52 protein-coding genes, 2 tRNA genes and 1 pseudogene (1 of these 55 running past the window's edge) are annotated in these 57671 nt (G+C 55.6%); 24 read left to right on the plus strand and 31 right to left on the minus strand.

Annotated features, from left to right (window positions below):
* Positions 1-462: 462 nt before the first annotated feature.
* The 4 genes from AC2FLE_RS07195 to AC2FLE_RS07210 all read left to right on the plus strand — a co-directional run bounded on the left by AC2FLE_RS07195 (position 463) and on the right by AC2FLE_RS07210 (position 4382).
* A complete protein-coding gene (locus AC2FLE_RS07195; RefSeq protein WP_496696121.1) occupies positions 463-1218 on the plus strand; it encodes a 5-oxoprolinase subunit B family protein in 756 nt (251 codons plus the stop codon).
* The gene (locus tag AC2FLE_RS07200; protein WP_496696123.1) at positions 1215-2213 is read left to right on the plus strand and encodes a 5-oxoprolinase subunit C family protein; all 999 of its coding nucleotides are present in this window, start codon (positions 1215-1217) and stop codon (positions 2211-2213) included. The genes AC2FLE_RS07195 and AC2FLE_RS07200 overlap by 4 nt, the downstream gene beginning before the upstream one ends.
* A gap of 11 nt (positions 2214-2224) precedes the next feature.
* Positions 2225-2986 carry a LamB/YcsF family protein gene (locus tag AC2FLE_RS07205; protein ID WP_496696124.1) on the plus strand — a complete coding sequence of 254 codons (762 nt, stop codon included), beginning with the start codon at positions 2225-2227 and terminating at the stop codon, positions 2984-2986.
* Positions 2987-3134: 148 nt separating this feature from the next.
* Complete coding sequence (locus AC2FLE_RS07210) at positions 3135-4382, plus strand: hypothetical protein (RefSeq protein WP_142635923.1); 1248 nt, start codon at positions 3135-3137, stop codon at positions 4380-4382.
* A 96-nt stretch (positions 4383-4478) separates the two neighbouring features.
* Here AC2FLE_RS07210 and AC2FLE_RS07215 read toward each other — a convergent pair whose 3' ends face one another.
* Complete coding sequence (locus tag AC2FLE_RS07215; protein ID WP_142635921.1) at positions 4479-5852, minus strand: D-alanyl-D-alanine carboxypeptidase family protein; 1374 nt, start codon at positions 5850-5852, stop codon at positions 4479-4481.
* Between the two features lie 281 nt (positions 5853-6133).
* The gene (locus AC2FLE_RS07220; RefSeq protein WP_496696126.1) at positions 6134-6835 is read right to left on the minus strand and encodes an HAD family hydrolase; all 702 of its coding nucleotides are present in this window, start codon (positions 6833-6835) and stop codon (positions 6134-6136) included.
* Between the two features lie 93 nt (positions 6836-6928).
* Here AC2FLE_RS07220 and clpS point away from each other — a divergent pair, with 93 nt between their 5' ends.
* Genes clpS through hemF form a run of 4 tightly spaced genes read left to right on the plus strand, consistent with a single transcriptional unit; the run spans position 6929 to position 9997 of the window.
* Positions 6929-7270, plus strand: coding sequence for an ATP-dependent Clp protease adapter ClpS (gene clpS / locus AC2FLE_RS07225; protein ID WP_142635917.1), 342 nt, complete (start codon positions 6929-6931; stop codon positions 7268-7270).
* Positions 7271-7301: 31 nt separating this feature from the next.
* Entirely contained in the window at positions 7302-8267 is a 966-nt protein-coding gene (locus AC2FLE_RS07230) for a class I SAM-dependent methyltransferase (RefSeq protein WP_496696128.1), read from the plus strand.
* 37 nt (positions 8268-8304) lie between these two features.
* Entirely contained in the window at positions 8305-9108 is an 804-nt protein-coding gene (locus tag AC2FLE_RS07235; RefSeq protein WP_142635913.1) for an SDR family NAD(P)-dependent oxidoreductase, read from the plus strand.
* A 4-nt stretch (positions 9109-9112) separates the two neighbouring features.
* Positions 9113-9997 (plus strand): oxygen-dependent coproporphyrinogen oxidase, encoded by an 885-nt coding sequence (gene hemF, locus AC2FLE_RS07240; protein WP_496696131.1) that lies wholly within the window; start codon positions 9113-9115, stop codon positions 9995-9997.
* A gap of 40 nt (positions 9998-10037) precedes the next feature.
* Here hemF and AC2FLE_RS07245 read toward each other — a convergent pair whose 3' ends face one another.
* The 4 genes from AC2FLE_RS07245 to modA all read right to left on the minus strand — a co-directional run bounded on the left by AC2FLE_RS07245 (position 10038) and on the right by modA (position 13090).
* Entirely contained in the window at positions 10038-10445 is a 408-nt protein-coding gene (locus tag AC2FLE_RS07245; protein ID WP_496696132.1) for a hypothetical protein, read from the minus strand.
* A gap of 72 nt (positions 10446-10517) precedes the next feature.
* Positions 10518-11618: a molybdenum ABC transporter ATP-binding protein gene (gene modC, locus AC2FLE_RS07250; protein ID WP_496696134.1), complete on the minus strand. Its 1101-nt coding sequence runs from the start codon at positions 11616-11618 to the stop codon at positions 10518-10520.
* On the minus strand, positions 11615-12307 hold the full coding sequence (gene modB / locus AC2FLE_RS07255; RefSeq protein ID WP_142635905.1) for a molybdate ABC transporter permease subunit: 693 nt from the start codon (positions 12305-12307) through the stop codon (positions 11615-11617). The genes modC and modB overlap by 4 nt, the downstream gene beginning before the upstream one ends.
* A gap of 3 nt (positions 12308-12310) precedes the next feature.
* Positions 12311-13090 carry a molybdate ABC transporter substrate-binding protein gene (gene modA, locus AC2FLE_RS07260; protein WP_496696136.1) on the minus strand — a complete coding sequence of 260 codons (780 nt, stop codon included), beginning with the start codon at positions 13088-13090 and terminating at the stop codon, positions 12311-12313.
* Between the two features lie 318 nt (positions 13091-13408).
* Here modA and AC2FLE_RS07265 point away from each other — a divergent pair.
* Positions 13409-13484, plus strand: a tRNA-Val gene (locus tag AC2FLE_RS07265).
* 186 nt (positions 13485-13670) lie between these two features.
* Here the strand turns inward: AC2FLE_RS07265 and AC2FLE_RS07270 are convergent.
* Genes AC2FLE_RS07270 through AC2FLE_RS07280 form a run of 3 tightly spaced genes read right to left on the minus strand, consistent with a single transcriptional unit; the run spans position 13671 to position 18795 of the window.
* Positions 13671-14999, minus strand: a complete 1329-nt coding sequence (locus tag AC2FLE_RS07270; RefSeq protein ID WP_496696138.1) for an HlyD family type I secretion periplasmic adaptor subunit — start codon at positions 14997-14999, stop codon at positions 13671-13673.
* A 2-nt stretch (positions 15000-15001) separates the two neighbouring features.
* Positions 15002-17092, minus strand: a complete 2091-nt coding sequence (locus AC2FLE_RS07275) for an ABC transporter transmembrane domain-containing protein (RefSeq protein ID WP_496696140.1) — start codon at positions 17090-17092, stop codon at positions 15002-15004.
* On the minus strand, positions 17089-18795 hold the full coding sequence (locus AC2FLE_RS07280; RefSeq protein WP_496696142.1) for an ABC transporter transmembrane domain-containing protein: 1707 nt from the start codon (positions 18793-18795) through the stop codon (positions 17089-17091). The genes AC2FLE_RS07275 and AC2FLE_RS07280 overlap by 4 nt, the downstream gene beginning before the upstream one ends.
* Positions 18796-18975: 180 nt before the next feature.
* Here AC2FLE_RS07280 and AC2FLE_RS07285 point away from each other — a divergent pair, with 180 nt between their 5' ends.
* Both AC2FLE_RS07285 and AC2FLE_RS07290 read left to right on the plus strand, forming a co-directional pair.
* Positions 18976-21978, plus strand: coding sequence for a PA14 domain-containing protein (locus AC2FLE_RS07285; protein ID WP_496696144.1), 3003 nt, complete (start codon positions 18976-18978; stop codon positions 21976-21978).
* Between the two features lie 224 nt (positions 21979-22202).
* Positions 22203-22538 (plus strand): hypothetical protein, encoded by a 336-nt coding sequence (locus AC2FLE_RS07290; RefSeq protein WP_142635900.1) that lies wholly within the window; start codon positions 22203-22205, stop codon positions 22536-22538.
* Between the two features lie 175 nt (positions 22539-22713).
* Here AC2FLE_RS07290 and AC2FLE_RS07295 read toward each other — a convergent pair whose 3' ends face one another.
* Positions 22714-24453, minus strand: a complete 1740-nt coding sequence (locus AC2FLE_RS07295; protein ID WP_496696146.1) for an arylsulfatase — start codon at positions 24451-24453, stop codon at positions 22714-22716.
* 143 nt (positions 24454-24596) lie between these two features.
* Between AC2FLE_RS07295 and AC2FLE_RS07300 the strand changes: the two genes are divergently transcribed.
* Positions 24597-25505, plus strand: coding sequence for a LysR family transcriptional regulator (locus AC2FLE_RS07300; RefSeq protein ID WP_496693669.1), 909 nt, complete (start codon positions 24597-24599; stop codon positions 25503-25505).
* Between the two features lie 29 nt (positions 25506-25534).
* Here AC2FLE_RS07300 and AC2FLE_RS07305 read toward each other — a convergent pair whose 3' ends face one another.
* The 3 genes from AC2FLE_RS07305 to AC2FLE_RS07315 form a co-directional block, all read right to left on the minus strand.
* Positions 25535-26491, minus strand: a complete 957-nt coding sequence (locus tag AC2FLE_RS07305; RefSeq protein WP_496696585.1) for a formylglycine-generating enzyme family protein — start codon at positions 26489-26491, stop codon at positions 25535-25537.
* Between the two features lie 223 nt (positions 26492-26714).
* Positions 26715-27221, minus strand: coding sequence for a hypothetical protein (locus AC2FLE_RS07310; protein WP_496696147.1), 507 nt, complete (start codon positions 27219-27221; stop codon positions 26715-26717).
* Between the two features lie 409 nt (positions 27222-27630).
* Entirely contained in the window at positions 27631-28581 is a 951-nt protein-coding gene (locus AC2FLE_RS07315) for a GlxA family transcriptional regulator (protein WP_271948134.1), read from the minus strand.
* Between the two features lie 154 nt (positions 28582-28735).
* On the opposite strand from AC2FLE_RS07315, the gene AC2FLE_RS07320 reads away from it, so the two are divergent.
* From AC2FLE_RS07320 to AC2FLE_RS07335, 4 genes are read left to right on the plus strand one after another with little or no spacing between them, the layout of a single operon-like run.
* Positions 28736-29446: a GntR family transcriptional regulator gene (locus AC2FLE_RS07320; protein WP_271948135.1), complete on the plus strand. Its 711-nt coding sequence runs from the start codon at positions 28736-28738 to the stop codon at positions 29444-29446.
* A 7-nt stretch (positions 29447-29453) separates the two neighbouring features.
* A complete protein-coding gene (locus tag AC2FLE_RS07325; RefSeq protein ID WP_496696149.1) occupies positions 29454-30371 on the plus strand; it encodes a dihydrodipicolinate synthase family protein in 918 nt (305 codons plus the stop codon).
* A gap of 3 nt (positions 30372-30374) precedes the next feature.
* Positions 30375-31871 carry an aldehyde dehydrogenase gene (locus AC2FLE_RS07330; protein WP_496696151.1) on the plus strand — a complete coding sequence of 499 codons (1497 nt, stop codon included), beginning with the start codon at positions 30375-30377 and terminating at the stop codon, positions 31869-31871.
* A complete protein-coding gene (locus tag AC2FLE_RS07335; protein WP_496696153.1) occupies positions 31868-33208 on the plus strand; it encodes an NAD(P)/FAD-dependent oxidoreductase in 1341 nt (446 codons plus the stop codon). The genes AC2FLE_RS07330 and AC2FLE_RS07335 overlap by 4 nt, the downstream gene beginning before the upstream one ends.
* Here AC2FLE_RS07335 and AC2FLE_RS07340 read toward each other — a convergent pair whose 3' ends face one another.
* The 4 genes and pseudogenes from AC2FLE_RS07340 to AC2FLE_RS07355 form a co-directional block, all read right to left on the minus strand.
* Positions 33209-33943, minus strand: coding sequence for an SDR family NAD(P)-dependent oxidoreductase (locus AC2FLE_RS07340; protein WP_496696155.1), 735 nt, complete (start codon positions 33941-33943; stop codon positions 33209-33211).
* The gene (locus tag AC2FLE_RS07345; RefSeq protein WP_271948145.1) at positions 33940-34671 is read right to left on the minus strand and encodes an SDR family NAD(P)-dependent oxidoreductase; all 732 of its coding nucleotides are present in this window, start codon (positions 34669-34671) and stop codon (positions 33940-33942) included. The genes AC2FLE_RS07340 and AC2FLE_RS07345 overlap by 4 nt, the downstream gene beginning before the upstream one ends.
* A gap of 67 nt (positions 34672-34738) precedes the next feature.
* Positions 34739-36280 (minus strand): trimethylamine methyltransferase family protein, encoded by a 1542-nt coding sequence (locus AC2FLE_RS07350; protein ID WP_142635980.1) that lies wholly within the window; start codon positions 36278-36280, stop codon positions 34739-34741.
* Between the two features lie 122 nt (positions 36281-36402).
* Positions 36403-36552 (minus strand): annotated as a pseudogene (locus AC2FLE_RS07355) (BCCT family transporter); the annotation flags it as partial.
* Between the two features lie 143 nt (positions 36553-36695).
* On the opposite strand from AC2FLE_RS07355, the gene AC2FLE_RS07360 reads away from it, so the two are divergent.
* From AC2FLE_RS07360 to AC2FLE_RS07395, 8 genes are all read left to right on the plus strand, one after another.
* On the plus strand, positions 36696-37601 hold the full coding sequence (locus tag AC2FLE_RS07360; RefSeq protein WP_282021563.1) for a LysR substrate-binding domain-containing protein: 906 nt from the start codon (positions 36696-36698) through the stop codon (positions 37599-37601).
* Between the two features lie 91 nt (positions 37602-37692).
* Positions 37693-38847 (plus strand): aromatic ring-hydroxylating oxygenase subunit alpha, encoded by a 1155-nt coding sequence (locus tag AC2FLE_RS07365; RefSeq protein WP_496691671.1) that lies wholly within the window; start codon positions 37693-37695, stop codon positions 38845-38847.
* 47 nt (positions 38848-38894) lie between these two features.
* Complete coding sequence (locus tag AC2FLE_RS07370; protein WP_496691672.1) at positions 38895-39119, plus strand: hypothetical protein; 225 nt, start codon at positions 38895-38897, stop codon at positions 39117-39119.
* A gap of 125 nt (positions 39120-39244) precedes the next feature.
* On the plus strand, positions 39245-41665 hold the full coding sequence (locus AC2FLE_RS07375) for a GcvT family protein (RefSeq protein WP_496696158.1): 2421 nt from the start codon (positions 39245-39247) through the stop codon (positions 41663-41665).
* Between the two features lie 102 nt (positions 41666-41767).
* On the plus strand, positions 41768-42742 hold the full coding sequence (locus AC2FLE_RS07380) for an alpha/beta fold hydrolase (protein WP_496696160.1): 975 nt from the start codon (positions 41768-41770) through the stop codon (positions 42740-42742).
* Between the two features lie 82 nt (positions 42743-42824).
* Positions 42825-42901: transfer RNA gene (locus tag AC2FLE_RS07385), tRNA-Met, on the plus strand.
* A 434-nt stretch (positions 42902-43335) separates the two neighbouring features.
* Entirely contained in the window at positions 43336-44169 is an 834-nt protein-coding gene (locus tag AC2FLE_RS07390; protein ID WP_496696161.1) for an MBL fold metallo-hydrolase, read from the plus strand.
* Positions 44166-45110: an MBL fold metallo-hydrolase gene (locus AC2FLE_RS07395; protein WP_496696163.1), complete on the plus strand. Its 945-nt coding sequence runs from the start codon at positions 44166-44168 to the stop codon at positions 45108-45110. The genes AC2FLE_RS07390 and AC2FLE_RS07395 overlap by 4 nt, the downstream gene beginning before the upstream one ends.
* 1 nt (position 45111) lies before the next feature.
* On the opposite strand, the gene AC2FLE_RS07400 is transcribed toward AC2FLE_RS07395, so the two are convergent.
* The 14 genes from AC2FLE_RS07400 to AC2FLE_RS07465 form a co-directional block, all read right to left on the minus strand.
* Complete coding sequence (locus AC2FLE_RS07400; RefSeq protein WP_496696165.1) at positions 45112-46170, minus strand: YeeE/YedE family protein; 1059 nt, start codon at positions 46168-46170, stop codon at positions 45112-45114.
* 52 nt (positions 46171-46222) lie between these two features.
* A complete protein-coding gene (gene hemA, locus AC2FLE_RS07405) occupies positions 46223-47446 on the minus strand; it encodes a 5-aminolevulinate synthase (protein ID WP_496696167.1) in 1224 nt (407 codons plus the stop codon).
* A gap of 1 nt (position 47447) precedes the next feature.
* Positions 47448-47882, minus strand: a complete 435-nt coding sequence (locus AC2FLE_RS07410; protein ID WP_496696169.1) for a DUF302 domain-containing protein — start codon at positions 47880-47882, stop codon at positions 47448-47450.
* An 80-nt stretch (positions 47883-47962) separates the two neighbouring features.
* Positions 47963-49225: an FCSD flavin-binding domain-containing protein gene (locus AC2FLE_RS07415; protein WP_496696171.1), complete on the minus strand. Its 1263-nt coding sequence runs from the start codon at positions 49223-49225 to the stop codon at positions 47963-47965.
* A gap of 27 nt (positions 49226-49252) precedes the next feature.
* Positions 49253-49957, minus strand: a complete 705-nt coding sequence (locus tag AC2FLE_RS07420) for a c-type cytochrome (protein WP_142635858.1) — start codon at positions 49955-49957, stop codon at positions 49253-49255.
* Positions 49958-49959: 2 nt separating this feature from the next.
* Positions 49960-51285 (minus strand): c-type cytochrome, encoded by a 1326-nt coding sequence (locus tag AC2FLE_RS07425; RefSeq protein WP_496696173.1) that lies wholly within the window; start codon positions 51283-51285, stop codon positions 49960-49962.
* Positions 51269-52531 carry a sulfite dehydrogenase gene (soxC, locus tag AC2FLE_RS07430; RefSeq protein ID WP_496696175.1) on the minus strand — a complete coding sequence of 421 codons (1263 nt, stop codon included), beginning with the start codon at positions 52529-52531 and terminating at the stop codon, positions 51269-51271. Before soxC ends, AC2FLE_RS07425 begins: the two co-directional genes overlap by 17 nt.
* Positions 52532-52555: 24 nt before the next feature.
* On the minus strand, positions 52556-54253 hold the full coding sequence (gene soxB, locus AC2FLE_RS07435) for a thiosulfohydrolase SoxB (protein ID WP_496696177.1): 1698 nt from the start codon (positions 54251-54253) through the stop codon (positions 52556-52558).
* A gap of 87 nt (positions 54254-54340) precedes the next feature.
* Positions 54341-55186: a sulfur oxidation c-type cytochrome SoxA gene (gene soxA, locus AC2FLE_RS07440; protein WP_496696179.1), complete on the minus strand. Its 846-nt coding sequence runs from the start codon at positions 55184-55186 to the stop codon at positions 54341-54343.
* A gap of 70 nt (positions 55187-55256) precedes the next feature.
* A complete protein-coding gene (gene soxZ / locus AC2FLE_RS07445) occupies positions 55257-55586 on the minus strand; it encodes a thiosulfate oxidation carrier complex protein SoxZ (protein ID WP_142635848.1) in 330 nt (109 codons plus the stop codon).
* A gap of 34 nt (positions 55587-55620) precedes the next feature.
* Complete coding sequence (gene soxY, locus AC2FLE_RS07450; RefSeq protein WP_496696181.1) at positions 55621-56037, minus strand: thiosulfate oxidation carrier protein SoxY; 417 nt, start codon at positions 56035-56037, stop codon at positions 55621-55623.
* Positions 56038-56083: 46 nt separating this feature from the next.
* Positions 56084-56560, minus strand: coding sequence for a sulfur oxidation c-type cytochrome SoxX (soxX, locus tag AC2FLE_RS07455; RefSeq protein ID WP_142635844.1), 477 nt, complete (start codon positions 56558-56560; stop codon positions 56084-56086).
* A 131-nt stretch (positions 56561-56691) separates the two neighbouring features.
* Positions 56692-57270 (minus strand): thioredoxin family protein, encoded by a 579-nt coding sequence (locus AC2FLE_RS07460; RefSeq protein ID WP_496696183.1) that lies wholly within the window; start codon positions 57268-57270, stop codon positions 56692-56694.
* 14 nt (positions 57271-57284) lie between these two features.
* Positions 57285-57671, minus strand: the 3' portion of a protein-coding gene (locus tag AC2FLE_RS07465; RefSeq protein ID WP_496696185.1) for a cytochrome c biogenesis CcdA family protein. The gene runs 354 nt beyond the window's last position; 387 of the gene's 741 nt are visible here — the last part of the coding sequence; its start codon lies off the right edge, out of view; its stop codon occupies positions 57285-57287.

Genomic DNA, 57671 nt, shown 5'->3' on the forward strand with positions numbered 1-57671 from the left:
GCGTCCGGCCGTCTCTCCAACCCGTCCCACCGTCTCTCCAGTGTGTCCCAAGCGCCTCAGCAGCGCCGGTGAAGGGGGTTCTAAGCATTACAAACATACACCGCAAGCGGAAAATCACACCCTGAGCAACTTTTTTGCACTTTCTTATTTTACTCAATAAATTCAGATAATTAAGGTGGTAAATTCGACCGATGCACCCAGGAAAGCCGATTATCACGCCTAAGGCATCCACACCGCGTTCCGTACGAGCTATGCCTGATATCAACATATTGTTGAGTTCCCCACGTCTACTACAAGACTCGTATGAGTCGTCGGGTATGAAACACACCCGCACCGAGTCGGAATTTGCCTGCACGCGGTTGGAAACGAGGATGCACCGGCAAATACTTTTCACCCTCTCTTGCGAAACGCTCTGGATTGCGTTCAGGTCACCTGACTAGTTACATACTGGCACGCAGCGAGATGACACGAACACACGCCGCCATCTTCCCACGCATATGCACCGTCGGCTTTGACGGCCTGCTGGTCTCTTTCGCCGAAACCATGGCCGAGCCATCGAACCGGGCAGCATTGGCGTTTCGAGCTGCGGTGGATTCTGAACGGTGGGAAGGTGTCATTGAAACCTCAGCGACGCTAGCGTCGACTTATATCCGATTTGAACCATCCCAGTTTGCCCACGCAAACCTTCGCGAACGGGTCGAGCAGCTGCTGCGGCGGCAGGATTGGTACAAAGCGCCACTCCCCCAGGGGCGCAGGTTATGGAGTGTCCCCACGGTTTATGGCGGCGCGCTTGCCCCTCAATTAGATGAGGCAGCGGCTGCGGCCAGGCTGTCCCCCGATGAAGCCGCTCATCGATTGAGCACCACAACCGTCCGCGTCCTGACGATCGGATTTGCTCCTGGTCAGCCATATCTTGGCCCGCTCGGCCCCGAGTTCAACATACCGCGCCTCAATAAGTTGACCCCGATGGTGCCCGAGGGCGCTTTGGTATTGGCGATTTCGCAATTTGTCCTTTTCTCGGGGCCCTCACCAACCGGGTGGCGACATATCGGCCAAACCGCTTTTCGCTGTTTTCGTCCTGAAGCACAGAACAGCTTTGCCCTGAAACCCGGCGATGAAATGCAGTTCGTGTCAGTCACGCGCGAGGAACTAGAGGCGATACGCGCCAAAGACGTTGATGGATCAGGCGGCGCGACCTGTCAGGAGATCGCGGTTTGAGCCTGTCTGTCCTGCGCATAGGGCCTGCTTGTACAATACAGGACCAAGGCCGCCACGGATATCTGGATCAAGGGCTTTCCCGATCTGGCGCAGCAGATTTACTGGCCCTGCACGAAGGCGCCGCATTGTTGAGACAAAGTCCTAAACTTGCCGCGCTTGAAATGGGCGGAATGGGCGGTGAGTTTGAGGCCACTCATCCCATACAGATTGCACTGACGGGCGCACCGATGCAGGCCAGTATTGATGGCGCTGCCATTTCGTGGAATGCCTCTTACCGCCTTGAGACCGGACAGCGGGTGATAGTCGGGGCCGCCACACGGGGAACCTATGGATATTTGCACCTGGGCGGCGGTATTGAGGTGCAGGAGTTTCTGGGATCCCGCTCAACTCACCTTACTGCCAAAATCGGGCGCGCCCTACAGGCCGGAGACAGCTTATCCGCCGGGGCTGCGTCACAGCAGGCAGGACAGAAGCTGCGGGCTGAAGATCGGTTCTCGGGCGGTTCGCTGCGGGTTGTGGCCAGTTTTCAGACCGAACTGTTCGACCGGCAAACGCTGGACCGCTTTTTGCGCACGACATTCACTCGCGGGTCCCGCGCAAATCGCATGGGGATGCAGTTGGAAAGCGACGGAGAGGGCTTCGCCGCGAAAGGGCAGCTGAATATACTGTCCGAGGTCATCACCCCCGGCGACATTCAGATGACCGGCACCGGCAACCCCTTTATTCTGCTGCCTGAGTGCCAGACAACCGGCGGGTATCCCAGAATTGCGACCGTCCTTCCCTGTGACCTGCCGCGGGCTGTGCAAACCCCGGCGGGCGTACAGCTTCAGTTCAGGCTGGTCGAAATGGACGAGGCCATTTCCCTGCAGGCGGCTTTTCAAAGAGAACTGACCAACCTGCCTTCCAAGGTCGAACCGCTGATCCGTGATCCTCATGACATTGCTGACCTGTTATCTTATCAACTGGTCAGCGGAATGATCTCTGCCACAGACTAAGGAGTTTGCCGATGCCCAGCGTAGATCTTAATGCCGATATGGGGGAAAGCTATGGCCCCTGGAGCATGGGCGATGACAAAAGCCTGTTGCGGATTATCACTTCGGCCAACATTGCCTGTGGCATTCACGCGGGCGATCCGGACGTCATGGCGCAAACGATGACTCTGGCTGCGGAAAACGGTGTCGGCATTGGCGCGCATCCCGGCTTTCCTGACCTACAGGGATTTGGCCGCCGCAATATGAAAATACCCCATGATAGCCTGCGAAATCTCGTTCGGTATCAGTTGGGATCGGCGATCGGTATGGCAAACGCCGTTGGAACGCAGGTCCGGCATCTGAAGCTGCACGGTGCATTGTCTAACATGTGTTCGGTCGATATCGACATGGCGCGGGCCTGTTATCAGGGCGCGCTGGACGTGAACCCGGATATCATCATCATGGTGCTGGCCGTCACCAAGCAGGAAGAAGCCGTTCGGGAATTGGGCTGCAAGTGGGTCGGCGAGATCTTTGCCGACCGCGCCTATAACGACGATGGCACTCTGGTCGACCGAAGCTTGCCCGGAGCCGTCATCCACGACCCCGAAATTGCAGGGCCTCGAATTCTGGAAATGGTCCGCGAAGGGGCCATCATTACCGAAACCGGCAAAAGGCTTGAAACCGCGATCGACACGATCTGCCTCCATGGGGATGGACCAACCGCCGTTCAGATTGCGCATTCGGTCCGCGAAAACCTGATCGCGGGCGGGGTCGAGGTGACAAAGTTCCTACGGTAATCCCGCGGGTGCATTGCTTCCGCTCGTACTCAGACTGTTGCCGAGGCTGAATTCCCTCCCTAGCATGTCAGCAAGCATATGTTCTGAATACCACAATCCCGGCAACGAACCGCACCTGGTTTGCCTAGTCTGGGCAAGGAGTAACTTTATGTCTTTTGATTTAGCGTCTTACGAACCACGCGGCGACAAGAAGAATTCGGACTTCTTCAACGAGTATTTGCCAAAAATTTACGAACGCCGTGCCAGCTCTGGTGTCGCCCAGCAGGTTGGGTCCATGCGCGCTGTCGTGCTTCAGGTCGAAACTGACGTTCTTTTCGACACTCTGGTCGAGCTGTATGTGATGTCGCCATACCGCCACACGGCCAGCTATCTTGGACGGACGCATAAATACTCGGTCCTGCATTCACACCTGGACTACCCGGCGCTCATCGTGATGGCTCCGCTTAGCCCGACATTCGAAGACTTCATCCCGCGCATCAACCGCATGTACCCGTTGGCACGAAACACGCCGCAAACGCGCTATGTTGGCGAAGTGTTTGGCGCCACTGACCTGAACACGCTGACCAAAACGCTGGAGGATCAGAATATCCGGTTCGAATATTCCGGCGACACCGAGAACCCGTTTTACACGCTAAAGGGCCTTCGGTTCACCACCCCTTCTGATTTCACCTGCAACCGGGTCGGTTATTCAACGCTGGATTTCAACGATACCGACAGTTTGGGTCTGGGCGACAGGGTATTGCTCAGCAGCGCAGAACAAGCGCGACTGGATGAGGCTGCTGCCTTTGGCGCCGATAGCAATATCTCTTCACTGATGTTGGGCATCGACCATCTGGCGACACGCGTTCTGGCTGGTGAGCGCGAGGATGCGATCCTCGAATTTCTGACGATGGTGCCCTACTATTTCTGGGGGGCGTACAACATTTTCGACATGAATTCGTCGACCAATGTGAACCGCAATGCCGGTGTGGATGATGACAAGAAATCCCCGGCCAAGGTATTTACAGCCAATAATACGCCTTCGTTTGTAAACTCTTTTGCCAAACGGCCCATGCCAACCGAGGATTTCGTCCGCAATTTCGGACGTCGGCTGCATCACATGGCGATCGAGATTCTGGACGGCGATCACGGTGCGGGCGAAAAGAATGTGGATTTCGTTGTGAACACTCTGAAAGACCAAGGGGTGCCATTCCTGGCCCATGTGGTTGGAGAGTGCAAAGACGATCCGAACCTCAAGCAGATCTTCTCAAAACACTCGAAGAACACTCTGCTGATCACCGAGTATATCGAGCGCTGTCATAAGTATGATGGGTTCTTTACCAAAGATAACGTCGCGGCCCTGACTGCGGCCGCCGGTCAGGATGAGCAATATCAGCACGGCCACGTATTCGACTAACCTGATCCCTGCCGCCTACTACGGCACGCTCGCTCAGCAAAAAAAAGGCCAAGGAATTCCGTGGCCAGACCCATCCAGGAGAGTATATGTCGGGTCTTATGACGGCCCGATCATGAAACAGGTGACATTGCGGGCCTGAAGTCTGCGGCAGGCCAGATCGGCTTGCTCTCGGGTCATGCCCTGGAACGTCGCATCGAACCCGCGTGAGTTTTGATTGACCTTGCGCAGCGTGCCTTCCAATGTGGTCATTTCCGACAGGGCCGTTTTCAGTAGAACCTTTTCAGCCTCGTACCGGGTCGTATAGCGCCCCACATTCACGCCCCACAAATGACCGCCAGAGGTCGACAAGCGTGTGACGATTTCCTGCTCTGGCTCGGGCTGTTCTGCCGAGGCCAGCACCAGATCATCCGTGCGTACCGTCGGGCGCGTCGTTCCTTCGGTCGGCGTCTCTACACCGGCCGAGGCGATGGCTGCGGCGATACCGTCCTGAATCCGCGCGTCGTTCTTGGCCGCGGTTGCGGCGACGTTGTTCGCCACTAGAACGGTACTCCCCCGCTGGGGTCGAAGAACCGGTCGCAGGCTTCTGGTGGGCGCGCCGCTTACGCTGGCGACTTTCGCATTCAAACCTGCATTACCGGCATAGGCCGGCCGGGCTGGTTTGCGGATCGGCGCGCGCGACGGGGCGCGGCGGAAACCCATGTCCAACAGCTCGGCTACTTTGGCATTGCGCGATGCGCCGGATTTGCCACCAAAGACAGTCGCGATGATCCGTTCGTCCTTGCGCTTGGCCGAGGCAACCAGATTGAACCCAGCTGCACGGGTATAGCCCGTCTTGATCCCATCCGCACCGCGATAGGCCGCTAGCAGGCGACGGTTCGTATTGGGAACGGTTTTGATCCCCGCATTCGTGGATTGGCGCGAAAACAGGTTGTAATATTGCGGGTAATCATACAGCAGATGCCGCCCCAGCGTGGTCATGTCCCGTGCGGTCGACAGATGTCCGGCCTCGGTCAGACCATGTGCGTTCTTAAAGGTTGTACGGCTCATTCCCATCGCCTTGGCGGTACGTGTCATGCGGCGCGCAAAGGCGGCCTCGGACCCGCTGAGGGCAACACCAATGGCAGTGGCTGCGTCATTGGCCGACTTCACCGCCGCCGCACGGATCAAATAGCGGAAAGCAATCTTCTGCCCCGAACGCAAACCCAGCTTTGAAGGCGGTTCAGAGGAAGCCTTTTTGGTGATGGTCACCTGCGTATCAAGAGTGATTTCGCCGTTTCGAACCGCTTCAAATGCGATGTACAGTGTCATCATTTTGGTTAACGAGGCCGGATGGAGGCGTGTATCGGCGTTTCGGGAATGCAGCACTTCGCCCGTTCGCGCGTCGATCACCATCGCCGCATATGGTGCAGCAATGCCCTGCGCCGGAGCGAAGGAAAACAACAACAGGAATGCTGCAAGGAATACGCCCATAGGGGCCGGAACTGTCCGCCGTACCTGCACGATTTTTGCCTCTGTCTACCTCAGGCCGCCGGGTTTTCCCGGTCAGCTACTATTTATTTTATTACCCATCAGCGTAGCACAGCACCCCCGCGAAAGAAACCGAAAGCTCATAACTTTAACGCTTTCAGCGTATGTCAAAGACCCACTAGATGTGGCGGTGCAAACGGCGGCGCACCGCTAAACATGCCATTTCGTCAAGACTGTGTCGTCGACCGGCCCCTATTTTCGGAAACTGCGACCAAATGGCAACATCAACTCAAAGAGCGAACAAGCGCCGTCAATCCACCAAGATCGGGCAATTCGTGGTATCTGGAACTGTCGGTCGGCACGTCGGCCTGCTCGATCTCCCAGACCAGCCCATGCGGCACGTATACACCCCAGCATCCGGCCTGAATCGGAGCAACCACATCGGACCGCATCGAATTTCCGACCATCATAGCCGCAGCGGGCCCCTCGCCATGCTGCGCGAAGATTTGGCGATAGATTTCCGGTGTCTTCTCGGACACGATTTCTACCCCGTCGAACAGATCGCCCAAACCGGACTGCGCAAGTTTGCGTTCCTGGTCTATCAGATCGCCCTTGGTGATAAGGATTACGCGGTGGGTGTCGGCAGAGCTTTCGATGGCCTGCCGGGCATAGGGCAACAGCTCGATCGGATGGGCCAACATCTCTTGCCCCGCTTTGATCAGTTGGCGAATGACCCCTGCAGGAACACGGTCTTCGGTCACTTCGATCGCCGTTTCGATCATGGAGAGGGTGAAGCCTTTGATTCCATACCCATAATGCCGGATATTGCGTTTTTCGGCAGCCAGCAATCGGCCCATCAAGTGATCCGATTCGGCATGATCTGATAGCAGGTCGACAAAATGTGCCTGCGTCAGCTGAAAGAACCGTTCATTATGCCACAGCGTGTCATCGGCATCGAACCCGATTGTGGTTAGTTTTTCGCCCATTTGGATAACGTCCTGCTGGCTCTTTTATCTGACGCATTGGACGTTATATAAGCGCACAGATAAACCGAAGCCTGAATCGGACGTTTGCGCCTAATGTTTGAGAACCAATGGATGATGTCTGACAAACCGGACGACGATGCAGATTCGTCGATCCTGGTACAGACGCGCCCCAAGACCAAACGCCCGCCGCTGTACAAAGTGCTGCTTTTGAATGACGACTACACCCCGATGGAGTTTGTCGTTCACGTATTGGAACGTTTTTTCGGCATGACCCACGCAGAGGCGTTCGAGATCATGCTAACCGTCCACAAGAAGGGCGTCGCCGTTGTTGGTGTCTTCAGTCATGAGATTGCCGAAACCAAGGTCGGGCAAGTCATGGATTTTGCTCGCCGCCATCAACACCCCCTGCAGTGCACTATGGAACGCGAAGAGTAAGGCGACGCCTGACCTCTTTTCGGAATTGCCAATGTCCCCTCGCCTAGATCTTGCCTTGCAAAGCGGCCTTGAAATTGCGCAACCCCTGTCCGTGATTGGGCCAACGCCCGAGGAAGACCTCGCTGGGCTGGCTTCAGATACGCAGGTAGTCCAGCCATTCAAGCCGTTTCACGACCATTTTGCGGATCACGGGTTCAGGGCCACGCCCGAGGCCGATGACCTGTGCCAGGACGCCATCGTTTTCCTGCCGCGTGCCAAGGCTTTGGCCCGCAGCCTCGTGTATCAGGCTTGCAAGCGTTCGGCCGGATTGGTTGTGGTCGACGGCGCTAAGACAAATGGCGTCGACAGCCTGTTGAAGGATATTCGCAAACGCGTAACCGTGCAGGGGCCCATCGCAAAAGCACATGGCAAGATCTTTTGGTTCCAGTCCGACGTAAACGCGTTCGAGGACTGGGCCGCACCCGCCACCCAATCCGCCAACGGATTTCAGACAGCGCCCGGAGTATTTTCTGCAGACGGGGTCGACCCGGCCTCAGTAATGCTGCTTGCTGCCCTGCCTGAAAAACTGGGCGATCGGGTCGCCGATCTGGGGGCCGGCTGGGGATACCTGTCCGCAGGGCTAATGGGTGCAAGGGGGCTGCAGGAATTGCATCTGGTCGAGGCCGATCACATCGCCCTGCAATGTGCTCGTGCAAATGTAAAAGACGACCGTGCACAGTTCCACTGGGCCGACGCGGTCACCTGGCGCGCGCCTGAGCCGCTGGATACGGTCATTATGAACCCGCCGTTTCACACATCGCGCAGTGCTGATCCCACGTTGGGTCAGGGATTTATCAAATCTGCTGCGCGCAGTCTGACACGGGGCGGTTCCCTTTGGATGGTCGCCAATCGACACCTACCCTATGAAATTACGCTGAACGAGGCCTTCGCCCAGGTGAAGGAAGTGACCGGGGACAATCGTTTCAAGGTCTTCCACGCCTCTCGCCCTCGGCGGTGATACCCGCTAACCTGCACCGCACATCAGGAGAACACGCATGTCCTTTTCCATAGCCGGCAAGACCGCGATCGTCACAGGTGGTGCAAATGGTGTCGGATTGGCCATCGGACGTCACTTCGCGGATGCCGGGGCCAATGTCATGTTCGCCGACATGGATGAAAAACGACTGGCCAATGAACTGGGCGAGCAGGCAGATGACAGCAACATCCGTTTCTTCGCCGGGGATCTGCGTGAAAAGCTGACGATTGCGAACCTGCTTTCGGCCACGATTGACGCTTTCGAACAGGTCGACATCCTGATAAATGGCTCGCGACAGGTTATTCCGTCTGATCCATTGGACATGGAAGACGACTCGGTCCGCACCTTGTTGAACCAGAACCTGATGCCTGCCTTGCGACTGAGCCAACTTGTTGCCAAACGGATGATCAAGCAATCCGGTGATGATGAAAACGAAAACCCTGCGGGATCCATCATCAATTTATCTTCGATTGCTGCCCGTCGCACCCATCCCGATCTGATGGCCTATTCGGTGTCTACAGCAGCGCTTGATCAGTTGACCCGGTCCCTGGCCGTTGCCCTTGCCCCAAACCGCATCCGCGTGAACTCGATCGCGCTGGGATCGGTGATGAGCGCTTCGCTGCAATCCACGCTCAAGGAAAATCGCACATTTCGGGATGATATCGAAAAGCACACACCCCTTTCCCGGATTGCCGCGCCAAACGAACTGGCCGAAACCGCACAGTACCTTGCCTCGGACGCCGCAGGTTTCATCACTGGACAAATCCTAACCATTGACGGTGGACGCACTTTGCTGGACCCCGTCGCAGCCCCGGCCCATTAAACAGATGTTCGATACTGAAAAAGCCACCGCCGCAGCCTGGTTTCGTGACTTGCGCAATGAAATCGTAAACGCTTTTGAGCAGCTTGAGGATTCCCACGACACCGGACCTTTTTCCGATGCTCAACCCGGTCGTTTCGAAGTCAAAGAGACCAAACGGCATTCCGATGACGGGGCGGACGCCGGTGGCGGTTTGATGTCCGTGATGCGCGGCGGCCGCGTGTTCGAGAAAGTCGGCGTCAATGTCTCGACCGTATTCGGCCAGCTCGGGGAACGGGCGCAACAGGCAATGGCTGCCCGAAAAGGCATTCCCGGAATGACCGAGGACCCGCGGTTCTGGGCCTCGGGTATCAGCCTGGTTGCCCATATGCAGAACCCGCACGCTCCTGCTGTTCACATGAATACGCGCATGTTCTGGACACCTCACGCCTGGTGGTTCGGCGGCGGATCAGACCTGAATCCCTGTATCGAATATGACGAAGACACTGCCCATTTCCACGCAACCCAGAAGGCCCATCTGGACCCCCACGGACCGGGCCACTATCCGCGTTTGAAAGAGTGGGCCGACGAGTATTTCTTTATCCCGCACCGCAAGCGCGCCCGCGGTGTCGGCGGTATCTTTCTGGATGACTATTGCACCGGAGACTGGTCATCGGACTTTGCCCTGACACAGGATATCGGGCGGGCCTTCTTGCCAGCCTTTCTGCCTTTGGTCGAAAAGCGCAGGCAACAGAGCTTTGACACCGCCGATAAGGATACCCAACTGATTCATCGCGGGCTCTATGCCGAATACAACCTTGTCTATGACCGCGGAACCAAATTCGGGCTAGAGACCGGGCACGACCCGGACGCAGTGCTTATGAGCCTGCCGCCCTTGGCCAAATGGGTCTAGCGCCTGACCTGCCCCTGCAGTGCTTTTTACTTCCGGGGTTTCAGAACCCGAAATCCATGAAATTGTCAGAGCAATTGCGCTGCGCCGATGCCGCTGACATGTTCTCGCCAACGCGTTTGACAGTAACCGAATAGCCCGGCGTCGTATCAACCCCTTCGGGCGCAGTCAGCGAGAATTGCACCGTCCGTGTCTGTTTGTCATAGGCCCGGGTTATGTAAATACGCTGGTTCGATTTGGTTCTAAGCGTGCGTATCGCAAAATCCCCGATCCCGCACCAATAGGCCACTGGCGCAGAACTGCCGCTGGTTGAAACCTCGTAAACGCCATTGTCACGTGGTGTCACTGTCGTTCGGAATGCGGGGTTTATACCGACCCCGAACCCAACAGCCTGGGCCATAGCAGGCACCATCATCAGCGTTAGAATACATGTTGATACAAAGTATTTCATGGTGCTCGACCCCGGACAAAATGGTTTCCTTGGGAAATCATAGAACAGATGCGCTTTCCGTAAAGCGCCGTTTCAATTCTCAAAGTGCAGCCGCCCACCAACATCCTGCGGTGCCAGCGCCACGGTTTTGATCACCGCAAAGCAAGGTTTACCCGCAGCAAGCCCAAGGGCTTCAACCGAACGTCGGGTGATCCGAGCCAGAATAGTCCCTGCAGGTGTAATGACAGAGACGATCGCACCGGGGCCTTCCCCCGCTCGGATCGTATCAACCCTGCCCTCCAGTACATTCAGCGCTGACAGGCCCTCGGGCCGCTTACTGGCAAGGATCACCTCTTGTGCGGGGATGCGAATACGCAGGCTTTCACCGACCTTATGGGGAATACGCGGCAGAAATAGGCGCGCCTCTTCGGCTGCCAACTCGGTCAACCCGTCTGCATGGTGAGCTGATACCTGCACCTGAAGCACCGCACCAACGGCTCTGACACCGAGCGGGGCCACAGAAGGATCAGCCATCACTTCGGAAGCCGGGCCTTGCCGAACCACCTTGCCGTCCTGCAGGGCAACGACAGAAGTTGCCAGCCGCGCAACTTCGGCTGCCGAGTGGGTCACATAAAGGATCGGCACCGAAATCTCATCCCGAAGCCGTTCGAAATAGGGCAGTATCTCGGCCTTCCGCGCATCATCCAAAGCGGCCAGAGGCTCATCCGCGAGGATCAGACGCGGGCTGGCCAATAAGGCGCGGCCTATGGCGACACGCTGCTTCTCGCCACCTGACAAGCTCAGTGGACGACGGTCCAAAAGATGCCCGATCCCCAACATTTCAATCACCTTATCGGGGTCTTCGCGCGGCACGCTTTTGGGCGCAAACCAGCGCCCATAGGACAGGTTCTGGCGCACTGTCAGATGCGGGAACAGCCGTCCTTCCTGAAAAATATACCCCAAGCGGCGTTTATGCGGAGGCAGCCAAAGGCGCTTTTCCGTATCGAACAACGTCCACCCGTCCACGGATACGCGACCAGCTTTGGGATCCAGCAATCCCGCAACAGCGTTAACGATTGTCGTCTTACCGGCGCCGGACCTTCCATACAGAACCGTCACCCCGGCAGGCGCATCAAATTTGGCATCCAACTGAATACCTGGCAGATCATGTTGCAGATTGACGGAAAGGCTCATGTCCCCGACACCCTTGCCGCGGCGCGACGACCGACAAACTCTGACAACAGCAGCGCCCCCATCGCGATGATGACCGATATCACCACTAGCCGCATCGCCGCCGCCTCACCACCCGGAACCTGCAGAAACGCATAAACGGCCGATGGCAACGTCTGTGTCTGTCCAGGTATGTTCGAAACAAAGGTGATCGTCGCGCCGAACTCACCCATGGCTTTTGCAAAGGCAAGGATGGTCCCGGCGATCACCCCCGGCAGAATCATCGGCAAAGTTACGGTGACAAAAACCCAAAGACGCGAGGCACCCAGCGTGGCTCCGGCCTGTTCGAGCTTAGGGTCGACGGCTTCGATCGAAAGGCGAATAGCACGGACCATCAGCGGAAACGCCATGATCCCAGCGGCCAGCGCCGCGCCGGTCCAGCGAAACGCAAAAACAATTCCAAGCCCCGCCAGAGGTCCACCAATCGGGCCCTGAATACCAAAGGTCAATAGCAGCAGATATCCCGTAACAACCGGCGGCAGGATCAATGGCAAATGCACCAACCCATTCAACACTTGTCGCCCGGGAAAGCGCCAGCGTGCCAGTGCATAGGCAACGAATACACCAAAGGGCAAAGTAACCAGCGTTGCCCAGAAAGAGACACGCAGCGACAATTTCAGCGCCTCAAGTTCTTCCGGTCCCAGCCAACCCATCGGCTAGTCGCCCGGCAGGGCAAATCCCTGCTCTGCAAAGACTGCCATCGCTGCGTCGGTCTGTAGGTAGCTTAGGAAAGCATATGCCTCGGCTGAGGCTTGCATTGTTACAGCGGCCGGGTAGACAATTTCCGGGTGAAGATTTGCAGGGAAAGAGGCCACAACCCGCACCCGATCCTCGGCCTGGGCATCCGATCGGTAGACAACACCAAAGGGGGCAGCCCCCGCGGCAACCAATGCCAGAGCCGCGCGTACATTGTCGGTCTGCGCCACCTGCTGCTGAACACTATCCCAAAGACCTAGGTTTTGCAGCGCCGCTTTGCCGTAAATTCCCGCAGGCACGGCATCGACCAGGGCCATCGCAAGATGCCCACCTGACAAAGCGGCTGAGATGTCCGTCTGCGGGGAAAACCCCTCAATTTCAACGGCCGTCGGCCCACCGATCAGGACAAGCCCATTTCCCAAAAGGTTAACCCGCGATCCAGCATCAATCAGCCCATTCTCATGAAGGACGTCCATCCAGTCACTGTTGGCTGAAATATACACATCCGCCGGGGCGCCCTGTTGAATTTGACGTGCCAGTATAGAAGACGCCGCATACGATATGACAACCTCCTGACCGCTTTGCCGTTCAAAACCCGGTACAAGTGAATCCAGAGCATTTTTCAGACTGGCAGCAGCAAAAACCAAAACATCGTCGGCCTCTGCACGCTGCGGAGTCGATATCAAACTACCCAAAACAATAGCAGCAGCCAGAAAACGGCTTGCGGATGACAGGGTCATATTGTTCCCGTCTCGTAGGTTAAGGTTCCATCAGGGGATATCTGAGGCGGCGGGGGGCGCGCAAGCATCGATAGGACGCATCGTGAATAAGAACCTTTGAAACGGGCAATCCATAGCCGCTACAACACCCAAGATATTTTGAAGGTGCCTGGTCCGAAACGACCGGTTCAGATTTCGTGATCCCTCAGAAAGTCTGATAAATCAGAGCCCGGTTGGCGGAGATATCACCCCAGATGCCCGCCTTGTCTAAATTCAGTGAAAGAAATTGTGCCAGACCCTCTTGCGCCCGCGCGCCGGCTTGGCTAAATGCAGCCTCACGGGTGATTAGCTCAGTTGGTAGAGCGCTTCGTTTACACCGAAGATGTCGGGAGTTCGAGTCTCTCATCACCCACCATTTCCCGCTAGTTTCTAATATCCTTTCTGTGGCCAAATCGACACTGAATGCCCAGTGTTTTGGATGTTTGTATGCTCTGTTTTACGAAACCGATGCTGTTGTAAGCCGGCCCTTGGGAAAACGAATTCAGGCAGGATTCCGGCAGTTACATCTTCATTTCCTCTGGCTCTGAGATGCGCCAAAAATCTAGCGCTCTTTGAATGCCCCCTCGATAGTCTGTTGAACCGGCTTCAATAGGTATGACAAAAGAGTCTGCTCTCCGGTTGTCATTTCGGCCACCACGGTCATGCCTGCACTCAAAGGACGTTGGAACGATCCCGATCCGACTTTGTCTTGGGACAGGGCAAAGGCTGCGCGGAAATAGGTCTCTCCGGTCTGCTCATCTGTCAACGGCAACGGATAGACCGATTGCAGACGCGCCGGGACTTTCCCAAATCGACGCACATCAAAAGTATCAATGCTGACGGCGACCGGCTGATCAGTGCTTACATGCCCAACTTCGGAATTGGGTATCCTCGCCTCGACAACCAGTTCCTGTCGTGTCGGCAATAGTTCAAATATCGCCTCTCCGGGGGCGATGACCTCGCCGGGGCTAGGGTGTGTGACCGCCTGGATGATGCCACGAGCCGGAGCAGAAATGCGCAGGGCGTCCAGCTTGGAGGTTACCACGCCAACCGATACACGCAGGCGCGCATCTTCCTGTTCCAATTCGGAAAGCCGAATAAGCGTTTCTTCGCGTAACGAAAGGGTTTCCCGGGCCAGAGATGCCTTTGCCAAAGTCAGGGCGTTCCTGAGTTCCGCAACCCGGACCCGCGCGTCAGAGACGGCAGCGCGCAATGCATCAACCTCGTCCTCTTCCTCCAGAAAATCGCTTAGGGATTTGAGGCCTTGTGACTGCAGCTGCGCGTATCGCTGCAAGGCAATCTCTTTCTTGTCCACCCGTTCCTGAGCGACCGTGGCCGCCTTGGCTAGGATAGAAAGTGTCCCCTCCTGCTGGGCGATGGACAGGCGCTGGATACGCTGACTTTCGGCATACAGCTCCAGCGCCGCCGAAGCGCTTGTTAAACCGCTCAGGGCAAGAACCTCGATTTCCGACTGGGCCAACGGTTCTGAACTGCCCAGTTTTGTCAGCACGGCGCGCGCGTTTGCCAATTCCTGTCCGACCGCTGACATCTGCCCCGCAAGTACATCGCGCTCATGAAACAGGTCTGGGTGTTGAAGCTGAATCAGGACATCGCCCTCTTCGACAATCTGACCGTCATGGACATGCACAGACTGAACGACACCGCCCTGCAATGTCTCGATCTGTAAATAGTCTCCGAAAGGGATGATTGTACCCGGTGCGCGCGTGATTTGCGGGATCGCCGTTTGCGCTGACAGAGCAATCAGGCCAGCGATCATCCCCAAAGAGGTCAATGCCAAAAAGGCTGCCAGGCGCGGTTTCTGCCATCTGCGATTTCGGCTGTTCACTTCCGACGCCTCTTGCGGGATTGGGCTATTCAAGAATATGGCCATGGCTATCCTCCGAGCGCTTTCAACACAGCTTGCAGCTTCTTCCGGCCAGCCTCTCCGGCGGCATTCACAGCAACCTTGTCGCCATTGAGAAATATGAAACGGTCGGCGATCTGCATGAATGAGCGGTCGGCGGTTGCGATGACTACAGTGCATTTCCCCCGCTTGTCACCAACCCAGTGCTTAAACAGGTGACGCCGACGATCCGAAAGACCATTGGTCGGTTCGGAAAACAGAAAGAGCGAAGAAGGCCGCGCCATACAGCGAGCCAGAGTCAGCGCTTTGACCGCCTCTTCAGGCAACTGCGACAGCACTGTGTCGGTCAGTCGCGTTTCCTGGCCTTCTGGTAAAAGTTCGAGATCATGCAGCAGGTCCATCCTGTCCAGAGCCTCGGCAACCTGGTCCGGAGAAAGGCTGGGCACCGCCAGGCGGAAATTTTGCGCGACCGTGCCGTAAAACAAGGATTTCTCATAGGTTGCGTATGTGACAGATTTCCGTAATTCGTCACGGGCGATCTGGCGAATATCTATCCCATCATGCTCGATGGTGCCGCTCAGGGGGCTATACAGCCCGTCTATCAGGTCGAGAATGGCAGTGCGACTTGCCGTATCACTCCCCATGACCAGCACGACCTCACCCGGATTGCACTGGAAACTGACCTGCGAAAGGATCGGAGGATTCAACGGATCGGGACGGTACGTCACCCCCGAAAAACAGACCCAACCGCTAAGCGTCTTCTGATGCGATTGCTTGAGCCCCATTTCCAACTCTTCGGGCAGTCCAAGAACTCGATCGGCTTGTGTGCTGCTGGACCGGAACGACAGAATTTGAGGGAAGCTGGTGTACAGAGATTGAATCGGAGCCAGCACTTTGGACACCAACGCGATGGAGGCGATCATTGCGCCAAAGCTCAATGAGCCATTCAGGGCCCCAAGTGCGCTTAAAACGACTGCCCCGACCGTCGCCAATCCACAGATTGACTGTACAAGCGACTGGGTAAATGACTGAAACAAACGCGCACGTGCTGTCGCGCGTTCGCCGGCTTCAGCAAGGGGCAGACTGCGTGCCAGCCATTGTTTCTGCATTCCCAGATTGACCATCACCTGTTGATGCAGCACCGCGTCATGAATGGCGGCTTGACTGGCCGCATTAGCCTCGGCCACCGACTTGTCCAATCGTTTTTGAAAGGCAGTGGTAAAGATACCAAGGCCGACAAGGAACAGGATCGAACCCAATGTCAACAGACCGACAGATGGCGCCAGATAACACAAAACCGCAAAGAAAATCAGAACGAAGGGCAGGTCAAGAAAAGCTCCCATTACCGGACCGGTAAACATGTCGCGCAGGGATTCGAATTGTCTGAACCGGGACAGTTGCTGATTTATGTCAGACTTCTGAAGCTGGCTCAGTGGAAGGGACATCAACTTGCGAAACAATGCCTCCATCATCTGTCGTTCGCCATTCCAGCCAATGTAAGCAAGCGCTCGGGTACGAGCGTGACGAAAACACAGGTCGGAGAGGCCGATTATGGCCACGCCGAAAGCCAATGAAATTAAAAGATCGACTGATCCAGACGGGATCACGCGATCGTAAATGGCCATGACCAACAGGGGCGCGGTCAGCCCCAGCAGGTTAGTTAGAAACGACGAAATGATCAGCCATGGCATCATCGCCCGCAGGCCACCAAATGCTGCTCCTACAGTTATCGGGCGGTCGTCTTCGTGTTGATGATCAAACCGGTCGATCCTGATAACCCTGCAAGAACGATGTGTTGGCTGTAATAGACGCAGATCGGGATTGAGGTTGTCGCTGACCTGGATGCCGCCCCCTGCTCGTCCTATCGCAAGATAGCAGCCTCCCTGATCTGGAAAGACCATGGCCGGGCATTGCCAATCAGATATCTCGTTTTCGCGGCACCTCAACTGCGTATGGGGAATACCAAGGTTGCGGAGCGTCTGAAGAATATCCTCTGCCCGAAACCATTCGGACATGTGTGGCCTAGCTTCGATGATCGCATCCGGACGGTTTCGCCATCCGCCCTGAACCAGAAGCTGCTGTAACAACTGCCCTGCAATTTGCGCGTTCAAAGCAATCATGCCGCCCCCCTTCTGATCAGCTTTGCCGCTGTTTGCTCTAAAGTCGTGTCGAGTTCCCATTCCGCATACACACCCTCGGCAGAGGACCTGAGGCGAACTGTCTCTTGTGTGAGATTCTTCATTCGGGGATCGGGGCTGGCAATAATCAGGGTCAGTCGCGGCGAAACAGACATCAGATAGTCAGCCAGCGCTTGCCTTTCGGCGGTGTCCAAAACTGCCGTTGGCTCATTCATAAGCAGGATGCGCGGCTGCAAGGCCAGAGCCCGTGTCAGGGCGATCATCTGCCTGTTCACCGGGTCTTTTTCAAATGCTGTCCCGGTGTTCAGCGGAGTGTTATAGCCCAGAGGAAGACGATGAATGCGTTTCTCCAGCCCTAATGTTGCAGCTACTGTTTTTGCTCGCTCGACCATCGCGGCATCACCAAAAGCACTGAGGTTTTGCAACAGCGTGCCGGACAGGATCGCTGGCTGAGCCTCGAGCATGACCATGGCGTTCTGCCCACGCTGTGCCGCACGTTGGACTGCGGGCCGTTCGTCGATCCAAACTTCTCCTTGATCGGGCATTCGTTGCCCGGACAGGGCGTCGAAAAGCTCGTCCACCATCCAGCTTTTCTCGGCTTCGATCAAAATCCCAGCAGAAGGCGCGCCGTGAAAGCTGATGGGGCCGAAACTGTGGCCACAGCCATTCAACCGTTTCATCAAGACTTCATTGACCTCGATTCTGCCGGTCAAGGCTGGCTGATCAGAGACCGCATTGGGAACCGTCTGCAGACTGTCCATTTCGCCAAGCCTGCTGCGCGAGATCGCCACATTCTCGGATTGCACCCAAAGCGCCATCAGTTTGGTCAACGGCTGCACAATTCGGCCGTTCAGCAACATGCAGGCGGCCATTTCGGCGATGCCAATCAGGTTGTTAATCACCAGATAGGCCCCAAGCAGACCCATCGCCGCCACGGTCATTTGCGAAAAGATAGCGCCGAAGTTCTGTGCGAACCCGGAAAACTGGATCAACTTCCGGCTCATATCCACCGTCTGGCTTTCGAGCATCTCGAACCGACGGGTCATTTGCGGCTCCATCCGGTTGACCTTGACCGTCTGCATGTTGGTCAAAATCTCGGACAAAAACGCATAGCGGCGCGTATCGACCGTTTTGCGGCGGCGGAACAAATGCCATTGCGCGCGCTTCATGATTGCCGCGAAAATGGTAACCGTGCAAAATGCCCCAATCGGGACCAGCACCAGCCACCCTCCGATCAACCCGATCAGCACCGCAAACAAAAGGGTGAATGGCAAATCAATCAACAGAGTTTGCCCCTGCCCGGCCTGATGATCCCTGAGATGGCCGATCGCCCCGTAACGCTCGGCATAGGTGCTTGGCGGAACCTTGGAAAAGCTCAGCGTATTCGCGGTGACGACCGTGGCCATAAACTTTTGAAAATTCGAGACTGCGGAATCTTCGGCAGCGGCGGACAGCAAAATCGCGCGGCATTGACGCAAAATCAGCTCAACAACCGCGCTGACCAAAAGCACAACTGTCAGAACACGCAGCGTGTCAATCGACTGAAACGGAATGATCCGATCAAAGATCAGCAGGATCGAAATCGGCATCAGCAGTGAGAGCACATTCAGCGAAATGGATGCGGCCCAAACTGGGATATTGCTTTGTCCTGCCGTCATTCGCCCGGCAAACCTACGCGGTTTCATCGTTCTCTTCACCCAGTTGGTTGGCCTTCAGATTTGGGGGCCTAAAATTGAAGAACGGTAAATCCGTGCACCTTGAGAATGAAAATTTTCGCTTAAAATTTAACGGTTTAATTGACCTTCGCTGAACACCTGCATGGTAAAAGATGACGTGAATCAACACGTTTCCTGAGGTGTCATGCGATGGGCGATATGAAAGACAATCCGGAGTTTCGGGCGAAAACACTGCAGGCCGAACACGATGAAACGCATGAAATCGCCGCTCATCTATCGCGCAACACCGTCAACACCTCTGACTACCCCAGCCGCAGCACATTGCATACTGGCGAACAACAATCCGGCACTCTGGAAGACCGCGCGCATTTTGAAGAGTCGATTGAAACGCTGAACGTCACCGCGCCAACCGCGGTTGAAAGTTTCGAGGCACCAACCGACCAGAGCCTATCCAATTTCAGCGAAACTGGATCCTCAGGTGCCGCGCAGCCTTTGCAGTCTGAGGACACAGCGGGCACACCTGCGGTGGATACCCCGCCTCTCGAAGGGAACATGCCCGCCCAAACTCCGTTCGAGCTGCAACAGGCCATTGAAATTGACCCACTGGCTCTGCAAGCGGCGGAAGCAAGTCAGCCGATTTCACTCCAGAAAACTGCCGGACAGTCTCCAGATTTTTCGGAGCCGGACGTGAACGACGCCCCCGAAGAAATCTTGTTGGACGGCACAACTATAGCCGAAAATGCAGTGGGCGGCGTGGTCGGAACCCTTTCGGTTGTGGACCCGAATGACGGGGACACACATACATTCGAAATATCGGACGACCGGTTCGAAGTTGTCGACGGTCAGCTACAACTAAAACCCGGCCTCTCGCTGGATCATGAGGAAGCGGCGCAGGTCGAGGTAGATGTCACAGTCACCGATGCCGGCGGGTTGAGCCTGACGGAAAGAATCACGGTTGATGTTCTCGACGTGAATGAAGGCCCAGTAGGTATCGCGCTGAACGATACCACAATATCGGAAAACGTCACCGGTGCGATTGTTGGCCGAATCGAGGCAATCGATCCGGACGCGGAAGATGCCCACGTATTCGAAGTGTCAGATGACCGGTTCGAGCTCTTCAATGGAGAGCTTCGCGTGAAACCCGAGATGCAGTTTGATCACGAAGAGACCGCTCAGATCGACCTGCAGGTCACCGCCACCGATTCTGAAGGGCTGAGCGTGACCGAGTCTTTTGTCATCAACATCAAAGACATCAACGAAGGACCCACAGATCTTAACCTTGGCAATGACACTGAAAACCTGATCCGCAACGGTAGTTTCGAAGAGTTTGACCTTGATGAAGGTCGCTGGCGGGGATTTGACGGCGACGATAGCGGCGCCTGGACCGACGCAAATGGAATCGAAATCTGGGACCGTCTTGGCGGCACTCAGGCCTCTGAAGGGGACCAACTGATGGAAATGGACCATGCGCGCGGCGTAGACAGCATCTCTCAGGTCGTCGAAACCGAGGCAGGCCAGCTTTATGATCTTGGCATCGACCTGCGCGAACGCCTTGCAGGTGGAACGGACACGGTTGAGGTCTACTGGAATGGCAATTTGGTCGCGGAGCTTGATCCTCAATCCGCCGAATGGCAGACATTCGACCTTCAGGTGGTTGGAACCGGTCAGGACAACCTGGAGCTGAGGGAAGCTGAAAACCAAAATGACAGCTATGGCGCGCTTGTCGACAACATTACTCTGACTGCGGCCGAGCTAACGGTGGCCGAGAATGTTGAAGGTGCCGTTGTTGGAAAAATCTCCTTTGACGACCCTGACCTTGGCGACTCGCATCGGTTTGAAGTCTCTGATGACCGGTTCGAGGTTGTCGACAACCAGTTGCGGCTAAAACCTGATGTGGCGCTTGATCACGAAGAGGCCTCATCTGTAACGGTGGATGTAACTGTCATTGACGAGGGCGGTCTTACTCTGACCGAAAGCTTTATCGTCAATGTCGCGGACATGGTCGATCCCCGCATTTCCGCCGGCACAGATGGGGACCAGCCCCAAGTCACCGAGAGCGAGCCTGACGAGCCTGAACCAGATGCAAAACTCTCTGATGGGAGTGATGCCCAAGACCCCATTTCGGAAAAGGCAGAGTTTCAGCCAGATGGTCTCGGTCCGGTTCAGCCTGAATCGCCTGCTGATCCAAACCAACCTTCGGCACCATATGAGAGCGGAGAACAGCCCCCTGCCCCAAGCGCCGAGATGCAAACTGGTTTTCGTGCAAGTTACTACGATGTGGACCACAGACTGACCCGATTGGATCAAATCGACTGGAACTCAGCCCCGACTCATCAGGAAGTTGTTTCCGAAATCGACTACGAACTTGGAAAAGACTCATTCTGGGAAGGCGGATCCTCGGACACATTCGGTACCAGGTTGGAAGGGTCATTCACTGTCGAGGAAGGGGGCAGCTATACTTTCTTTGCCGGGGCAGATGATGGGATTGCTGTTTTCATCGATGGAACAAAGATCATCGAGTACGATAAGCCACATGGGTTTCGCACGTATTCAGAAGAGGTCAACCTTGAGCCCGGGACTTATGGCATCGAAGTCCGATATGTCGAGAACCACGGCCATGCGGGGCTGAAGCTGGAATGGGACGGTCCGGATACCGATGGCCGTGAGGTGATGCAGGCCGATCCCGGTTTGTCGGTTCCCAAGGACGACGCGATCCAAGTTGGCATCCAAGTGTCGCATGCGTCTGATCAGGCGAATGTTACACTGGAGGGGTTGCCGGCAAATACCCTGATAATCAGTGGTGAGCATTCGGTGATCACCAATGGTGATCCGGTGGATTTGTCGGGTTGTAATCTGAACCATCTGGAGCTTTCCCCGCCAGTAGGTTTCGAGGGCATAATTCATGGTCAGATCGTTGTGTCAGACATAGACAGCGCCGGCACTCTCATCACTTCGGAAAACCCATTTGCCCTGACCGTCGGTGACGACCCTGACAGCACAGGGAACTCTTTGGACGAAGAACTGGCTTACGAAGCGCTGTACTCGAGCACTCCTGGAACCCTGCCTTGGGATGCTATCCATCCGACCGACAATGCCCCAGAGGTGGATGTTCTGGACGAGCCGATCTCAACCTTCGGAGATGCAAATATTACTTGTATTGAAACAGATACTTATGAGAGATTTGATTGGTAGTGAATGCAATGCCATGCGGAGCCGACCTGCATTCTGTTCTGGGATGCGATCTTTGCCACAGGCTTCTTGCCGAGACACTAGAATTTTGATTTTGCAGACGGTCCAACACCCATATTTTCTTTGGTTGTGCCCAAGGCACACTCTGGCCAAAATTTCAGCAAATTTATGACAGAAATCACACCTAGCTGCGGCGTTCGAAACGAATCTGCTCTAGGTGAGATCAAATGAAAAAGTTGGCCATTCTTCTTATATTTATGCCCTTCACGGCGCTTGCAGAAGAGCGGGTGTTTGAATGTCAGTCGCCAGACGAACAGCATCCCGAAATGGCTGCGAAACTGATCAAATACGAAGATCAAAACAAAGGTCGTATCAAGATCGGTGACATCGACAAAGAGGTCGATGTTTTCCCGGGGCTCGATACCTTGACCTACCTGTATATCGGCGAGGATCACACGCTGAGTTATAACGTCCACCCCCAGAAAGGCACGTTCGATTTCTCTGCCTCTGGTAGTAGAACCGGTTGGGGCAAAGGAACTTGCACGGAAATCACAGGGCAATAACCCGCATCTCCTCCTAACAATGCACCGGCCTGTTCCATGGGCGTGTGCTTGCGGCAAACAGTTGCTGCACCCGCAGTAGCGCCACATATCTATCGGCGGACCAACCAGCACTGTGCCTTTTTCAAGTATACGCATCGCGCCGCTTCCGTCCCGAAACGGCGCGATGACATTTCAGTTAATGCGCGCCACTGCGCTTGGCGTTGACGACCGTCTGCTCCAGGGGGTTATAGCCTTCGGGAACAGGCACAAGATTTACCCTTTTTGCATAGTCCTCAAAATAGGCCTGCATCGCCGCGACACGCTCGGGCATCTGGTCCGCCAGATTGTGTAATTCCGACGGATCAGCTTCGATATCAAACAGCTCCCATTCGCCTGTGCCTTTAGGGGCCAGATTCTGCATCAGTTTAAATTTTCCCTGGAATACTGCCGAAGACCCTGCAAGCTCATATCCGACCGGGTTGTTATCGTCGCGCACGGTTTCCGTCTCACCCTTCAGGACCGGCATCATACTGATACCGTCTGGCGTATAAATTTCGCGACCGTCATAGACCGGTCCGGGAACGTCTACGCCGGCAACGTCAAGAAGTGTTGGAACGATATCGCGAACAAAGGCAAATTTATCGACTTGCGATCCGGGCTCAACAACGCCCGGGAATTTCACGATCAAAGGGACACGCAAACCACCCTCGGTCGAGAATGTCTTAAAGTAGCTGCCCGGAACCGCTGCGGCTGCCGCCCAGCCAGGGCCGTAATCAGCATAGACACCCTGCTGCCCCATATCCGAATAATCGCCGTCAAAATCCTCGATATAGACCTTGTCGTAATGGGCTTTGTACCAATCACGATAGGCTTCAGACAGCGGCAACTGGTTCGGATCCGGGCCGTTATCCGCAAGGAAAATGACGATGGTGTTGTCCGCAATACCTTTTTCATCCAGATAGCTCAGAATCCTGCCGATATTGACATCCATATTGTCCAGCATTCCGGCATAGGTCTGCATCCGTCGCGCGTTGAATGCTTTTTCTTCGTCGTTAAGCTTTTCCCAATCCGGCATCTGCCACGGTTCATAAGAGGTTTTCGCAAACTCCGGGTCCAATTCCACATCCGGAGAGATCAGCCCAAGTTCCTTCTGCTTTTCCAGACGCGAAACCCGCAGGGCCTCGAACCCTTCGTCATAAACGCCGTCATATTTGTCGATGAATTCTTTTGGCGCCTGATGAGGGTAATGGACGGCCTGATACCCGACCCAGGCCAAAAATGGTTTACCGTCATCCAGGTTGCTGTCGATGTAATCGATCATCGTTTGGGTATAAAAATCGGATGAGAAGTAGTCGTCCGTTGGCAGGCTGACAAGCTTGTCGTCCTCGTAATAGTGCACCCGCGTATAGAACGGGGCATAGGGCTGCTCGACCCAGTTATCCGCACCGCTTTCGCCCAGCATAAAGGATTTCTCAAATCCGCGGTCATAAGCGATCGTGCCAGGCTCATGACCCAGGTGCCATTTGCCGGTCATATAGGTGTGGTATCCTGCGTCGCGCAACAAACGCGGCAACGCAACAACCTTGTCGTTCAAATGACCTTCATAGCCAGGCTTGCCGAATTGGTTATCGGCCTGAATCTCTAACATATTGCCGAGGCCTGCGAGATGGTTGTCGACACCGCTGATCAGCATAGTCCGAGTGGGCGAGCAAGACGCTCCGACGTGGAAATTGGTGAACAGCATACCGTCATCTGCCAGCTGGTCGATCGAGGGCGTTTCGATTTCACTGCCAAATGCACCAACATCGGAAAACCCCATGTCATCTGCGATTAGAATAAGAACGTTTGGGCGTGTATCCTCAGAATCGGCAAGTGCTGCAGTCGTTGATAACGCCGAAGCGCCAAGCACAGCTAATATATTCCTTAAAGGAACCATTGAATCCTCCGTTATGTGGGAAGTCCGGGGCGTCGTGCCACGGTCGACAATAATGTCGCAGGAAACGACAATTCCGGCTACAGAAAGAGACGACCATTCCATCATTTGGTATGAGCGTTCTGAATATTGGAACGAGGGTGCAAATGATTGATTCCAAAGCCATAGATGCGGTGCGCTCATTGGCCAGACACGGCAACTTTCGCGTGGCAGCGGATGCAATCGGAACCTCTCCGGCAAGTTTCTCACGCTATATCGGCCAGGCAGAAACTTATGCCGGTCAGGCGCTATTCGAACGGACAGGCCGCGGCGCAACCATCAGACCGGCGGGAAAACGCTTTCTGCAACTTCTGGACGCGTTGCACAATGCGACCAGCCAGTTTGAAGCAGGAGTCAAACGGCTGCGTTCGGTCGGCCCGGAGGTGCTGAATATCGGCTGCGGCCCCCTGACGACCCGGACGATCATCACGCCGCTTCTGGCAGAGCTGCTTGATAACTGGCCAGATCTTCGCGTCCGCGTTGATGTGCGGGCCACCATGGAACCCCTCGAAGCATTGCGGATAGGGCGTCTGGACGTGGCGGTTTGCGATCTTACGCACACGCCCAACCTAAGCGATCTGGACATTCAGGTCGTTCGAAAGGAACCCGTTTTCTTCTGCGCTCGCCCCGACCATCCCATCCATCAGGCAACTCCGGTCTCAATCGCGGAGGTGTTTCGGCATCCGTTTATAACCGCGCATATGCATCGCCACTGGCGCTCTGCCATTGCCGCCACTTTGGGGAATGACGAGAAAGCCTGGCATATTGTTGACCGATTGCCCCAGATCGAAAGTGACGATTTCTCTTTGGTTGCCGATATGGCCTGCAGAGCAGACCTGATTGCCGGAGGAATGAAGGAAGATTTTGATCAGCACCTGAAATTGGGGATGTTGAAAGAGATACGAACCACGCAACCTCTGACCTGGAACATATGCGCTGCCCGTCGCAAGGGCGTCAAATTTGCCGCGCTTGATATGTTCTGGAATCGATTGTGCCACCGGTACGGGGCGGAATAAGCCCGCCGCATGACCGGAATACCCGGCGATTAGTCTACATCGCGGACAACGCGAAATCCGACATGATTGCTGCCCAACGACATCTCAACCGGCTGCCGCGCAGCAGGTCGGTAACGCAGACAGAAATTCGGCGCGCAAAGCCATGAGCCCCCTTTGACCAACCGCATTGCACCCATCGATGCGCTACCGAACTGGGCGGCAAAGGCCTTTTCCGGGCCGGTAGGATCAATTTGGTCGCCAGGAATGTGCCCCGGCACCCACCAGTCGGCCACGTGCTCCCAGACATTGCCCGCCATGTCATACAGGCCGTAGCCATTGGCCAAATATGACGCTACGGGTGCGGTTCCGGCATGGCCATCGTCAGCCAGGTTTTCGCTTGGGAACTGTCCTTGCCAGGTGTTTGCCTTCCACCCATTGCTGGGATCATAGCTGTCACCCCAGGTGTAGTCGGCGCCTTCGATCCCGCCGCGAGCTGCAAATTCCCATTCGGCCTCGGTCGGCAGACGACCTCCGATCCACTCTGCAAATTCTGCGGCATCCTCGGGTGACACATGCACCACCGGATGGTCGCCCAGTTCCGCAATCGAACTGCCCGGTCCTGCCGGGTGTTGCCAGCTTGCACCTTTGACATAGCGCCACCATGCGTTGGGATTATTCAGCGACACCGCTTCCTTAGGCTGGGCGAAGACCATCGACCCAGGCTCAAGCAAATCTGCAGGCAGACCCGGGAAATCCTCCGCCGACAAGCCACGCTCTGCCGTTGTCTGATACCCGGTTTCTTCGACAAATTTCGCAAATTGGTCGTTGGTAATTTCTGTCCGCGTAATGTCAAAGGACCCGACATTCACTGGATGGACCGGAGTCTCTTCCGCTTGAAAGTTTTGCGAACCCATCAGGAATTCTCCACCATCCAGCCGGACAAACTCAGGACCTGGTTTGGAACTGATACTGGTATACCAAACGGCAAAGCATACAATCGCAACCACGGGAACCGAGCCATAGGATAGCAATCTTCTTGAAAGGGGCATGTAGCATTAACCTGTTGGATCTATCAGGGGTGAATGTAGTGATTTGGCACGGTTTTCAATCCCCTACTGTGAATGGGCAGCATTTCCCCCCTTCGACCTGAGCTTCAACGAAAGGCGCACCTGCCTGCTGCGAGGCAAATTCACCGACACTTGTAAATTCATGTCGAATTGGGACCGCTGTTCAATTCAAACGATCCACAGCCGCCAAAGCACCTGACAGAGCGACCTTGATCTCTGAGGGCATGCTTCTGCCCTGTTTATATTGATTGGCCGCGATCCAACCTGCCTTGTGCCCCCGTGCGCCGATCGCCTTCATCCGTGCATCAGCCGCAGAATCCGGCATTTTTTCAACCAGGTTTCTCGAATACTCGATCTCATCGCGGGACAAAATCATACCAACCGCACTGTAAACATCCATGCCTACTTGCATCGTCAAATGATCCAGCCGATGCGTTGCCCCAGACAACATGCGCGTGCAAAAGGCCGCCAGAAAATACCAGCGAAAGATCGCAAGTATGCGCTTCTGAGTATCAGTGACTGTATCCACCTCAAATAATGCCGTGGCGGATATCTTTTCAAGTGCTGCACTGGCCGCCTGTGAGGCCTGAATAATCTGATCCTCGCGCACGTCTACGGGTATGACTGGCGGGACAGGTGTCACGACCGGCTGGTAAGTTTCGAAATTCATGCATGGCCTCCGGCTTTGGTTGCTGAAGGGAACATGGGGGTTCGAAAATGCATCCCGATGTGAATCTCTGCCATAGTTTGTAAGTATACCCGGTATTTTGGCTAAACTTAAAAGTCATTTTTCATATGTAACGCAAACTCAAGGACAAACTTGGCTATTTGAGCTATTAATTGTGTGGGATTTGGGTCGCATTTTTTGCAGAAATCTGGGCCTTTATATCGCCCTAAACCCCCTTACATCTGACACGATCTTGCAGAATTTGTGCCCTTTTTACCAAATACAAACAGTCAATCCTGCTGATCAGTTTACGAGTTTGAATTTAACGAGGGGGTACAAGCGGGACTAGGGGGTGAGCGCCTGCCGGGCCGGGCTCGCCCTAGGGCAGAGCAGCTCCCCCCGCCGCCTTCCGTCAGTCGATTTTGCTTTTTTGCGAATGCGGTGTGACACCAAAACTGGATCGATAAACCCGCGAGAAATGGCCGGGATTTTCAAAGCCACAAGCCAACGCGACCTCGGTGACGGATGCTTCGGTCTGAAGCAAAAGCTTTTGCGCGCGTTCCAGGCGCAATTCCATAAAGTATTTTTTGGGCGAAGTGTTGAGATACTTACCAAATAACCGCTCTAACTGGCGCGTGGATATGCCAAGATCATCCGCGATCTTTGACGGAGAAACCGGTGCTTCAAGGCATTCGCGCATGGTATGGATGGCCCGAGCCAGATGTGCGTTACGCATCCCGTTGCGCGATTGCAATGATACCCTTTGTTTGGCCGTTGCGTTGCGGGCAGCATTATACACCATCTGGTCTGCAACCGCGATCGCCAGCTCCTCGCCGTGGTCGCGTCCGATCAGATGCAGCATAAGATCGGCAGTTGCCGTCCCACCCGATGCCGTGATGTGTTTCGCGTCTGCCACGAAGACACTGCGCACAAGGTTCACCTCTGGGAACGCTTCCATAAACGCATCGTGATATTCCCAGTGGATCGCAGCCTGAGAGCCATCCAGAAATCCGGCCTCTGCTAGAAGCCAAGCACCAGAACACAATGCCCCGATCGGCGTGCCCCGCGCACGTTCGCGTCGCAACGTAGCCAGAAGGTCACGTGAGACATGGTTGCGCATGTGGATGCCCGACAAGACAAACAGCTGATCAGTCTTTGGAATATCGCCCAACCCGCCATGCACAAGTGTCACCACCTTATTGGAACATACTGCACGCTCTGCGTCCTCCGATATCAGCGTCCAATCATATAGCGTTTCCTCACTGACCAGATTGGCGATCCGCAGTGGTTCGACGGCGCAGGAAAAGGCGAGATGCGAGAACTCCTCGATCAGAACAATGGTGATGTGCCGCATCTGAGGCATAGGGCTTTCCACTTTGTTCGGCCGGATTGGCTGAGTCTTTGTCGTTGGATTATGCTGCACGAAATTTCTATGTATACAATATGTATTTTATTCGGATACAAAAGGGAGGCAATCGAACCCAATCGATTCTTGCTGGCTGGGCTGGAGGATCCGGATGAAGGACGTCGCAAAAACCCGCAAAACGCAGCTGGCCGAGCACTTGAAGGTCTCGATCCTGACTTTGCGCCTGCAACCCGGCACCGATCTGGACGAGGTGCATCTGTCCGATGCGTTTGGCCTGTCGAGAACGCCTTTACGCGAAGTGTTCCGACAACTCGCCGGAGAAGGGTATCTGGACCTGCGCACAAACCGCAGCGCGCGCGTGTCCGAAATGTCGTATACCACCTTGCGCGATTTCTTTCTGGCCGCGCCGATGATCTATGGTGCAATCCTGCGACTGGCAGCGGCGAATGCAAAGCCTGTGCAGATTGAAGCCCTGAAAACCGCACAGCAGGCATTCAAGGCCGCGCTGCGGGATGGGGCAGCCGAAGAGCGCGCCCTGGCCAATAACCGCTTTCACGAAGTGACCGGCGAAATGTCGGGCAATGTCTATCTATTGCCCTCTTTCAACCGTTTGCTGATTGACCATGCCCGTATCGGCATGACCTTCTACCGGCCACAGTCGGGCAGGATGGTCGAAAACCTGTCTGAGGCAAGCCAGCAACACGACGCCATCATCGACGCCATCGAGGCACGCGATGAAACGGCTGCTGCGCAGCTGGCCGAAGATCACTGGAACCTGTCACGCGATCAGATCGAACTGTTCGTGATGCCCGATGCGCTGGATGTCCCAATGGGCCTCCCACCGCTTTCGAAACCAGCATGAGGACGGAATGAACCCAATTTTCCGATTTGAGGGGGTCTTTACCCCGGTGGTTACGCCCTATCAGGCCGATGACAGCGTGAACTGGGACGCGCTGGCGCAGGTGATCGAGCTTCTGATCAAGAATGGCGTGCATGGTCTGATCTCGGGCGGGTCGACCGGTGAGAATTATGCGCAGACCGTGGAGGAACGGCTGGAATTGGCGCGGTTCACCCATGTGCGTCTGAAAGGCCGTTTGCCTCTGGTTGTTGGCACGGGCGCGATGTTGACGTCGGACTCGGTTGCGCTGGCGTCGGGTGCAAAGGAAATCGGGGCGGATGCGATCCTGTTAGCCAGCCCGCCCTATTCGGTGCCCACCGACCGCGAAAATGCGCTGAATGCGCTGGCCATCGACAAGGCCGCCGACCTGCCGGTAATGCTGTACAATTATCCTCACCGCACAGGCACGATGATGGGCGAAGAATTCCTGGACCGCGTCGGACGCAGCAGGAATTTCTGCGGCATCAAGGAAAGCTCGGGCGATATCAACCGGGTGCATCTTCTGGCGCGGGACTATCCGCATATCCAACTGGGATGCGGTATGGACGATCAGGCGCTGGAATTCTTTGCCTGGGGCGCGCCGTTCTGGGTCTGTGGCGGCTCGAACTTTCTGCCTGCCGAGCATGTGGCGCTATACCAGGCCTGTGTAATCGAGGGCGATTATGCCAAGGGCCGCCGGATCATGTCGGCGCTGATGCCCTTGATGCGGGTATTAGAACAGGGTGGCAAATTCATCCAGACCATCAAGCATGGTGTCACAATGAATGGGATTGACGCGGGCACCGTTCGACCGCCGCTGAAATCTTTGAACAAAGATGACAAACGCGCGCTAGAGCAAGTGACGCGCGTGCTGAAACAGAAAATCGCTGACATCATGGCAGAGGGGTAAGGTATGACATTGCTGACGCAGGACGAATACGACTCCATCGCCGCGGGTCTGACCTTGCCAACCGGCGCCTTTATTGATGGCGCGTACCGCCCGGCGATTTCCGGGCAGTCCTTCACAACGGTTAACCCGGCGACCAACAAGAAATTGGCCAACATTGCCGCCTGCGGTGTAGCGGACGTGGATTTTGCCGTCGAGAAGGCGCGCGAAGCGTTCGAAGATGGCCGCTGGTCGAGGCTGCACCCATCCGAGCGCAAAAATGTGCTGATCCGGTTGACCAAACTGATCACACGCAATTCACGTGAACTGGCGGTGATGGAAAGTATCGACAGTGGCAAGACCATCTTTGACTGTGAGACCGTCGACCTGCCCGAGACCATTCATTGCCTGAAATGGCACGCTGAGGCGATCGACAAGATCTATGATCAGGTCTCGCCCGCCAGTGACGACCACATCGCTTTGGTTGTGCGCGAGCCGATTGGCGTTGTCGGGCTAGTCCTGCCCTGGAATTTCCCATTGCTGATGCTGGCATGGAAGATCGGGCCCGCTCTGGCTGCGGGCTGCTCGGTGGTGGTGAAACCGGCCGAGGAGACTTCACTGACGGCATTGCGGCTGGCCGAACTGGCGATGGAAGCCGGTCTGCCACGCGGCGTGCTAAACATCGTCCCCGGCGCAGGTGCCGAGGTGGGCGAACCTATCGGACGGCACATGGATATCGATATAGTGTCCTTCACCGGTTCAACCGTGACTGGCAAACGGTTTCTGAGCTATTCGGCGGAAAGCAACGCCAAAGAGGTGGTGCTTGAAATGGGCGGCAAGAATCCGGCCATTGTGATGGAAGATGCGGAAAATCTGGACCGCGTGGCGGCACATATCGTCAACGGTGCGTTCTGGAATATGGGTGAGAACTGCTCGGCCACGTCCCGCCTGATTGTCCACAAGGACATAAAGGCCGAGTTGCTCGACCGCATCGCCCATCATGTAAAGCAATGGAATGTCGGCGAGCCTCTGAACCCGGAAACACGATTGGGCGCAATGGTCAGCGAAGCTCATTTCGATAAGGTCTGCGGATACCTGGATCAGGCCGAAAACGTGGTGATCGGAGGCAAAGCGGACAATGGCTTTGTCGAGGCCACCGTAGTCGAACTCCCTGGCAATGACGCCATCCTGGCACGTGACGAAATCTTTGGTCCCATTCTTTCGGTGATCACGGTTTCCAGCTTTGATGAGGCCATCAAGATCGCCAACGATACCGAGTATGGTTTGTGTGCGTCGATCTTCACAGCCAATGCGAAACGCGCCATTCGCGGGGCGCGGATGATCCGGGCGGGAACGGTGACTGTGAACAGTTTTGGTGAGGGCGATATCACCACGCCCTTTGGCGGCTATAAACAGTCTGGCTTTGGTGGGCGCGACAACTCGATCCATGCGCATGACCAGTATACCCAGCTAAAAACCATCTGGTTCGACCTGTCCGACGATGCGGATGAGGCCGTGGATTGAGCAGCTATGCCGCCCGAACCCTGCCAGTCCATCGCGGACCTGCGGCCTGGAGCGTCATATTAGGCGATCCACTCCCGGCCCAAGAACTGGATGGTGATCTGACGGCGGATGTCGTGATTGTTGGTGCCGGTTTCGCAGGATTGTCAGCGGCACAGCGTTTGAGGCAGCTGCAAAGCGACGCAAAGATTGTCGTGCTTGAGGCTGGCCGCGTGGCCGAAGGGGCTGCGGGGCGCAATACGGGTTTTATGATCGATCTGCCACATGACCTGGCCTCGGACAATTATTCCGGGCCGGGGGATGATCGCACCATGATCACATTAAACCGACTTGCAATTGATTTTGCCCGATCGGCGGTCGAGCAATATCAGATCGACCCGAATTTCTTTGATCCGGCTGGCAAGGTTAACGGAGCGGTGAGCGCGGCGGGACATGCACATAATATCAGCTATGCGCATCATCTCAGCACTTTGGGTGAGACCAGTGAAATGCTCGACCAACAGCAGATGCACGCCCTGACAGGGTCGCGCCACTATCGGTCGGGGCTATACACACCCGGCACGGTTATGTTGCAACCAGCAGGCTATATTCGCGGTCTGGCTGCGGGACTGATCAAGGATGGCATTGCATTGTACGAGAGCTCTGGCGTGACCGGGTTTGAGAAGCAAGGCGGTGCGTGGCTGGTAAAAACCGCGCGCGGTACCGTCAGCACTGGTACAGTCATCCTGACGGTGAACGGGCATCTGGAAAGCTTTGGGATTGAGCGCGACCGACTGATGCAACTGTTCCTTTTTGCGGCAATGACCCCTGAGCTGGACGCCGAAGTGCTGTCGCGGCTTGGGGGGCAACCCCGCTGGAGTGTCACACCATCTGATCCGTTGGGTACAACGATGCGGCGCATTGATACGGCGCAGGGCGGCAATCGGATCATAACCCGTACCTGCGCGGCCCTGCGCCCGGGCATGACCTCAACTGCTGGTGATCTGGCGCGCGCCTCGCGGGTGATGCAGCGCAAATTCGACCAGCGATTTCCGCAGTTGGCGGGGCTGGACATGCAATATCACTGGGCCGGTCATCTCTGCCTCAGCCTGAACGGCGTTTCCGTCGCGCGAGAGGTCGAACAGGGCGTGATTTCCGGTTGCGTCCAGAATGGGCTAGGCACGGCGCGCGGCACCCTGACCGGTATCGCGGCGGCAGAACGCGCCTGCGGCCACAGCTCGAATATCACCCGGTATTTCGACGCCCAGGATCAACCCAAACGCCTGCCCCCAAAACCATTCCGCGAGATCGGTGCCAATGCGGTGTTGCGCTGGAAAGAATGGCGCGCGCGGGACGAGTGATCAGGGCAGGCTCAGCTTGGCCATGCGGCCTCCGTCGACTGTGTAGACCTGCCCGGTGATAAAGCTGGCATCATCCGACGCCAGGAAGGCGACCAGCGCCGCAACCTCTTGCGGGCTTCCGGTTCGGGCAACGGGGTGTATGCGCTTGATATCCTCGTGAAATGTCTCCGGGTCCGGCATTGAGGCGATGAAATCCACGTTCAACTCGGTGTCGATCCAGCCAGGGGCCACGGCGTTGCAACGAATGCCCTCTGCCCCATGATCCACGGCCACCGCTCGTGTCAGGCCATGCAACCCGGCTTTGGATGCGCTATAGGCAGCATGGCCGGGATTGCTGCCCAGCCCCTCAATCGAGCCGATATTGACAATCGCCCCGCCCGCCCGCCGTAGATGGGGCAGCGCCGCCTTGATCAGCAGGAACGGGGCCGTGAGGTTGACTGTCAGCGTGCGCTGCCAGTCTGCAAGGCTCATCTGCTCGACGCCGGCTTCCTGCATCATGCCTGCATTATTGACCAGAATGTCCAATCGCCCGGACAGATCAACGACCTGATTGACCACCGTTTGCGGGCTGTGGGGATCTCTGAAATCGGCCTCGAACCCTTCGAATTCCGGATCGCTCCCACGTTGCGCGGTAAAGACCCGTGCACCTTCGTGTTGCAAACGTTCCGCGATGGCGCGTCCGATACCGCTGCGCCCGCCCGTGACCAGTGCGGTTTTGCCGGTAAATCGCGTCATGAAACCGGTTTTCCTCCGTTCACTTCCAGCAATGCCCCACACACATAGCGCGCGGCGTCCGAGGCAAGAAACATCACCACATCAGCAATATCTTCGGGCTCGGCGATACGCCCCAAGGGCACCGTCCGGCCCAGCTCTGCCACGGCAGTATCCGGATCGAAGCCGCGTTTTTCAAACCCCGACCGCAGCATCGGCGTGTTTACTTCATTCGGGCAGACGGCGTTAATGCGGATGCCCTGATGGGCGTGGTCCATACCCATGCATTGTGTCAACGACGCAATGGCTGCCTTGGTCATGCAATAGACCGCATGGTTCGGCCCAGGGCGCAGGCCCCAGCATGACGCGGTGTTCACGATCGCGCCACCACCACGCGCCGCCATGATCGGGATTGCGGCGCGACAGATGCGAAAGGGCGCCTCGACATTCACGCCCAGCGACAATGCCCAGTCGGTATCCGAGGTCTCGGTCACCGCTCCGCGGGTGATGACCCCCGCATTGTTGACAACGATATCCAGCCCGCCCAGCGCATCCGCCGCATGTTGCGGCAATGCATCTGCATAAGCACTCTCGCGCAAATCGCCGGGCAAATGGGCGTCGGCCTCGATACCCTCAACCGAAACGTCCGCAACCGCAACTCGTGCTCCTGCCTGCCGCATCCGCTGTGCAATAGCAGATCCGATGCCGCCCGCAGCCCCTGTGATGAGCGCTGTTTTGCCCGTCAGCTCCATTTTCCCTCCGAGTGCTAAATGGAAACCCACCCGACAATGCAGTCGGGATAGGTCCAAGGCGAAATCTTTAATAGGTTTGGTTCAGCTCGTCAGCGGCGGGAATTTCCCGTTCTCGCCGGGCAATATAGTCCAGCAGGGCCTCGTTTTTGGCCACGTCCAGTGTCGGTTCCTGGTATTCGGCCAGCAGCTTGCGCGCGTGCTTCAACGCGCGCTCAGTGATCTCAACCCCGCCTTCTGCCACCCATTGCTCAATCGAGTTATTGTCGAACATCTCGGGCATGAAAAACGCCGTTTGAAAATTGTCCTGCGTGTGCGGATGACCCAGATAGTGCCCGCCTGGACCGACCTCTGGAATGGCGGCAAGAGCTTGGTCGAAATCATCCCATTGCGGGCCTTCTGCCATGCGATAAGCCATCGCACATTGTTCAGCATCGACAATGAACTTGGCGGTGGAACAATGCATCCCAGCTTCATTCCAGCCCGCCGAATGCCAAATATAGTTCGCACCGGAATGAAGAACCGCCTGCAGCGTCGTGGCGGATTCGTACCCGGCCTGCGCATCAAATGTCTTGGCCCCACCCAGCGTGTTCGAGGTGCGCCATGGAACGTCGTAGAACCGGGCCATCTGCCCGATCATAAAGTTCATCAGACTGATCTCGGGCGTGCCGGCCATCGGGGCACCTGATTTCATCGACACCGTCGACAGGTAGTGCCCGTAAATCGCCGGAGCACCTTTGCGAATGACTTGGGTATAGGCCAGCGCGCTCAGTGCTTCGGCGTTCAACTGCGCCACTGTGGCGGGAACCGATGCGGGCGTATTGGCCCCGCCCAGCACAAAGGGCGAGCACAAGACAGGCTGATTGCGGCGAGAAAAGGCCCGCATCGCGCCCAGCATCGTTTCATCCCAGACCAGCGGAGAGTTTCCGTTGCAGTTTCCCGTGGTGACCGGGTGATCTTCAATGAAATCTTCCCCGAACAGGATCGCACACATCTCAATGACGTCTTCGGCGTTTCTGGGCGAGGTGGTCATACCCATGAACGTCTTGTCCGAATGTTTCATCGACGAATAGGTAATGCGCAAATGTCGCTGACTGATCGGGTGGTCGTAAGGTTCGACAATGTGATGCGCCGAGGAATGCATCGCCGGCAGCATGTGGCTTAGTTTGTGGAACATTGCCAGATCATCGAGCGTCGGATTACGCCTCACGTCATCGAGATCGCGCAGAAAGGGCGCGCCGGTCATCGGCACAAAGATCGAGTGCCGTCCGCCCAGTCGCACGTTCTTGTTTGGATCGCGTGCATGATAAGTGAAGGTGCTGGGAATGGTGGCGATCAGCTCTCGGACCAGGCCCCGGTCCAGATAGACCAGTTCGCCCTCGACCTTTGCGCCAGCTTTTTTCCAATCCTCCAGTGCGATTGCATCGCGAAACTGAACACCGACATTCTCGAGAATATCCATTGAGGCGCTGTCGATCCTGTCGATCTGGCTGCCATCCATCACCTCGCATAGGGGGATGCCTCGGGTCAGGCCGGGCAACATCTCGAAATTCGGAGCAGAGCGCAGCGCGCGCCGGGCCGCGCGGCCACCGGTTCGGGTCATGGTACGCATATTCACAGGGCGATCCTCCAATCCTCCCCAAAAGATTGCGGTATTTGGTCAAAGCAAGCCTCACTAATTGCGATACATGTTTGCAGGAAGCGACCCGCACCCGAAACCGCCGAAATGATCTACAGACCCATGATGACGACTAGACCTGCTATCAGTTCAACCTTGCTTGGCTCGGGATCATCTCCGCCCATATCTATGATCCACTCCATGCCGGTGATTGCATAAGAACCGTCAATGAACTGGCTGACACCAAACCCGGTCGTCACAGAAACATTACCTGATTTTGACGGCACGCATCGGAAACAAGGCACTCGACATCATCGTTTTTGAAAATTTCTTCTGGCGCACAATCTTAAAAAGTCCAATATTTGAGTGAGAATAATTAACCTGAAGACCACCAACGGCTACACCTGTCATGTCCAGACGCCACTATAATCTGCCGCCACTCACCACGCTGTCGGCCTTCGAAGCCGCTGCGCGCCATCTAAGCTTCAAGAATGCGGCTGAAGAACTGTCAGTGACGCCGGGCGCGGTCAGTCATCAGATCAAAGCGTTGGAAGGTGATCTTGGCACCGCCTTGTTCCAGCGCAAACACCGAGGGGTCGAACTGACGGAAGACGGCAAAGCGCTGTATGACGCGCTGGCTTCTTCGTTTACCCGCATCTCAAAAACACTGGCAACAATCCGCGACCGTGCCACCGTCGAAAAGGTAACCGTAGGATCAACCACTGCAGTGGCTGCTCTTTGGTTGTCGCCATCGGTAATCCGGTTCTGGCGCGAAATGCCTGAAGTAAATGTTGACCAGCTTTCACAGGATCGACCATTTCGGGATCGGCCGGATATCGATTTCTTTATTCGCTACGGCCGGGACGGCAACGGTGACCTTTCGCACACTCCTCTGTTTCGGGATTGTCTGGTCCCCGTCGCCTGCCCAGAGGTGGCGGATCGGTTGGCCGGTGCAAGCCTTGAAGATCTCGCAGCTGAACGACTGATACATCTGGACTCTGAAGACCGCAGCTGGACCACTTGGCCCGAATGGTTTCAACAACTCGGGTACACGGGAACCATTCCGATCGATTCTCGTGTGAACAGCTATTCGGTAGCCCTCCAGCGGGCGCGTAAGGGGGCCGGGCTGGTTCTTGGATGGCAACGCTTGATCCAACCCATGCTGCAATCGGGAAAGCTGGTGGCAATCGGGCCCCACCTCCAGATCGCTCCAAACCAGTTTTATCTGGTTGGCCGCTCGGATGAAGACTTGTCCGAAAGTGCCCGGGCGCTGAAAGATTGGATCATTCAAGAGGTTCAGGACGGTTCGGTTTAGGTGAAATCACCCTGTGATGAGGTTTTCTGATATTGAGTGGATGCCAGCGTATCCGCCAATAGAGACCAAGCAACACCTGCAGGAGAGCCCGATGAACAAGCATACTGCGCTGTCTTCCGTTCTGGTCGATGTGAATGTCGCAAACGGCCTGCCAAACGAACACTATATCGACCCGGCACTTTTCGCCGAAGAGCGTAGATCGGTTTTGTACGCCAACTGGTCCGGGATCGGCTTTGGCAAAGACGTGCCCGAGGAAGGCGATGCCATGCCGGTCGATTTCCTAGGCATGCCTTTACTAATCGTGCGGGATCGGGATGGTGAGGTTGGCGTATTTCAAAATACCTGCCGTCACCGCGGGATGATCCTTGTCGATACCCCTCGCAAGATAAGTGGCGCGATCCGTTGCCCCTATCACAGCTGGTGCTACAGCCTGAAGGGAGAGCTGCGTGCGACGCCACATGTTGGCGGCGCCGGTCACAACACCCATGAGGACGTGGATCGCAAATCTCTAGGCCTTATCCGTATTCGCTCTTATGTCTGGCGGGACGTGGTCTTTGTTAATGTGGACGGCAATGCACCCGAATTCGAAGAGGCGCACGCCGCCTTATTGGAACGCTGGAAAGAGTTTGATCAACCAGTACATCACGGCGGTGAGGCCTCTTCGTTCAAGTTGGAGGTCAAGACCAACTGGAAGCTGGCGGTTGAGAACTATTGCGAAAGCTATCACCTGCCCTGGGTGCATCCCGGCCTGAACAGTTATTCGCGACTTGAAGATCACTATAACATCGAAATGCGCGGGCATTATTCCGGTCAAGGCACGCTGGTCTATCGACAACTCACTGACCATGACGGCACCACATTCGCCGATTTCGACGGGCTAAGCGATCAATGGAATGAGGGCGCAGAGTATGTGGCCGTGTATCCAAATGTTCTTTTGGGTGTGCAGCGTGACCATGCCTTTGCCATTGTCCTGGAACCGGTTGATCACGAAAATACCGTTGAGCATATCGAGCTTTATTATGCCAAAAGCATCGAAGACACACCTGAACATGATGGCCTGAGGGCGGCAAACGCCCAGCAATGGAAAACTGTGTTTGAAGAGGATGTGTTCGTTGTTGAAGGGATGCAAAAGGGTCGGCACGGAATGTTGTTCGACGGCGGTCGGTTCTCTCCGGTGATGGATGGTCCGACCCATAATTTCCATCACTGGGTTGCGACGCAGATTGAAAGCGGTCGCGCCGACTGAACCAGCTGTCTGGCCATGCTTGACTGGCCAGATGCGACGGAGACCCGATGGACAGAACAGAATTGGATCGCTTGCTACTTGAGGCGCATGATCATGATGATCCTGCCGCGTTGGTCCGCTATTACACTATTGCAGCAGATGAATGCGAAGCGGTGCAAGATATCGACGCGGCCTGTTTTTACCTGACCCACGCCTTTGTATTCGCCCTGGAAGCCGGGGCCTCTGAAACAGATGAATTGAACCACAGACTGGTCGCGTATGGACGTGCATAGTGGTGGACATCGGAGGCTAGCCTTGGGTTATATCTGTTCAATCCCACGTGAAATTTAAACCCGTTGTCTTGGGTTCAGTACTGGTAACACATGACGACAAGACCAAAATTTTGGATGACAGACTCATGAAGACAAATGCACAGGCAGTGGTAATCGGCGGTGGTGTGATTGGGTGCTCGATCCTGTATCACCTGACCAAATCGGGGTGGTCAGACGTGGTGCTGTTGGAACGGGATGAACTGACATCCGGCTCGACCTGGCACGCGGCGGCGAACATCCACGGACTTCATGACAGCACCAATATCAGCCGCATCCAACACTATACGATGACGCTGTACAAAGAGCTTGAGGCTGAAACCGGCCAAAGCTGCGGCGTGTTCCAGCCCGGCTCGTTATATCTGGCCCAAACCGAAGAGCGCGAACACCAGCTGAGGATACAGGCCGCCAAGGCCAAGCTGTACGGGATGAATTTCTATGAGATCAGCATCGAAGAGGCGCAGCGTCTGAACCCGCTGGTCAATTACGATGGCATCCGATGTGTCATGTACGAACCTGATGGCGGTAATGTTGATCCCTCAGGGGTCACCAACGCCTACGCTGTCGGTGCGCGCCAGCGTGGGGCCGAAATCCACCGCTTTACGCCGGTCACTGCGACAGATCAGCAAGAAGATGGCACCTGGATCGTGCGCACCCCTAAGGGGGACATCCAAACGCCGTGGGTTGTGAATGCCGCCGGTCTGTGGGGCCGCGAAGTTGCCATGTTGGCCGGGATCGAGCTACCCCTGCAACCGACCGAGCATCAGTATTTTGTCACCGAAACCATGGCTGACGTCGCGGCGCATGATACCCGCCTGCCCTCGGTCAGTGACCGCGATGGCGAGTACTATTTGCGGCAGGAAGGTCAGGGCCTTTTGGTGGGGGCTTATGAAAAGGATATGAAATTCTGGGCCGAGGACGGCACACCCCTGGATTTTGCCCATGATCTGTTTCCCGACGATCTGGAGCGGATCGAAGAGAATATGATGAACGCCATCGAACGCGTACCTGCCGTGGGCGACGCCGGGATCAAACGGGTCATCAACGGACCGATGATCTGGTCACCCGATGCCAACGTTCTGATGGGACCAGTGCCCGAGGTCGACGGCTATTTCTGCTGCAACGGCATCATCCCGGGATTCTCGCAATCGGGTGGCATGGGCCTGATGGCGGCGCAGTGGATCATCGAAGGCGAAACCCAATACGACATGTTCGCCTGGGACGTGGCGCGGTTCGACACATGGGCTACGAAAGATTTCACCAAAGCCCGCGTGCAGGACCAGTACGCACACCGCTTTGCAATCCACTTCCCAAATGAAGAACGCAGCGCAGGACGCCCTGCCCGGACCCGCCCGATTTATGACAGGCAAAAGGACATGGGTGCCGTCTTTGGCCTGAATGTCGGATGGGAACACCCGCTGTGGTTCGCAGAAGCGCCCGGCGCCACGGACACCAACGGATTCACCCGCCAGAACTGGTGGGAACCGGTGGGCGCGGAATGCCGGATGCTGCGCGATCGGGCCGGGATCATCGACATCTCAAACTTTGCCAAATATGTTTGCAAAGGTCCGGGAGCCGAGGGTTGGCTTAATGCCGTATTCGCAAATTCCATGCCGAGATCGGTTGGTCGATCCTGCCTGACCCCGCTGATCTCAAAACGTGGTGGTATTGCTGGCGATTTCACCGTGACGCGCTTGGCCGACGACGAATTCTGGATCATCGGCTCGGGCATGGCCGAACGCTATCACAAACGGTTCTTCAAACAGGTTCCTCTGCCCGACGGCACCCGTTTCGAAAGCCGCACCGAAGAGACTTGCGGCTTTAACGTGGCTGGACCGAAATCGCGGGAAATCCTGCAACGGCTTACGAATACCTCGCTCAGCCCCGAGGATTTCCCCTTCATGCGCTCGCAACAGATCGAGATCGCCGGAATTGCGGTCCTGGCGCTGCGTGTCTCCTTCACCGGCGATCTGGGCTGGGAGGTGCATTGCGCCGCGAAAGATCAGCTCCGCCTGTATGAGGCGCTGATCGAGACCGGAAAAGAGTTCGGCGCAGGCCCAGTTGGCAGCCGCGCACTGATGTCGCTGAGGATCGAAAAGGGCTATGGGTCTTGGGGGCGCGAATACAGCCCCGAATACTGGCCACACGAGGTCGGGTTGGACCGGTTGTGCAAATTCGACAAATCGTTCCTGAACAAAGATGCCGCCAATACTGCCACGACCTCTCCAGCCAGAGAGCAGCTTGTCCTGCTGCATCTGGACGAAGCCGACACCGCAGCTTCGAACGCTGACGCGACCGGAGGCGAACCCATTTTCATGGACGGGCGCGGAATTGGTCGGGTGACATCGGGTGCTTATGGCTATTCCGTGGGTATGTCGCTGGCCTTGGGCTATGTTTCGGGTGCCGAGGCAGGCGATAGGGTCGAGGTCATGGTATTAGGGCGCCCGCATAGGGCAACGATCCTGAAAGAACCGCCCTTTGATCCAACTGGGACGATCTTGCGCGGCTAACCCAGTCCGCATTAGATCCTTAAAGCGAGCTGTGGACATTGCCTTCGGGTTGTGGCGCTATCCGGCCAGTAATCTGATCTGCTCCATCCAGAGGATAGGCTGATGACAATCTTACTGACTATTGCGCTGTTCATTGCACTGTTTCTTGTTGCGATGAACCTTTGGACACGCAAGCTGACCCGTGACGGCCGGATGCGTGTTCCGCAACCGGGGGAGATCATTCCCGTGCGTGGCGGCGATATTCACTATGTGGAAAAGGGCGACCCTTCCAATCAGACGGTTGTGCTCATTCATGGGCTGGCCGGGCAATTGCAACATTTCACCTACGCCTTGATGGATAAACTGGCCGAGGATTTTCACGTCATTGCCGTGGATCGCCCCGGTTGCGGATACTCAACTCGTGAGACGGCAGAGCTTGGGCGGTTGCCCGAACAGGGCCGCATGATACATGAATTTCTAGAGGCAAAGGGGGTCAGCAACCCAATTCTGGTCGGCCATTCGCTGGGTGGCGCGGTTTCTCTGGCGATGGCGCTGGATTACCCGGACAAGATCAAGGCTCTGGCCCTGCTGGCTCCGCTCACACAGGCGATGCCCGGGCCTCCTGCCGTGTTCAAACCGCTTGAAATCCGAACAGAATGGATGCGCAGTCTGATCGGTAACACGATTGCCGTCCCGCTGGCTGCAAAAACCGCACCGCACACCCTTAGCGCGGTTTTTGCGCCAGAACCCGCGCCCCAAGACTTTCTGGACCGCGCCGGCGGCGCTTTGGGGATGCGTCCATCCGCGTTTATCAGCGCCTCGCAGGATGTGATCGGGATTGAACAGAGCATGCCGACGCAGGTCGCCCGTTATGGCGACCTGAAAGTGCCTGGCGCCATATTGTTTGGAGCACAGGATGCGCTCTTGTCAGCCAAGCAACACGGTGAATCAATGCAGGCGTTTGGTCTGAGTTTTGAACAGATCGACAGGCTGGGCCATATGATCCCCCTGACAGTCCCGGACATCTGCAACAACTTCATTCGCGGCGTGGTACAAAATACAGAACTCAGGGCGACGGTTGTGACAAATTCGGATTAGTCCCAGCTAAAATATTCCCAACAAAGGCGCCATTTCCCTCTTGACCCTCCCCAACCCCTCCCTTAAATCGCCATTCACTCATGGCGGAGTAGCTCAGTTGGTTAGAGCAGCGGAATCATAATCCGCGTGTCGGGGGTTCAAGTCCCTCCTCCGCTACCAAATTCCCATAACATATCAGTTAGAAACGTGAACTCAGCGTTGCTCTCTCGTACCGCAAACATGGTTTGGGTGGCATTTTGGGTAACAGCAGACGAATTTTGTGTTCAAAAAGAACTGGGAATCGTCACGAAAAAGCGGGAAACGCCACACGCCGCAACCAGTCCCATTACGCTCCAAGAGTTGAGATGCAGGCTCTCAGGGGCACCGGTGTAATCGCTAACTTACCCGCCGGTACCGAAGAAGTTGAGTAGACTTCTTAGTGATCAAGACGAAAGCAGCTTTGCACACACAGCCTTTCTTTCTCCATTTACAAATAATAACATTCATTTTATTGATTGTGTATGGATGGAAATACATTTTCTCGCCGCACTTTCTTGTACAGCGCCGCTTGCCTTGGGATGCTTGGTACTCAATCCAGGATCGTGAGGGCCGAGTTGCAACTCGGCTCTTCAGCTCGGATTTCAACCGTATCAGACGGGTACCTGTCATTGCCACCGGAAATGATCTTTGGGTCCATGCCGAAAGAAGAACTCGAGCAGCTTCTGAATCGCAATCGAGTGGACGCGACCAAGTACGAGCCAGAGTGCAACGTGGCGCTCTATCGTGATGGTATAAACACGGTGCTATTCGATGTCGGAGCTGGGCCGGATTTCATGCCCACGTCTGGCAAACTTATGGAAACTGTTGAAACAATCGGCCTGTCGCCCGAAGACGTTTCGCACGTGATTTTCACCCATGCGCACCCGGATCACATCTGGGGCATTTTGGATGACTTCGACGACCTGCTTTTCCCCAACGCGACGCATCACTTTGGCCGTAAAGAGTGGGACTATTGGTGGAACCCTTCAACGATAGATTCAATAGGAGAAGATCGCGCTGCGTTCGCTGTAGGCGCGAAGCGCCGGATGGCAGAAATTGAGGATCAGGTGGCGTTCTTTGACGACGGACAAGAGATCCTTCCAGGCATTGCCGCCCGTGCAAGCTTTGGGCACACACCCGGCCACATGGCGTTTGAAATCCGCAGCGGCAGTGAATCCGTGATGGTTGTCGGCGATGCGTTGGGAAATCCACACGTGGCTTTTGAACGGCCTGATTGGCACAGTGGCACGGATCAGGATCCACAGGCAGCTGCAGCAACTCGTAGTTTGCTGCTAGATCAGATTTCTCGCGAGCAAATGAAGATAATTGGCTTCCACCTGCCGAATGGTGGAATCGGCCGGGTCGAAAAAACTGGCTCTGCGTATAAGTTCATTGGAGAACCAACATGATACGAACGCTTGCGATTGCCTTGGCCTTGGCCGCACCAGCTTGGGCAAGCGAGGAAATTGCAGACCAATATCCGCAAAGCGTGCTGTATTCCAAACCGGTCGAGTATTTCCCTGGCGTCTATTCCGCCATTGGCGCAACCGCCCCACCGACCTACGAGAACTCTGGTCACAACAACAACCTCAGCTTCATTGTAACCGGTGAAGGTGTGGTCGTCATAAACGGCGGTGCAGCCTATGTCCTTGCCGAAGCGCTTCACAAGGAAATTCAGGCCATCACGGATCAGCCGGTCAGACTTGTCTTCAACGAGAATGGCCAGGGGCACGCGATGCTCGGCAACGCTTACTGGTCAGAACTCGGCATTCCGATCATCGCACATTCAGAAGCAGCGGCCGAATTCGAGGAATATGGCCCGCAAATACTGCAGGGAATGCAGCGACACAATCAGGACAAGGCAGACGGAACATTCCTGGCCGGCCCAACCGAGACATTCGATGATGAGTACGTGGTTGAGATGGGTGAATTCCGGATTGAGGCAAAGTACCTCGGCCCTGCCCATAGTCCCGGCGATATCTCGATCTGGTTGCCGAACCAAGGCCTTGTCATTGCGGGCGACATGGCGTTTCACGAACGCATGCTGCCAATCTTTCAAGACACCTATACAGCGGATTGGCTTGAAACTTGGGACACCGAATTCGAGGCTTTAGATGCCACTTATGTTATACCGGGACACGGCCATCCTACGAACATGGGTCAGGTGCGCCGCTATACACGCGACTATCTGGTATATCTGCGCGGCAAAATTCAAGAGCATATGGATGCAGGAGGTGATCTGGCTGAGGCTTACTACGTCGATCAGTCACCTTATGCCAACCTGGACACGTTTGAAGAACTGGCCACGAAAAATGCAGGGCGCGTTTTCGAACAGATGGAATTCGAGTAGCTCAGGAATGTTGCGGAACAGGGATTAGCATCAATAGTCTATGCGTGCTGATCGCCCCGACCCACATGAAAAATACGGCAACCCATGCGGTCAATGACAGAGCGGACCCTCCTGAAAGCCCGGCACCCACCGCGCAACCTCCCGCCAGCATGGCCCCAAACCCCATGAGAACAGCCCCTACGAGGTAGCGTTCCATCGGAGTATCCGAGCCAAATCGTTCGATCCTCCACTCCCCTGCAGTCAAGGCTGTGCCTGCCGCGCCAATTACTACGCCTGGGACAAGGCCGATACCGAAGGACAACACAACGTTTCGACTTGCAACCAACGCCATTAGTGTGTCCGTGGCCGGTCCGGTAAACGTGACTGAAGACACAGGCACGACTTCAAAAGATGCTTGCGCGATGGCAAATGTTATCAACCAGCCGAGCGCCACAGCCAGGCCAACTCCTGCGGCCGCTATGATCCTTATAGGCGCGACTTTCCGGTGGGACGCAAAGACAATGGCCGACACCAATCCCAACGCTGCAACGGCTGTATAAACCGTTGGCGAGAACCCAAGTATTTCTGAAAGATCACGCGGCGCGCCTCCTGGGACAGCCCAGATACCAGACAGCAACTCGCGGGCGGGACTAAGAACACCTGTGTAGGCGGCTTGAGCCACTAAGGTCAAAACCAATCCCGCAACCAGGGCGCGCAGATTACCGCAGGAGGCTAATACCAAAAGACGAGATGCACATCCACGCGCCAGAACCATGCCTGCGCCAAACATCGCTCCACCAATTACCGCGCCGCTCAGGCTACCTGTCGACGCGATTGCACGTGTCTCGGAAAGGTCTAGCCACTCAAACGCGATAAGCGCCTGTACCAAGGCGAGCGCAGTGGTGAAGGCGATCAGCCAAACCGCCAAGCGGGGACCTAACTCGCCTTCAGCGACTTCGACTGCCGACGCTCTTAAACAAAAGTGAGACTTCTGAGCCGTCACGCCAAACAAGATACCGACGAGCACTCCGGCAAATGCCAAAGCGCCAGAGTCTCCCAACAGATCGATGAGTCTCTCCATCAACAGAAACTCTCACTTCGTAACGTGTGCATCCTTGTCTTCGGTCAAGTTGTCATTGCGCGACCATTGGCCTGCGCGCCAACTGGCATTGCGTCCACAACTCACCCAATGCAGATACCAGTCGATCCACGTCTTCAGTTGAATGCACCGGCGACGGTGTAATCCGTAGACGCTCCGTTCCCTTGGGAACGGTTGGATAGTTGATCGGCTGGATGTAAATTCCATAGTCACGCATCAGTACATCAGAGATGAAGCGACACTTAACCGGATCGCCGACCATGACCGGAATGATGTGACTTGGGTTCGGAGTATGGGGAATACTCAGTTCGTCCAGCCTGTCTCTAACTTCGCGCACTCGCTGCTGGTGCAGATATCGTTCCGCATTGCTTTGCTTCAGGTGCCGAACCGAGGCTGCCGCACCTGCGGCTATGGCCGGAGGCAATGCAGTGGTAAAGATAAACCCGCTGGCAAAGGACCGGACGAAGTCCACAAGCTCTTTCGACGCCGCGATGTATCCACCGACGACACCGAAGGCTTTGCCTAATGTCCCCTCGATAACGGTTAGGCGATCCATCAGGCCTTCACGTTCGGCGATGCCACCGCCGCGCGGTCCATAAAGCCCTACGGCGTGAACCTCATCCAAATAGGTCATCGCGCCATAGCGATCCGCCAGATCACAGATCTCGGCAACTGGCGCTATATCACCATCCATGGAATAGACGCTTTCGAACGCAATGAGCTTTGGTGCGTTGGCTGGAATGTCAGCAAGCTGCCTTTCAAGGTCTGCAATATCATTGTGCTTCCAGATCCGCTTTTGACAACGGCTGTGGCGAATTCCCTCAATCATCGAGGCATGGTTCAACTCGTCTGACAGTACGGTGATACCAGGAATGCGGGAGGCCAAAGTTCCGAGAGCCGCCCAGTTTGAAACGTAGCCGGACGTAAATAGCAATGCCGCCTCTTTGCAGTGCAAGTCGGCAAGTTCCTGTTCCAGCAAAACGTGCTCGTGAGTGGTTCCAGAGATATTCCGCGTACCACCCGCCCCGGCACCACACTCATCAATCGCTTGGTGCATTGCTGCAAGAATGCAGGGGTGTTGACCCATGCCAAGATAATCATTTGAGCACCAGACAGTGACTTTTTCGGGACCGTCTTCTGCGTAATTGCGCGCGGTCGGGAATGCACCGCACTGCCTTCCGAGATCCGCAAAGACCCTATAGTTCCCTTCCTCTCGAAGCTGGTCCAGTTGATCACGAAAAAACTGCTGATAGTTCATTTCAATTCCCTACGGCCTCTTCGACGATCTCGGATAACAGGGTCTGAACCTTTTGCATTGGCCCGTCAGGGTAGCCTCGATATCCCACCATCACGCCACTGTCGTCCTCGGCTACAAAAATCCCGTAGGGGCAGAATCCGATATTCATAGGGTCGGCTTCCATCACCTCGCGCGATATTTTTGCCGAGCAGAAAATGAAGATGTCTGCGGCCGCAAATATCTGCTTGTCACTGCCGACATCAGCTCCCGTGCGATTCAACATGTCGCCTACGTGGCTTACATGGTCGATGACCAGTCCCTGTCCGACAATCGCGGACTCGACGGCGAAGGTTGCATCATCAAAACTGCCGTCAAATGGCGCAGTGATGATCTCTTCCGCAAACGCATGGCTCGCCAGAACAGTGGAAAACGCGGCTACAGCGATAAAGTGTTTCATGATTTTAATCCTCCTCTTGAGCCGCATCTTCTCAGATTGCTCATCAAGGTCTTTGACACCAGTCAAAGCCCCTGAATGCCTTAACCGAACATGTCTGAAGTGATACCAGCGTACCAACCCAGCGACTCTTCATAAGTTGCTCTTCTCAAGTCCGCATCTTCGCCGGTCTGGCTGATAAAGCCGTCCACTTTGGCAATCTTTTCGGGAGTCGCTTCGTAAGTTGCGCCAACCTTGACACCATCATCGGTGTCGATGAGCGACCAGCACGTGTTGGAGAACTTGGCCGGAAAAACTTTGGACCCGGTCAACGCACCTCGCACGGCATTCGCACAGACTTTCGCCTGACTGTTGGCCGAGAAGCCGGATTTGGGCATGTCACCCTGTTGGCTGGCGTCACCAAGAACGTAGATATCCAGGTCGGCTTTGGAGGACATATCCGCGGCGTTCACGGGTGCCCAGTTGCCATCGGTCACCCCTGCCATTTCCGCAATGCGTCCGGCTTTCATCGCTGGGATCACGTTGCAGACATCGACCTTGGTTTCTTCGCCGTCGATAGTAACGGTCATTGCATCCGGGTTTACGGCGACATTGCCGCCGCCGAAATCTTCGCCGATCCAGTCAACCATTCCTTCGTAGTGGTTGGCCCAACCCTCTTGGAACAATGACATCTTGGAAAACTTCGGTTTCGGGTCGGCAACGATGATCTTTGCAGTCGGGTTGTTCGCCTTCAGAACATGCGCAACCATTGAAACCCGCTCATACGGTCCGGGTGGGCAACGGTACGGATTCGGTGGCGCGACCATTGCAAATGTACCGCCTTCGGGCATTGCCATGATCTGCGCCTTGAGAAGCTCGGTCTGAGATCCAGCCTTGTACGCATGCGGCATTTTATTTTGCGCCGAGACGTCCCAGCCCTCGACCGCACCATCAACAAAGTCGATACCCGGGCTCAGGATCAGCTTGTCATATGGAACAGACCCGCCACCTGCCAAGGACACCGTCTTGGCATCGCGATCCACCCCTGTGGCCCAATCATGCACCACGTTGATGCCGTAGTTCGCGGCAAGCGTGCCATAGCTGTGGGCAATGTCCGAAAGCTCCTGAAACCCTCCCAGATACAGGTTTGAGAAGAAACAGGTGTAATAGGTCCGCGACGGCTCGATCAACGTTACGTCGATATCACCCCTGCTGTCTTTTGCGATGTAGCGCGCAGCAGTTGCACCGCCCGCACCGCCGCCGACAATTACCACACGTGGTTTGCCTTGCGCCAACACCATCGGTGCCGATAAACCGGCTGCTACCACCCCGGCGGCTCCAAGAAATACTCGTCTATTTAGCGTCATCGCGTTTCCTCCTCTTGGACACAGTCACTATGGATTATTGAAGTAGGCAGCCAATGCCGCGATCTCGTCATTGCTCAGCCGTCCGGCAATCATTCGCATGACCGGGTGTGGCCGCTGTTTGTCTTTATATGCGTGCATGGCGACCACGAAGTCTTCGTCAGGCCAGTACACGATCGAGGGAATGCCCTCATCGCCTCCGTCGATCTGATGGCACGTTGTACATTCGCTGCTGAGATATGCGCCGTACTCCGGATCTCCTTGAATCGCCAAGATCGCGGGGTCGATAGAATGATCCGTGCCCTTCGCCGTCGGGTCCGCTTCTGGGATGTCCTGAGGATTGTCGGAAAAATCCCGCAAATAGGCGATCACGTTGGCGCGGTCTTCCGGGTCTTTCAGGCCACCAAAACTCATCCTGGTGCCTGACGCGAATGCACGTGGGTTTTCGATGTACGCAGACAGTGTGTCAGCGTGCCACTCCAGACCCGAGCTACCCGCGCGCGCAAGGCTTTTGGAATAGCTAAAGCCATCCAGACCAGCTGCCCTGCGCCCAAAAATCCCATTCAGATGCGGACCGATTTTGTTTTCGGCCCCCTTTCCAACCTGATGACAGCCTTTGCATTTGGCGAACACGGCTTTCCCTGCCTCAGCATCGCCAAGGTCTTCTGCAGCGTAGGTCGATGAAGCAGTAGCCCCAAAGAACGCGGCACAGACAAGCGCGTTCGACCAACGCATCGTCAACTTCCAAACGTCTTAAGATAGATGATCAAAGCTTCGATATCGTCCTGTTTTCTAAGACCTGCAAAAGACATCCTTGTGCCTTTCATGTATTCCTTTGGCTTCGTAAGAAAGGCAGTCATTTCTTCATCGGTCCAGACAAGTCCTGCCTCCGCAGACGCCTGCATCGCTTTGGAGTATTTGAAGCCCTCGACCGATCCAGCATTAGCTCCGATTACCCCGTTCAGAGCAGGCCCAGTGCTGTGCTTTGCACCTTCACCAATTTGATGGCAGGATTTACACTTCTTAAAGACTTTCTCTCCGGCAGCAGCCAGTTCTGTAACCTCGTCTGTCACTTCGGTTTCTTGAGCGGCCGGTATGGCTGCGGCCTCTTCATCAGGCTTTGGCGCTGCAGTTGGAATGAACGAGGGGCCTTCTGCCGAAAACGTCGGCAACTCATCCGGGCTGGCATTATTCATGACCGAGTTCGAACCACCCTCCGCGGGAGTCTCAACCAGAAAAACAGAACGCATCGTGACGGCGGTCTCTGCCTTGCAGTTCTCCATGCAAGGCTCTTCGCGCCATTCAGTGTATTCGGTCTCGGGTCGTACATCGACTACGAAACCGTCCATATTGTACATTTTGAACTCGGCGAAGTTTTCGTTGTTTAGCTCGAAATCGTCATCCACCAAATCATTGGAGTAGAGGATGTATGCGACAATTGCGTAGGTCTCATCCGCTGTCAGCGTGCCCGCTTCACCAAAGGGCATTGAGCGGGAAATGTAATCCCAGGCAGTCGACAAATGTGGCCAATATGACCCAACGGTTTTTACAGGATCTTCGTCTGCAAGCGTGTCAAACCCACCGGCCAGAACAGGCCAGTTATCTGCACCTTCGGCAAATTCACCGTGGCATGACGCACAGCGGGCGACAAACACCTCTTCTCCGGTCCAGACGTCGCCTGAACCTACGGGTAGGCCACGCCCATCAGGCAAGACGTCAACGTCCCAGGCCGCAATCTCTTCCTTCAGTGCCGACCGCCCAAGCCCAAGGCTGCTCTCGTGGATGGGCGCGGATGCGGTCAAGTTCGCACCATTGGCGACCCGTTCTGCCGCCGCTGCCTGGATTTCTTCGACTTTGATCTCCAGTTCGGCTGCTCGTTTGGATTCTGCTTCCGCATTCCCCTGGGCAACTGCTGCATGCGCCTCAACCTGCCCTATCCGGGTCTCCAATGTCTCAATCTTCGAGTGGCCGTAGTTCCGGTTCGCGAAAGACACAGCTACCGCAAGCACCAACGCCGTACCGCCAAATACGGGCAGGAAAACATGACTAAGAGACTTCAACATTCTCGGCGATCCCTTCTGCGCTCACGTACCAAGTCTGGATACAGTTGTTGTGGTAGACCGAGTTTTCTCCGCGTTTTTCACGCAACTGGTCTTTGGTTGGTTGCACATAACCGGTCTCGTCTATCGCCCGGGCCTGCAAAAGCATTGGCGCCCCGTCCCAGTTCGTATCGAGATAGAAACGTGTAAGAGCCTTGGTGTCGCCCTGCTTACCAAGACGCGCCGTCTCCCATGTGATCCCACCGTCCTTTGACACATCGACCCGTGTAATTTGTCCGTGGCCTGACCAGGCAAGCCCGGAAATGACCAGCGGACCCGGTCCGTGTTTGATCGGCATTTGCGGGCTGGGTGAGGTGATGACAGATTTAGCATCCATCACCCAAGTCCATTTCTGGGCCGTGCCATCGACGTAAACATCGGTGTATTTTGATGTTTCTTCGCGGCTTTCGACCGCCATATCGACAACCTCGATCCGGCGCAGCCACTTGACCCACATGTTGCCTTCCCAACCCGGCACCACGAGACGCACAGGGTACCCATGCTCCATCCGCAGCGCTTCGCCATTCGCCTTGAAGGCAACCAACACGTCATCCAGCGCTTTTTCCATCGGGATAGAGCGGCCATTGGACGACGCATCTGCGCCCTCAACATAGACCCATTTGTCAGGTGAGATGTCGGCACCTGCTTCCTGCAACAGCGCGCGCAGCGGAACACCGGTGTATTCCATGTTGTGAATCATGCCATGAGTAAATTGGACGCCGTTGAGTTGCGCACCAGCCCACTCCATGCCCGTGTTCGCCGCACATTCGCAGAAATACACGTGGTTTTCGCGCGGGAACCGCTCAATGTCTTCGTATGTAAAGACAAGCGGGTGATCAACCAGCCCGTTGATCATCAGGCGGTAGTCCTCCTTGCGCAGCTCAATCGCACCTGAATGGTGACGCTCAAAGGCGCATCCCTGCGGAGTGATCGTGCCATCGAGCGCGTGGATCGGCGTGAAGTTGATCGACGAAATCGGAGAGGCGGTCAGCCATTCCACATTGCGGCGCACGACATGGGATTCAAAGCTGATCGGCATGCCATAAGGCGTCTCATCAACACCTGCCCCCGTATAAGATGCCCAATCCTGAAGCTCTGTTATCAGTGGGTCGGGTGTTTCTGCCGCTGCCGCACCTGCAACGGATCCTGCGGCAACCGCGGCACTGCCTTTCAGGAAGGCCCGGCGGGACGGTTTGAACGCGTCATCCATATCTCTTAGGTCTCCATCGGTTTCTTAAGCGCCGATTACTTCGACACTGGTGTTCTCTTGCACCGTTACGGTGCCAAGGTTGCGAACATGGTTTTCGACGACATCCCAAATCGGCGGACCCTCGGTGCCTTCGTTGACGCTGGCCCAACCGGCCACGACATAGGACTTGGCCGGGTCGATCGCCTCACCGGTTTTCAACAGCGTCATGTCGCTGATCCTCTGCCCCTGCGGCTTGGTTACGTCAATCCGATAGCCCAGCCCGCCAACGCGGACCATGTCGCCACCCTGCTGGTAATAGGGGTCGGGATTGAACAGATTGTCGCCGACATCTTCCAGGATGACATGGATGAACTCCCCGGTCATTTCTGTGCGATAGGCGTTCGGATAGGACATCGAGGTGACGTTCCAAATATCCTCGCGCGTTATTTCCTGTCCCGGCAGGATTGACGGCCCCCAACGGACGCCGGGCGACATTGCGATATCTGCCTCACGCTCATTGATCAGAGCATCGCAGATCAGGTCATCCCAAGTGCCGTTGAAGTTGCCGCGGCGGTACAGCAACGAGTCCGTTTTGCCGATCACCGCACTCAGCGCCGCCTCATAAGGCGCGCGCTGATCATTTATCAGAGCAGTGATCGCAGGATCTGGTGCAATAACATCAGAGAAAATCGGGATAAGCTTGTGCTTTAGCCCCATCATCTGCCCATCCCGCACATCGAGGTCCACACGGCTGACGAATTTGCCGTTCGATCCAGAGGCGATGATATGCGTTTTACCCACCAGAACCGGCTCGGGCAGCGCGTCATGGGTGTGGCCACTGAGGATAACGTCTATCCCCTGAACGCGACCCGCCATCTTCTTATCCACATCAAAGCCGTTATGGCTTAGGACAACAACGACATCGGCGCCGGCATCGCGAACTTCGTCCACCATTGCCTGCATGTTCTCATCCCGGATCCCAAACGAGTATTCGGGGAACATCCATCCCGGATTTGCAATCGGCATGTAAGGGAAGGCCTGTCCGATCACCGCAATCTTGGAACCGTCCCGATCAAAGAACTTGTAGGGTTTGAACATCTCTGCGGGTTCATCCCATTCCGCATCAAAAATGTTCTGCCCCAAGGCGGCAAAAGGCAAACCTTCGACAATCTCATTGACCCGATCACTGCCCAACGTGAACTCCCAATGGAAAGTCATCGCATCGGGTTTCAACGCATTCATGACGTTAACCATGTCCTGACCGGCCGTCTGATAGCAGGTGTAAGAACCGTGCCAAGTATCACCCCCGTCAAGAAGCAACGCATCAGGACGGTCCGCTCGAATGGCGTTGATGACAGTTGAGACCCGATCCAAGCCACCCACCCGACCGTAGGTCTTGGCCAGTGACTCAAAATCAGTGTAGGTCAGCGCATAGGCCGACGGGCTTCCATCTTCTATCCCGTATGCCTTGCGGAACGCGGCGCCAGTAACATGCGGCATCTGTCCTCTTGCATCGCCAATACCAAGATTGACTTCGGGTTCACGGAAATAAATTGGTTTGAGTTGCGCGTGAATGTCGGTGACATGGATCAGGCTGATATTGCCAAAGGTCTCGAACTCTAGCAGTTGATCCTGCGTTAGACTTTGCTGCGCAGCAAGCCTGGCCCAGTTGCCAAACCCGGACGCTCCGAACAGAGCCGAGGCCGCCATTGAAACCTGCAAGAAGTCACGTCGAGAAATCATCTATCAGCTTTCCTATTACACATATAAATGTGTGAATGTTATATAAGTGAAAAACCCGCTCCGGGCATTGCCCAGGCGGGTCATTCGTTATTGACGTACAGCTGGGGTTTCGACTGAAAGCCCGTTGCCACGCGATGCGACATAGAGCTCCAGTGCCCGGAACTCGTCCGACCCTTCGGCAAAGGTTTCCGCACGCGTATCGCGAATACAACCGCGGAACCGATTGTGGCGCGAGATCAGTTTGGCCTGCTTCAAACGATAGGTAGGGAATCCATTTATCATACCCTGGCTCAGGTGATCCGCTCGGATCATATTGCCCCAGTTTTCTTCATGACAGTTGGCGCAGCTCAGTTCCAACTGACCGTAGCGGGTATAATAGATTTCCTTGCCCTCTTCCCAGAATGGCGCGGCATCACCATCAATAGCAACGTTCATGGGCATCCCGCGTGACTGCAGACCGATCAATGCGACCATACCCTGCATGTCACCACCAGACCATTTCCAGGCATCGGCCTCCATGCGATCGGTACGGCATTTGTTGATCAGATCTTCCATAACCACCAGCTCGCCGCTTTCAGCATCGACCTTGGGCATGGACGCCTGCAGTCCTTTGAAGCTTTCCACTTCATCATGGCACGAGGCACAACTTTCACCTGCAGCACCATCAACTGCCTCATAGAGGTCGGCTGCCTGATCGACGAAGATCATTGCCGGATTGTCAAAATCATCAATCTGCAGTGCCTGAGTTTCATCTGTGCGGAAATGCCAACCCGAATAGATCGTGTCCAAATTCTCCAGATGCGCCGAGGCCTCGGTGACCGAGGTCATATTCAGCTCGTCATTTATCACAAGATTATCTTCGTCCGGTCCAGCCATTGCTGCCACTGGGAAAGCCAGAACAGCCGCGATCGCCGTAAGTGCCTTGGTATTCATTACGTTCCTCCCTTGGTGGGCCAGCGCCAGAAATCACAACCAGCGCTAACCTTCCTTAGTGGTCGAGCCGTCAGGCGATCTCGATCGTTTTCTTCTCGTCGTAAACTGAGCCATCATCATCGTACCAGGTGAAGACAAACTCACCGGCCTCGGGCACGGTTGCTTCGAACTGGAAGTACGGATTTGTCGAAATCGCAGGCTCCATAGTCACATCAATCACCATTTCTCCGTTAAACTCGCAGGTGAAACGGTTGATGATCGAGCGCGGGATGACGTTGCCTTCTTTATCCTTGCGCTGGCCGCTTTCCATCTTGTGGCTGATCAGTGTCTTGATCGTAACAGCTTCGCCAGCAGCGGCTGTCTTTGGAACCTTGACGCGGGGCTTTACACCGGATGCCATTGGTTAATCTCCTGTTCTTCAGGGCGCGTGGCGATTAACCGCCGCAACCGCCGATTGTCACTTTTACGGTCGCGGACGCTTTGGCAAAACTGCCATCTGCCATCTTCGCCACGGCAATGACATCCTGCGTTCCGGCAAGACGGATGCGGGTTGAAGCGGCTTGTTCAGCAGCCAGTGGGCCGAAATTGAACGTTGCCACGCCCGGTTCGGGGTTGCCTGCGGCCACGATCAGAATTGCAGCTGCGCCCGGAGCACTGACTTCGATTGGTACGGTGTTTCCGTTTTCCGCGATTTCTGGTGCCGTCAGTGTAACACCGCCATTAGCCACATCTGCCCCGCCTGAAAATGCGGTGATCGCATCTTCAGCAGCTGCATTCGCTCGTAGCGGCATAATTGTCAGGAACGCGGCGCCCAGCCCAAGGGCCAGAGTCTCGCGGCGAGAGAGTTCCATTTTCAATCTCCTTTGAATCTTCGAAAAGTCACGCCAGAAGGCGAGATTATTCCTCTTTCAGTGTCGCTAGAAACGCGACCACGTCCTCGATTTCCTGTGCAGTCAGGATCGTCGTTAAAGGCGCCGTTGGCGCTTTGCCCGTATAGGCATCGCCTGGCCGGATATAACCGTCATCCTTGTAGAACGCCGGCATTACCGTGCCTTCGAACGTCATTTTTGCGTTTGCGACTAAACCGCGAAGCTCTGCTTCGGTCCAACGATCACCGGCGCCATCCAGCATCGGGCCAACCTCACCATGAAACGGAATGTCCGCCAAAGCTGAGACCGCGTGGCATGCCACGCAATTACCTTTGGACTTGTCGCCAACGATGAGTGCACCGTTTGCCGCGTCCCCATTTACATCGGTCAGAGAGACCTCGATTGCACCATAGTCGTCATAGGGTACGTCTTTCGGACTTGTCTCTTCGGCAAATGCGGCAACGCCCATCATAGCGGATGCCAGTGTTAAGAGTCTCAGCTTCATGATCCCTCCCATTTGCTACCGCGCCTGTGGCGCTTTGCGACCCAAAGACTTTGTGCACCGTAGTCGACGAACATGGTTTATCGCAACATCAAATTCATCATAATGAATTTTTTTATCTGTAACGCCCAATCTCACTCCTGCGAAATATTGTTTCGCTCCTGAATGCGCCGCGCGTGATACCTTTGGAAATCTTCGCAATTATCAAGTTCATATCGCTTCTGATCGACCCAGATGAAAAGGTCTAAGGTTGTTCCCTTGGAGAATGCTCCCGGCATTACAGCAACGGCAGCATCGATGGCTGAGGCATCCTCGGGCACCTCTTCCGGCAGAAAAAGAAGCGTTGGGGTAAACAGAATCCCCCATTTGCGCATCAGCGCTCTTTGCTCACTCTCTTCTCCGTCAAAATCAGTGGCAGTGGTGCTTCCATGCAAATCTAGCTGGACGACAAAAAAGTTCTCTTCGATAAACGCCGCCATGTCGGGCTGTGGGAAAACCTCTTCGTGCATCTTTTTACAGTAAATGCAGCCCCGTTGTTCAATGAACAAAACCAACCGCTTACCTTCACCTGACGCTTCTTCAAGATCCTCGCGAAGATCTTTGAACGTGTCACGCATCCACGGTGTTTTATGCAATCCATCGTCGCCCAAATCAGCAGCAGAGACTGCAGCCCCTATCATGCATGCGATCAAAACTGACAAAGTGCGTTTCATGTCTTCCTCCTGGATTAACCAATGGCCGCAAGCCAGGGCATATAGTCCAGCATCCATTGTGCGATGTGATTGATCGAGTTGGTTGCGATCAGGACCCCGAACAGGATCAATAGCCCCCCCATTGCCATTTCGATCTGCAGCAAGTGCTTCCTGAACCGCACCATCCATTGCATGAAGGGGCGAACCAAAAAGGCTGCCAGAACAAACGGTGCTGTCATTCCAACCCCGTAAACGAACAGAAGCCCCGCGCCCCGCCAAGCCGTTTCAGTTCCGGCCGCTGTAAACAGAATTGCAGCGAGCACTGGCCCAACACAGGGCGTCCAGCCGAAAGCAAATGCCAATCCAAGTACATATGCCCCAGTGAGGCTCACGTTTGATGTCTCGCCAATATCTGCACGAAA

Source organism: Ruegeria sp. CDSA077 (assembly GCF_059612265.1).

Bases quoted from the DNA above. Each gene is read 5' to 3' on its own strand.
- AC2FLE_RS07195 (WP_496696121.1), top strand. From the start codon at position 463: ATGACACGAACACACGCCGCCATCTTCCCACGCATATGCACCGTCGGC.
- AC2FLE_RS07205 (WP_496696124.1), top strand. From the start codon at position 2,225: ATGCCCAGCGTAGATCTTAATGCCGATATGGGGGAAAGCTATGGCCCC.
- AC2FLE_RS07210 (WP_142635923.1), top strand. From the start codon at position 3,135: ATGTCTTTTGATTTAGCGTCTTACGAACCACGCGGCGACAAGAAGAAT.
- AC2FLE_RS07215 (WP_142635921.1), bottom strand. From the start codon at position 5,852: ATGGGCGTATTCCTTGCAGCATTCCTGTTGTTGTTTTCCTTCGCTCCG.
- AC2FLE_RS07220 (WP_496696126.1), bottom strand. From the start codon at position 6,835: ATGGGCGAAAAACTAACCACAATCGGGTTCGATGCCGATGACACGCTG.
- clpS (WP_142635917.1), top strand. From the start codon at position 6,929: ATGTTTGAGAACCAATGGATGATGTCTGACAAACCGGACGACGATGCA.
- AC2FLE_RS07230 (WP_496696128.1), top strand. From the start codon at position 7,302: ATGTCCCCTCGCCTAGATCTTGCCTTGCAAAGCGGCCTTGAAATTGCG.
- AC2FLE_RS07235 (WP_142635913.1), top strand. From the start codon at position 8,305: ATGTCCTTTTCCATAGCCGGCAAGACCGCGATCGTCACAGGTGGTGCA.
- hemF (WP_496696131.1), top strand. From the start codon at position 9,113: ATGTTCGATACTGAAAAAGCCACCGCCGCAGCCTGGTTTCGTGACTTG.
- AC2FLE_RS07245 (WP_496696132.1), bottom strand. From the start codon at position 10,445: ATGAAATACTTTGTATCAACATGTATTCTAACGCTGATGATGGTGCCT.
- modC (WP_496696134.1), bottom strand. From the start codon at position 11,618: ATGAGCCTTTCCGTCAATCTGCAACATGATCTGCCAGGTATTCAGTTG.
- modB (WP_142635905.1), bottom strand. From the start codon at position 12,307: ATGGGTTGGCTGGGACCGGAAGAACTTGAGGCGCTGAAATTGTCGCTG.
- modA (WP_496696136.1), bottom strand. From the start codon at position 13,090: ATGACCCTGTCATCCGCAAGCCGTTTTCTGGCTGCTGCTATTGTTTTG.
- AC2FLE_RS07270 (WP_496696138.1), bottom strand. From the start codon at position 14,999: ATGGCCATATTCTTGAATAGCCCAATCCCGCAAGAGGCGTCGGAAGTG.
- AC2FLE_RS07275 (WP_496696140.1), bottom strand. From the start codon at position 17,092: ATGATTGCTTTGAACGCGCAAATTGCAGGGCAGTTGTTACAGCAGCTT.
- AC2FLE_RS07280 (WP_496696142.1), bottom strand. From the start codon at position 18,795: ATGAAACCGCGTAGGTTTGCCGGGCGAATGACGGCAGGACAAAGCAAT.
- AC2FLE_RS07285 (WP_496696144.1), top strand. From the start codon at position 18,976: ATGGGCGATATGAAAGACAATCCGGAGTTTCGGGCGAAAACACTGCAG.
- AC2FLE_RS07290 (WP_142635900.1), top strand. From the start codon at position 22,203: ATGAAAAAGTTGGCCATTCTTCTTATATTTATGCCCTTCACGGCGCTT.
- AC2FLE_RS07295 (WP_496696146.1), bottom strand. From the start codon at position 24,453: ATGGTTCCTTTAAGGAATATATTAGCTGTGCTTGGCGCTTCGGCGTTA.
- AC2FLE_RS07300 (WP_496693669.1), top strand. From the start codon at position 24,597: ATGATTGATTCCAAAGCCATAGATGCGGTGCGCTCATTGGCCAGACAC.
- AC2FLE_RS07310 (WP_496696147.1), bottom strand. From the start codon at position 27,221: ATGAATTTCGAAACTTACCAGCCGGTCGTGACACCTGTCCCGCCAGTC.
- AC2FLE_RS07315 (WP_271948134.1), bottom strand. From the start codon at position 28,581: ATGCCTCAGATGCGGCACATCACCATTGTTCTGATCGAGGAGTTCTCG.
- AC2FLE_RS07320 (WP_271948135.1), top strand. From the start codon at position 28,736: ATGAAGGACGTCGCAAAAACCCGCAAAACGCAGCTGGCCGAGCACTTG.
- AC2FLE_RS07325 (WP_496696149.1), top strand. From the start codon at position 29,454: ATGAACCCAATTTTCCGATTTGAGGGGGTCTTTACCCCGGTGGTTACG.
- AC2FLE_RS07330 (WP_496696151.1), top strand. From the start codon at position 30,375: ATGACATTGCTGACGCAGGACGAATACGACTCCATCGCCGCGGGTCTG.
- AC2FLE_RS07340 (WP_496696155.1), bottom strand. From the start codon at position 33,943: ATGACGCGATTTACCGGCAAAACCGCACTGGTCACGGGCGGGCGCAGC.
- AC2FLE_RS07345 (WP_271948145.1), bottom strand. From the start codon at position 34,671: ATGGAGCTGACGGGCAAAACAGCGCTCATCACAGGGGCTGCGGGCGGC.
- AC2FLE_RS07350 (WP_142635980.1), bottom strand. From the start codon at position 36,280: ATGCGTACCATGACCCGAACCGGTGGCCGCGCGGCCCGGCGCGCGCTG.
- AC2FLE_RS07360 (WP_282021563.1), top strand. From the start codon at position 36,696: ATGTCCAGACGCCACTATAATCTGCCGCCACTCACCACGCTGTCGGCC.
- AC2FLE_RS07365 (WP_496691671.1), top strand. From the start codon at position 37,693: ATGAACAAGCATACTGCGCTGTCTTCCGTTCTGGTCGATGTGAATGTC.
- AC2FLE_RS07370 (WP_496691672.1), top strand. From the start codon at position 38,895: ATGGACAGAACAGAATTGGATCGCTTGCTACTTGAGGCGCATGATCAT.
- AC2FLE_RS07375 (WP_496696158.1), top strand. From the start codon at position 39,245: ATGAAGACAAATGCACAGGCAGTGGTAATCGGCGGTGGTGTGATTGGG.
- AC2FLE_RS07380 (WP_496696160.1), top strand. From the start codon at position 41,768: ATGACAATCTTACTGACTATTGCGCTGTTCATTGCACTGTTTCTTGTT.
- AC2FLE_RS07395 (WP_496696163.1), top strand. From the start codon at position 44,166: ATGATACGAACGCTTGCGATTGCCTTGGCCTTGGCCGCACCAGCTTGG.
- AC2FLE_RS07400 (WP_496696165.1), bottom strand. From the start codon at position 46,170: ATGGAGAGACTCATCGATCTGTTGGGAGACTCTGGCGCTTTGGCATTT.
- hemA (WP_496696167.1), bottom strand. From the start codon at position 47,446: ATGAACTATCAGCAGTTTTTTCGTGATCAACTGGACCAGCTTCGAGAG.
- AC2FLE_RS07410 (WP_496696169.1), bottom strand. From the start codon at position 47,882: ATGAAACACTTTATCGCTGTAGCCGCGTTTTCCACTGTTCTGGCGAGC.
- AC2FLE_RS07415 (WP_496696171.1), bottom strand. From the start codon at position 49,225: ATGACGCTAAATAGACGAGTATTTCTTGGAGCCGCCGGGGTGGTAGCA.
- AC2FLE_RS07420 (WP_142635858.1), bottom strand. From the start codon at position 49,957: ATGCGTTGGTCGAACGCGCTTGTCTGTGCCGCGTTCTTTGGGGCTACT.
- AC2FLE_RS07425 (WP_496696173.1), bottom strand. From the start codon at position 51,285: ATGTTGAAGTCTCTTAGTCATGTTTTCCTGCCCGTATTTGGCGGTACG.
- soxC (WP_496696175.1), bottom strand. From the start codon at position 52,531: ATGGATGACGCGTTCAAACCGTCCCGCCGGGCCTTCCTGAAAGGCAGT.
- soxB (WP_496696177.1), bottom strand. From the start codon at position 54,253: ATGATTTCTCGACGTGACTTCTTGCAGGTTTCAATGGCGGCCTCGGCT.
- soxA (WP_496696179.1), bottom strand. From the start codon at position 55,186: ATGAATACCAAGGCACTTACGGCGATCGCGGCTGTTCTGGCTTTCCCA.
- soxZ (WP_142635848.1), bottom strand. From the start codon at position 55,586: ATGGCATCCGGTGTAAAGCCCCGCGTCAAGGTTCCAAAGACAGCCGCT.
- soxY (WP_496696181.1), bottom strand. From the start codon at position 56,037: ATGGAACTCTCTCGCCGCGAGACTCTGGCCCTTGGGCTGGGCGCCGCG.
- soxX (WP_142635844.1), bottom strand. From the start codon at position 56,560: ATGAAGCTGAGACTCTTAACACTGGCATCCGCTATGATGGGCGTTGCC.
- AC2FLE_RS07460 (WP_496696183.1), bottom strand. From the start codon at position 57,270: ATGAAACGCACTTTGTCAGTTTTGATCGCATGCATGATAGGGGCTGCA.